The organism is Streptomyces sp. NPDC041191 (assembly GCF_055591945.1).
In genome coordinates this window covers 228041-283384 of sequence record NZ_JBVIZC010000012.1, presented here as the reverse complement: position 1 = coordinate 283384, position 55344 = coordinate 228041, and the positions used below count along the sequence as shown (strand labels likewise).

The following is a 55344-nucleotide window of genomic DNA, read 5'->3' as shown; positions in this document are numbered from 1 at the left end:
GACCGGGTCGAAGCGTTCCCGGCCCGGCTCGTACCGTCCGTGCTCCGCGCGCGGGACCCGTTTGCGGGCCTTCCTGCCGTAGGCGTTCCGCTCGGCCGGTGTCAGGGAGGGGGTGAAGGCGCCCGGTACGGTCATGGTCCGGCCTCCGGTTCCGTGGGGTCGACGGTGATCGGCGCGGCACGCGGGGCGGCGGCGACCGCGCCGGTCCGGCGGGACCGCGGTCCGCCACGGGCGGCGGGCCCGGACGGGGCCGGGTTCCCGCCGCCCGGATGCGCATCGCTTGTCGCACGTCTCTTCGTCGCGTCCGGTTCCCGCGGGCCGATCGTTCCCGGATCCCATCCCACCGTCCCGGTGGCACGGAAGGATCACCCCTCACGGGTGACCCGGGTCCGCGGTGCCGGCCCCGACCGTGGAATGGTCGGGCGACCGCACCCGGGTCCTCGCCGGCCGTGCCGTCGGGGGCCGGCGGCGACCCACCGATCCACGAGGAGGCGCCATGCCCGTGCCACGTGACGCGGCGGCATCCGCCGGCCGGGGGGACGGGCCCGACAGGGCGGGCCCCGGACCGGCGGGCGGTCCCGCGCGTTCCCTCCCCGGACCGGGCGGTTCCTGGACCTGGCTCATGGGCGCGGCCGTCACCACGCTGGTGCCGGGCGTCCTGGTCCTGGCCTGGCCGGAAGCGACCCTGCACGTCCTGGCCGTGCTCATCGGTCTGTACCTGCTGCTGACCGGGGCGTTCCGGTTCGTGGCCGCCTTCGCGCGCGGGGGGCACGACCGGCTCTCCGGGCTGCCGTCGGCCCTCCTGTACGTCCTGGCCGGGGTGCTGTGTCTGCGCGATCCACTGCAGACGGTCGCCGCGCTCTCGCTGATCGTCGGCCTGGTGTGGCTGGTGTCCGGCCTCCTCACCCTGTGCAGCGCCCTCGTCGCCGACGACCTGCCGCACCGCGGCGTCGTCCTGGGGCTGGCGGTGATCGCAGTCGTGGCGGGGATCGTGGTCCTCGCCCTGCCCGCCGAGTCGGCCCGCGCCCTGACCCGGCTGCTCGGTCTGTGGCTGGTCCTGCTCGGTCTGGGCGAGGGGGTGGTCGCCCTCGGCCGGCGGGCCGCGCTCCGCGGGACGTCCCGCCCCCGGCCGCCGGGAACACCCGGCGACGCGGCCTGACCGCCGTCCACCGCGGAGGAAGGAACACCCGGCGACGCGGCCTGACCGCCGACCGCGGCGGAGGAAGGAACACCCATGGACCCGGTCCCACCCCCGGATTCCTCCGGCCCCCGCGGAGAAGCGGGTCCGCGGTCCGTCCTCGACCCCGGGGAACGGGCGGAGTACGAGCGCCTGCGCAGGCACCGGGCGGCGCGCCACCGGCGGACACGCCTGGCCGGCTCCTCGGTCCTCCTCCTGCTGACCCTGTTGCTCGCTCCCGCGGCCGTCGTCGCGGCCTGGACGCGGGACACCGTCTCCGACACCGACCGGTACGTGGCGACCGTGGCGCCGCTGGCGTCCGAGCCGGCCGTGCAGGACGCCCTGACCGACCGGCTCACCGACCGCGTGGTGGCACAGGTGGACGTGAAGGCGGTGACGGACTCGCTCGCCGGCACCCTCCGGGACGCCGGGGCGCCGCCCCGCGTCGTGGAGGGCGCCGAGTCCCTGGAGGCACCGCTGCGCGACGCGGTGCGATCCGTCGTGGACCGCACCGTCGGCGGTGTGGTGGCCGGCGACGTCTTCCGGCAGGCGTGGGAGGGGGCCAACCGGCGGGCGCACGCCGCGGTGGTGCGCATGCTCACCGGTGACGGCCGGGGCGCCCTGAGCACGGAGGACGGCACCGTCCGGCTGGACGTGGGGGAGGTCGTCGACGAGGTGCGGGCGCGGCTGGTCGACGCGGGCTTCGGCAGGGCCGCGGAGATCCCCGACAGCGACCGGACGATCACGCTGTTCGAATCGGAGCAGCTGGGCAGGGCGCAGGACGCGATGCGGCTGCTGGACGTCGTCGGTGTCTGGGTGCCGGTCCTGACCGCCGTCCTCGCCGCGCTCGCCGTGTGGGTCGCCCCCGACCACCGGGTGATGCTGACGGCCACCGCGGCCGGGGTCGGGGTGATGATGGTGCTGCTGCTCGTGGCCTCGGCGGTGCTCCGCCGGACCTACCTGGAGTCGGTGCCGCCCGCGGTTCTGCCGCCCGACGCGGCGGCGGCCGTCTTCGACACGTTCTTCCGGTTCCTGCTCGACACCACGCGCACCCTGCTGGTCGTCGCGGTGATCACCGTCCTGGCCGCCTGTCTGTACGGCCCCGGCCGTGCCGCCCGCGCCGTCAGGGCGACGGCCGCACGCGGGGCGGGCGCCGCCGGCCGGGGGCTGCGGCGCGCCGGCCTGGACACCGGAGCGGGCGGACGCTTCCTGGCGAGGCATCGGAGAGGGGCCTTCGGCACCGTTCTCGCGGGGGGAGTCCTCGCCCTGGTGCTGTGGAACCACCCCACGCCCGCGGCGGTGGCCCTCGTGCTCGGCGTCGTCCTGGTCGTCCTGGCGGTGCAGGCCGTCCTCGCGGCGGCCACGGGCCCCGCGAGACGGCCGGCGGGCCGGGCGGCACCGTGAGCGGAACCGTCGGGCCGGATGCCGGATGCCGGATGCCGGATGCCGGATGCCGGTCACGGCCGGCGCCCCGCACTCACCCCCGCCGGGTGAGGCCGGGCGGCGGGGATCGCGGACAGGCTGGAGACGGTACGGAACAGCTGCCGGGCCCCGCCCGGATCGGAGGACCCGAACCATGAGCGCGCAGACCTATCTGGCGTACGACTATCCGTTGCTGAACATGTTCTGGACCATGCTCCTGGTCTTCCTCTGGGTCATGTGGTTCGTCCTGCTCTTCCGGATCATCGGCGACATCTTCCGCGACGACCGGCTGAGCGGCTGGGCCAAGACCGGCTGGCTGGTGTTCTGCATCCTCCTGCCCTTCCTGGGCGTGTTCGTCTACGTGATCGCCCGGGGGAAGAACATGGGCCGCCGGGAGGTGGCGCAGGCCCGTGCCCAGCAGGAGGAGTTCGACGCCTACATCAAGAGGACCGCGGGCGGCGGACAGCGCAGCAGCGTCGACGAACTGGCCCGCCTTTCCCGGATCAGGGACCGGGGCGACATCACGGACGAGGAGTTCCGCAGGGCGAAGGAGCTCGTCCTGAGCGGCCACGGCCCGGGGCAGCACGCGGACCCGGCCTCCGGCGCTTCCGCCCACTGACCGCCCCCTCCCACGAATCGAGGCGCACGATGACCACCACACACACCCGGCCGACGCACTCGTCGAAGCAGGCATGGGCGTCCGGCCTGACCGTCTTCGCCGCCGTCATGCTCTTCCTGGTCGGCCTCCTCGACCTCCTGCGGGGCATCATGGCCATCGCCGAGGACGACGTCTTCGTCAGGGCGCCCGACTACGTCTTCCACTTCGACCTCACCGGCTGGGGCTGGATCCATCTGGCCCTGGGAGTGCTCGCCATGGTCATCGGCGCCGGGCTGCTCAGGATCTCGGGGTGGGCGCGCGTGTCCGGTGTGATCGTCGCGGGACTCGTGATCCTCGCCAACTTCCTCTCCCTGCCGTACTACCCGGTGTGGTCGGTGGTGATGATCGCCATGTCGGGCTTCATCATCTGGGCCCTGTGCGTGATCAAGCCCGACGGCAACCTCTACGACCTGTCCGGGGAACGTACGCCGCACTAGGGCGGGCGAAAGGCACCTCGACGGGCTCCAGGCACTGCTCGTCAGCAACAACCCCTCCGGCCGCGCCGTCGACGCCTCCCACCCGGGGCGCCGCGGGCGGACCGCCCCGAGTCCCCGGCCGACGCCTCCTCTCCGTCCTGCCCGCGGACAGCGCGAACGCCGACGACACGGCACTCGTCGTCGTCCGCCTGTGAACGCCGCTCGGGCGCGGGCGGCAGCACGGGAGGGCGCGTGCGCCGGGGGGAGCCGCCCCCCCCGCCTCTCGCGGTCTCCGTGCGCGCCCCGGCGGGGTGGCGGCCCGCCGGGCTTCCGCAGCCCCGGCCGGTTAGGCTGCGGGCCATGAGCGGACCGGTGCTGGTGATCGAGTTGGCGCAGGCCGTTCCCCCCGCGGCGATCCGGCGGCTCCGCGACCTCCTGGTCCGCTCCTCGGTGCGGTTCGAGGAGAAGCGGGTCGGCGAGTACGACCTGAACATCCGCGCGGAGAGCCTCGGCATCCCGGAGACCGGGGGTGACGAGGGGCGTCCCGTCCTGGTCTCCGTCACGGGGCCCGGCATCGGCGACGAGGCCGCGTTCGAGGCCGGACACGACGGGGAGATCGACCAGGAGCCCCTCATCGGCTTCAGGCCGACCCACGCCGCCCATGTGGTCGCCTTCTCCAACCGTCCGGTCGACCACGTCGTCACGGCCCTGCTGGCCGCCGCCGTCATCGACGTGATCGGCGGAGTCGTCAACGCCGAACTGTGGGAGGACCGCGTGCCCGTGGTGGCGGGCCTTCCCGGCGTCATCGCCACGACGACCGATCCCTGGCCCGCCGTGTACGGCTCGGCGGAGTTCCTCCGGGCATGGGTCCGGCAGCCCGGGTTCCGGCTGCTGAAGTAGCCGGAACCCCGGCCGGCCGACTCGGGCGAGCGGTACACGCTCGAGCAGCGGCCCGAAGCTCGCGCGGCCCACCGACCGCCGTGATGACGGTTCGCTTCCCGGCGGCTTCACCCCCTGCCCGGAGAAGCCCGGCCGCCGCTCGGGAGCATCGTCGTCGCGCGGGCACGTCCGGCTCGCGGTCGGCACCGCCGGCTCGGAAAGAGCCCGGTGACGTGAAGACCACCGGGCGGTGGTACGTGAAGCGGGACGTGGAGGACCCGCGTGGAGCGGCAGCGGCGTGGGGCGGCCTCCACGGACCCGCGGCGGGGCGGCCGGTTCCGGACCCGGCATCCGGACGGGGGCGGGAGCCGCTGGGTTCGACCCGGCGATGTGAGAAAACGTGAGAGATGAGAGGGGCCAGCGGGTGAGCGAGACACCACCGAACACCCTGCAGTGAGCCTTTTCCCACTTCACGCCGACGTGTGATGAAGGACGAGGGCGGCCTGGACGATCGCGGTGATGCGGTTGGTGCTGCAGCGGGGTTTTCGCAGAAGCCGCCAGCCCTTCGGGGTGGCCATGGCCTGCTCGCCGGGGCAGCGGATTGTGGCGTGTGTACTGTCGTGCCGCCGCTGCCACCGCTTGAGGCGGCGTCCGCGGAACGGCACCCGGATGGAGCCGTCGGCGTCCTGGTATGCCTTGTCCGCCCAGCACGTGAGGTCGGCGGCGGCGAGAGCCTCGACGATCCCATGGGTACGGGCGATGGTCCGATCGTGCGGGGAGTCGGGCAGCACGGGCGAAGCCCACAGCAGGCGGCCGAACGGATCGGTGAGGACCTGGATGTTCATGCCGTGGCGCTTGTGCTTCCCCGAGCAGTGGGGGGTGTCTGCTGCGATCCGGTCGATCGGCAGCAGGGTGCCGTCGAGGATCACGAACGCCTTGACCCGTGCGACACGCATCGCCTCGACCAGGGTGGGCGCAAGCGCGGCCGGCACTTCGACGGCCTCGCGTATGGAGCGGTACGCGGTGGCGATGCCGATACCGAACCCGGCCGCGAGCCGGGCGTAGGTGTCACCGCACCGCAGATGCGCCAGGGCGGGGAGGGCCTGCCGTCCGGTGGTGGGCCGCCGCCACCGGGTCCCGACCTCCCCTCGCCGGACGGCGAGGTGTCCGGCCGGGCACCGCAAGGTGCGACTGGACAGGTCGATCGACGAAGCCCGGCGCCAAGCGATCGAGGCTTCGTGGAGGGAACGCGCGCTCACCACCGAGGACGCCCTCGAAGCGGCCCACGCGGAGATCATCGACCAGCGTGATCGCATTGCGGAACTCCTGGGTCGGATTGCCGAGTTGCCGCAGGACTGGACGGATGCCGATGTCGTGCGCATCACGACCGCCGATGTTGCCCTGCGCCGCGAAGTCGCCGCGCTGACGAACACCGACGAACGTCTCAACAAGCGTCTTACGGCCGCCCGGGACAACGCCCGCTTTGCCGATCGGCGCATCGCCGCGCTGGAAGCCGGCATCGCCGAGGAGTTCGTCGTGCCACCAGCCGGCAACTGACAACGGTCCAGCAGGCATTCGGACGCTGAATTCCGCTTCGTGAGTTTGGTGCGTGGGTCAGCGGGTGGTGTAGCCGCCGTTGAGGAAGAGGGTCTGGCCGTTGGCCCACCAGCCTTCGGTGAGCAGGTGCATCACCCAGGGCACGATGTCCTCGATCTTGGTGAGGTCACCGTTCATCGCGGACGACTTGTGGTAGGCGACGGAGTCGTCGTCCTCCGCGGGGTAGAAGAATGAGGTGTCCATCGGCCCCGGGGCGATGTTGTTGACCGAGATGTTGCGGCCGAACAGTTCCTTCGACAGGGCGCGGGTGAAGTGCTCGACCGGGGCTTTGCTGCCGGCGTAGGTGGAGTACAGGCCGGTGTATGCGGCCAGCAGCGAGGTGACGATGGTGATGATCTTCCCGCCGTCCTCGATGCGGCGGGCGGCCTCGCGCATCACGAAGAACGCGGCCTTGGAGTTGACCGCGAACATCCGGTCGTACTCCTCCTCTGTGATCTCGGTGAGCGGCTTCTTCAGCACCATGCCGGCGGTGTTGATGCTGTAGTCGAGCTTCCCGAACCGGTTCACGACGTCGTCGAAGACCCGCTCCACCTCGAAGACCTGGGTCAGGTCGCCCTGGATCGCGAACGCCTCGCCCGCGCCCGCGTTGATCTCCTTCACGACGTCCTCGGCCTTGGCCCGGGAGGAGTCGCTGTTGTAGTGCACCGCGACCAGGGCGCCCTGCGCTCCGAGGGTGGTGCTGATCAGCCCGCCGAGGTTACGGGACGCGCCGCCGACGAAGGCGACCTTGCCGTTGAGCGTCTTGTCCGGGGTGGTGCCCATGACTGCCTCCTGTGATGTGCCGGGGTGGGCTGGCACGACCCCGGCCAATGCCGAGGACCAAGTCATACTCACCAGACTCGCCGCAGAACCGCATGTGGATCTTGAACGGTCCGATCAGAGGTGGAACAACTCTTCACGACTTCCCGGCGGCCGTCAGCGTCCGCCGTTGCCGTCCCGCCGCAGCCGTGGAGTGGTCCCGACGCAGCGCGGCATCATCCGCGTCAGGGCTCTGGCCCGCGAAACCCGCCTCCGTCGCGATCTCCGCGGTCAGCCTGCTGGTACGGGTGATTCCCGTCGTGCGTAGTCCAGGCGCCGCTGTACTGGTGCGGGGATTCGCTGACCCGCTGGGGGAGGTTCGTGTGGACGCGGTCCATGACTCTGGACGACTGACCAGCGCAGATTCACCGCCTGGCCCGTGTGCACCACCCAGCACACGCACCTGAGGGACCACGGACACCGGGGTGGAAGCAGGCGGGGTAGGGACAGCGCGGTCAGCGGACGGAAGGATCCGGGCGTTTCTCCGCTTCCCATCGCCCGATGGTGAATGCGTTGTAAATCTCCTCGGGCTGTGGAGATCCTTCAAGCGGCCAGCTCCACGGTGGGGTCGGCCTGGTGGTCTCGTTCGTAGTCGATCGGGCTGTGGTACCCGCACACGCCGTGCAGCCGTCGGTTGTTGTAGAAGCCGGTGATCCAGGCCGCGATTCTCAGCCGGGCCTCGGCGCGCTCGGCCTCGCGCATCCGGCCGCCCGGCGCGCGCTTCGCCGGCCGGCCGGACGGCGCCGACGCGTCGCGCCGCCACCGCGACACCCGGCTGTCAAGCTGTCGGATGGGCATGAATGGGAAGGACTCGTGCGGCAGGATCACCTCAATTCGATCTTGCTGCAACCGTCGCCGTGAACTGGTAACCCAACAGGATTGGGGGGGCGTGCGCCCCGCGCGAATCAGGGAGTGTGCGAAGGTCACCGCTTCGGTCGGTGGCGTGTTGTGCTGCCCGGGTTCCGAGCCGGACAGCGGCACCCGGCCACCCCGGATCAGCCGACTCTCCTCGATCGGGTGACCTTCCCCGAAAAGGCGGTCTGGCAAAAATCTGGCCTGCCAAGATCACCCGTATGACCATCCGTCGCTGGGTCGCTGCCGCGGCCGCCGTTATTTCCGTCGCAGCCCTGACAGGGGCCGCCCAAGCCGCACCCACCGCCGCCCCCGTCCCCTCCGGGCCTGTTGTCATCACCAACGACGCCCACACCAACTACCTGGTCCCTGACGACACGGTCGGCAACGCCGGCACCTTCCTGCAGGTGTACTACCGACAGGACCACCCCTTCCCCCGCACCTTCCAGTTCGACCAGGTGAACGGGCGTCCGGGAATCTTCCACTGGAAGAGCGCCAGTACGGGGAACTGCGCCGACGCCAGGACAGGCGAAGCAGGGGCCTCCGTGTACCTGGCCGCGTGCACGACGAACAAGTCCCAATGGTGGATCCTCAGGTCCACCGACGAAAGCCCCGCACGGTGGGTTCTGTCGCCCTTTCTGAACGAGGACGTTGCTGTCACCGGCCTCTACGGGGACGACAACTATGCACCGCTGCGCGAGCTCCCCCACCCCAACTCGGCGACCACGTCACAGATGTGGCACTTCACCGAGCAATAACCGCACCGTTCTCCAGGAGAGAAACGCTCTCTGTACGCCGGCCGGGTCCGCCGCACCCGGCCGGTCACTTCACGGAGCGAGGCCGGTTCTGTGCGCAGTCGCAAGAAACCGGCTGCGGCAGATCTCCGCCCGCCAGTGCACCACGGGTACGTCCGACGTCGGATGGGTCAGCAAGGCTCGCGACCGGCCGGCGCCCCGCAACGGACAGCGCGGCGGTGCGGTGTCCGCCGGCGCCGGTGGGGGACGGGGACGTTCCCCCGCGCCTATTTCGTAGGCATCTTCGGATTCTGCACACCTTGTGCCGATGAGATGACGACGATGAGACAACAAGAGTCGCCCGCTCGGTAGTGACCGTCAGCAAGCGCGAACAACCACACGCGGAGGAATGCCGATGGGTCAGAAAAAAGGCGGAAAGCCGGACCCGGCTGCGCGTAAGGAGCAGCCCGAGGAAATCCTTTCTGAACAGCTGTTCGTCGCTCACACCAAGAAGCAGCTCCATCCCAAGGCGTCCCGGGCGGTGGCTGCGGGGCTGATCTGCGTTATGGGGGAGATCTTGGATGGCGCTTATCTCCTCCGGTCGAACGCGGACGCCGACGAGGCGGGTGGCAAGGAGATCCAGCCTCGCCAGGTGGATGACGCGATCCGATCGGACAACGACTTGCGCCGCTTGCTGGCCGCTTGGCTGCTCGAGAGGGCACCAGCTGCCCGGACCGAGCCGCAGCCTGTGCAACAGCCCGTGGCAAGCACTCCGGACGGTGCCCTCGAGGGCGCCATCGACCGAATCATGAGCGCGCTCAGCCCGGACGAATCCGTCACCGTCAGCGCGTCGGCCAAGAGTGTCCTCGCCGGCCTGCTCGCCCTTCTCGTCGAACAACTGATGCACGCCGCCGATGTGCTCTCCACAAGGATTAGCAGCAACGTCATCTACGCGGAAGACGTCCGTGCGGCTGTCCAGGTGATGCTGACGGGCGAACTGCGTCAGCTCGCCGACCGGGAGATCAGCAGGGCGACCGCTTGACCGCGTCCGGGCCCCACGCACGTGCCCAGCCCCGACCCCAGGTCGGCCTGAGCGTTTCTGCCCTGCAGAGCGAATGTGGCCGACCGGGTTGCCGGCGTGTGGCAGCTCGGAGCGCTGACCGGCCGCATTGAGCGTCGAAGGCGCGATCTCCGACGCACAACTGATGGGTGATCTACTTCTCGTGACGGGGTGGAAGGGGGCCTCTCGCTGAGGGCCCCCAGTAGGGGATGTGGTGGTGTCGGTGGGGCGGGGCTTGCGAGTCGCGGTGCTGGGTGGTGGCGTGGCCGGGTTGACGGCGGCGATGGAGCTGGCGGAGCGTGGCTTCGAGGCCACGGTGGTGGAGCCCGCCGGCTGGGGTGGCAAGGCCCGTAGCGCGTGGGTGGCGGGGACCGGACGAGGCGGGCGGTTGGACCTGCCCAGTGAGCACGGATTCAGGTTCTTCCCCGGGTTCTACCGGAGTCTGCCGGACACTCTGCGCCGTATCCCTGTCGACGGCAGCGCGGAAGGGGTGGCGGGGAACCTGCGGGAGGCGACGCGGATGCTGTCCGCGCGCTCGGGCCGGGTGGGTGAGCGGGTCACCGATGTGTCCGGGGCTGCGGGTGCCCGGACTCCGATGGAGTTCCTGCGTTCTGTCGGGTTGGAGGCGGGTGGCAGGGGGCTGACGAGCGAAGAGCTGCTGTACTTCGCGAACCGGATGCTCGTCTACATGACGAGCAGTGATGAGCGGCGGCTGGGCCAGTGGGAGTCGACCTCGTGGTGGGACTTCACCGCGGCCGACGGCGCCTCCGAGGAGTACATCAAGGCGTGTGTGGTGGGCGCGACCCGCACGGTGGTCGCGGCACGGGCCGAGGTCTGCAGCGCGCACACGGTCGGCGGGTTTCTGGAGGCTTTCAGTTACGGGTTTCTCGGCAGGGGCGAGGAACTGCATCCGGCGGACCGGGTGCTCAACGGTCCCACCAGCACAGCCTGGATCGACCCGTGGATCCGTCATCTGGCGTCCCTGGGGGTGCGGCTGGAACTCGGATGGGCGGTCGAGCGGCTGGCTCTGAGCGGTCGCCGTGTCACCGGGGCCCAACTGCGTGGTCCGGCCGGCCGGCTGCGGGAGCTGGAAGCTGACTGGTTTGTCTGCGCGCTGCCGGTCCATCGCGTCGGCGCGCTGCTGGACCGCGGGCTTGCGGAGGCCGACGATGAGCTCAAGAGTGTGACGGGCCTGCACACGGACTGGATGGTCGGCATGCAGTTCTACCTGACCCGGCCGGTGCCCGTCACTCACGGCCATGTCCTGTTCCTGGACTCTCCCTGGGCGCTCACTTCGATCAGCCAGGCCCAGTTCTGGGACTGCGACTTCCCGGCCACCTACGGCGACGGGACGGTGGCCGACTGCCTGTCGGTGGACATCTCCTCTTGGGACACCCCGGGCATCCTGTACGGCAGGCCGGCCCGTGAGTGCAGCCGGGCGGAGATCGCGGCCGAGGTCTGGGCGCAACTGTGCGACGGGCTCAACGGAGCTGGTCGAACCCGCCTGCACGAGGGGTTGCTGCACTCGTGGGAGTTGGATCCGGCGGTGCGGAATCTGAACGGGCCGGGGCCGGCCGTCAACGACGAGCCGCTGCTGATCAACACCACCGGTTCCTGGGCGGCGCGCCCGCGGGCGGTGACGGCGGCGGCGAACCTGTTCATGGCCGGGGACTATGTGCGCTCCCCCGTGAACCTGGCGACGATGGAGGGCGCGAACCAGGCCGCCCGCCTCGCCGTGAACGCCCTGCTGGAGGCGGCCGGTGGCACCGGGGTTCCCGCGGCCGTGCACGCCCTGCACCAGCCCGGGGAGCTGCGCAGGCTCAAGGAGGTGGACGCCGAGCTGTTCGGTCAGGGGCGCGCTCACATCATGGACGGGCTGCCGCCGTGGAAGGTCAGTGCACGCGTCTGATCACGACCGTGCAGAGCGCTTCGAGGTCTTCGAGAGCTTCGGGTAGTGCTGTGAGGCGGTGCAGCCGGTCGCGTGCGGCTGTCGCGTGCTGGGCGGCGCGGTCGCTGGTCCAGGCCCGCCCGCCCGCCTCATCGACCAGGCGGGCGAGGTTGGCCGTATCGTCCCCCGGCTGGGCGTAGAGGCGGGCGAGTTCGTCGCCGGCCGGGGCCCCGGACGTCAGCGCGGCCACCACGGGCACCGACATCTTGCGGTTCTTCAGATCGTTGAAGACGGGCTTTCCCGTCACCGCCGGGTCGCCCCAGATGCCGAGCAGGTCGTCCACGAGCTGGAAGGCCATACCGAGGTCGTGCCCGAACTCTGCCCACTGGACGGAGACGTCCGGGTCGGCGCCTCCGTAGAGGGCACCCAGCCGGCAGGCGCAGGCGAACAGCGAAGCCGTCTTGCCCGAGACCATCTCCAGACACTCAGCCAAGGTCACCTGCGTCCGGCCTTCGAAGACCAGGTCCAGGCTCTCGCCGACGGCCAGTTGGATCAGCACGTCCACCAGGGCGGCCGACGCCTCACGAGCCACCAGCCCGTCCGGCGCGTCGGCTTCCGACAGGACGTCGAACGCGGTCAGCATCATTGCGTCCGCGGACCGGGCTGCGGACGACGGGCCGAAGACCTGCCACGCGGCCGCCCTGTGGCGCCGCACCGTGTCACCGTCCAGCACATCGTCGTAGAGAAGCGACAGGTTGTGCACCATCTCTACCGCCGCTGCCGCCGGCACCGCCCGCCGGTCCACACCTCCCACCGCACGCGCACACGCCAGAGTCAAGGCAGCACGAACGTTTTTACCGCCCTGCCGTGCTCCCTCTCCCGACCAGCCGAACTGATAGGCAGCCACTTCAGCAGCGGGCCCCTGAAGCGACCCCACCCACCCCCGCAACTGCCTCTCGCAAGCATCGCCCGCGCTCCGCAGCACCTCATCGACCGTGCCCACCGTCAAGCCCCCTCTCCTGGCTCCACACAAAACCATGCGCCTCTCTGTCCCGGCCGTCGGCGGGCAGGATTCCTCCAAGGCTCCATCATGGTGGGCCAAGCCGGTACACGACTTCATCACACGTCAGCGTGAGGTTGGAAAAGGCTCAATGTCTCCAACACGCGGACCATGATGGGTAATCGCACCGTGGTGGAGAAGGACACCGAGAGCATGGCGGGCGAAGCGTACGAGAGCAGCGGGTATGTACTTGTGGATGAACTCGGCGCCGCGCTGAACGGCCGGCAGCTCCGGGTGCGGGTCTGCAAGATCATGGACGAAAGTGGCCTACGCAGGGTCCGTCTGTACGATGCTCGGGCGTCGTGCTTGACCTTCCTGGCGAACAGCGGGGCGCCGGACCACCTGCTTGCGATGTGGGCCGGGCACACGAACGTGAAGACGACCAAGCAGTGGTACGTGAAACCGGACGTGGCGGACCTGCTCCCGGCAGCGAAGGCATGGGGAGGTCTGGCGGGGGGCGTGTGACAGATCGTGACAGATGAAGGTGTGAACCGGTGAGCGAGACCAAGATCGATACGCTGCAGTACCGCGTCGACGGGCCGGAACAGGCTCCGGTCCTGGTCCTGGGGCCCTCCCTGGGCACCACGTTCCACATGTGGGACCGGCAGGTCCCCGAGCTCGCGCGGGACTGGCGGGTCGTCCGTTTCGACCTGCCCGGGCACGGCGGGGCGCCCGCCCGGCCCTTCGCCTCCGTCGCCGACCTGGGGGACAGGCTGCTCGCCACCCTCGACGCGCTCGGCGTCCAGCGCTTCGGGTACGCGGGCTGCTCCCTCGGCGGAGCCGTCGGCCTCGACCTCGCGCTGCGGGCGCCCCACCGGGTCGCCTCGCTCGCCCTGGTCGCCGCCTCGCCCCGGTTCGGCACCGCCGACGAGTTCCGGCAGCGCGGCGTCATCGTCCGCGCCAACGGCCTGGAGCCGATGGCCCGCACCGCTCCCGAGCAGTGGTTCACCCCGCTCTTCGCCGGCGCGCAGCCCGCCATCGTCGACTGGGCCGTCCAGATGGTCCGCACGACCGATCCCGCCTGCTACATCGCCGCCTGCGAGGCCCTCGCCGTCTTCGACGTCCGCGAGGCGCTCGGCCGCATCGACATCCCGGTGCTGGTCCTCGTCGGTTCCGAGGACCAGGTCACCGGTCCCGCCGAGGCCCGCACCCTGGTCGCCGGCATCGCCGACGCCCGGCTCGCCGTCGTCCCCGGCGCCTCCCACCTCGCCCCCGTCGAGCAGCCCGCGGCCGTCACCGACCTGCTCGTCGACCACTTCGCCGGGACCGCCCAGGACACCAGCGGCGCCCTGGCAGTGCCGCCGCCCCGCACGCCCCCGGTCCTCGCCGCCGAGGCCCCGGAGGCCGCCCCGGACGCCGGGCCCGCCGAGGCGGACCGCCCCGATCCGTACGAGAAGGGCCTCGGGCTGCGCCGCGAGGTCCTCGGCGACGCCCATGTGGACCAGGCCCTCGCCGACGACCCCGACGGGGCCTTCCAGGGCCTCGTCACCCGGTACGAGTGGGGCGAGGTGTGGAGCCGCGACGGCCTCGACCGCCGCACCCGCAGCGCCGTCACCCTCACCGCGCTCCTCGCCGGGGGACACCGGGAGGCCCTGGCGGACCACACCCGGGCCGCCCTGCGCAACGGCCTCGCGCCCGGCGAGATCCGCGAGATCGTGCTCCACGCGGGCGTGTACTGCGGCCTCCCGGCCGCCGAGACCGCGCTGCGCGTCGTCACCCGCGTCATCGAGGAGGAGACCACGCCCCCGTCGTAGCCTGGCCGTGTGAAGCTGACGAAGAAGACCCACGCCTGCGTCCGCCTCGAAAAGGACGGGCGGACGCTCGTCGTCGACCCCGGCGGGTTCACCGAGGAGGACGCCGCCCTCGGGGCCGACGCCCTCCTCGTCACCCACGAGCACCCCGACCACTTCGACGAGGGCCGGCTGCGGGCCGCCCTGGAGGCCGACCCGGCCGTCGAACTCTGGACGCTGCGCAGCGTCGCCGGCGCGATCTCCGCGGCCTTCCCCGGCCGGGTGCACACCGTCGGCCACGGCGACGCCTTCACGGCGGCCGGGTTCGAGGTCCAGGTCCACGGCGAGCTGCACGCGGTGATCCACCCGGACATCCCGCGCGTCACCAACGTGGGCTACCTCGTGGACGGCACCGTCTTCCACCCCGGTGACGCCCTCACCGTGCCCGACCACCCCGTCGACACGCTGCTGCTGCCCGTGATGGCTCCCTGGAACAAGATCTCCGAGGTCATCGACTACGTGCGCGAGGTGAGGCCGCGCCGGGCGTACGACGTCCACGACGCCCTGCTCACCGACCTCGCCCGGCCGATCTACGACCGCCAGATCGGCGAACTCGGCGGCACCGACCACTCCCGGCTCGCCCCGGGGGCCTCCGCCGACGTCTGAGCCGGTCCGCCCCCGGGGTCCGCCGGGCGACCGGCCGTTGTCGGTCCCCGCCAGTAGGCTTGCGCCCATGCGCATCGCCACCTGGAACGTCAACTCGATCACCGCCCGGCTGCCCCGTCTCCTGGCCTGGCTGGAGAGCAGCGGCACCGACGTGCTGTGCATCCAGGAGACCAAGTGCGGCGCCGAGCAGTTCCCCGCCGAGGAGCTGCGCGCCCTGGGCTACGAGTCGGCGGTCAACGCCACCGGCCGGTGGAACGGCGTCGCCCTGCTCTCCCGGGTCGGCCTCGCGGACGTGGTCACGGGCCTGCCCGGCGGACCGGAGTACGAGGGGGTCCAGGAGCCCCGGGCGGTCTCCGCGACCTGCGGCCCGGTCCGCGTCTGGTCGGTGTACGTGCCGAACGGCCGCGAGGTGGCCCACGACCACTACGCCTACAAGCTGCGCTGGCTGGAGGCGCTCAAGGCCGCCGTCGCGGAGGACGCGGCGGGGAAGCGCCCCTTCGCGGTCCTCGGCGACTACAACATCGCGCCGGCCGACGAGGACGTCTGGGACATCGCCCTCTTCGAGGGCGCCACGCACGTGACGGAGCCGGAGCGGGCCGCGCTCGCCGCGCTGCGCGGGACCGGCCTGAGCGACGTGGTCCCGCGCCCCCTCAAGTACGACCACCCCTTCACCTACTGGGACTACCGCCAGCTCGGCTTCCCCAAGAACAAGGGCATGCGCATCGACCTGGTCTACGGCAACGAGTCCTTCACCGAAGCCGTCACGGACAGCTACGTGGACCGTGAGGAGCGCAAGGGCAAGGGCGCCTCGGACCACGCGCCGGTCGTCGTCGACCTCGACGTGTAGGGGACCCCCGGTCCGGACCGCGCCGGACCGCGCCGGACCGCGCCGCGCCGGGTCCGCCGGGCCGCCGCCCGGCCCGTCAGGGCCCTCCGGCCCGCCCGGGAACGATCTCCGCGCGCCGGGTGGTGGACCGGCGGGAAGCGGTGCGACGCTGTTCGGATGAACATCCCGTTTCTGGACATCTGGCGCAGACGGCACGATTCCGCCCCTCCGGCCTCCCCGTTGGCCGCGGCCTTCGACCGCGACCCGGACGGGGTGGCCGAGCTGCTCGCCGAGTGCGAGCTGCTGCGCGCCCGTGCCGGGGAGGCCGGGGTGGAGCTGGACGACACCCCGCGCTCCCTCCAGGAGCTCGACCAGTTGCCGCCCCGCTGGCGGGACGACCCGGAGGAGCTGCCCTGGTTCGGGAACGACGCCGGCCTCTACCTCGGCACGGTGGTCGTACGGAACGTCCCGGGCGCCCGCTGGCAGGTGCGGCCGGGCGGCGGCCCGGTGGTACGGCTCGCCTCCGGCCGGGAGATCCAGGCCGTCGAGGCCGGCCTCGACTGGGCGACGACGGGCGCTCCCCAGCTCTCCCGGGTGTACGCGGAGGCCGCCGAGTACTGACGGGGGCGGCCGGACGCCCACCCTTACGCAGTAAATACGGCTTATTCATGTTTCATGCGTGTCGTCCCGTGAAGTCCGTTTTTCGGTGGGTAGTTTGCGCTGACCGCGACACCGCTGAGAAATGGGGCAGGGCAGCGTATGGCCGTCGTCGATCCGTTGATCGAACTGCGTGGCGTCAACAAGCACTTCGGCACGTTGCACGTCCTCCAGTCCATCGACCTCACCGTCGCCTGCGGGGAGGTGGTCGTCGTCATCGGCCCCTCCGGGTCCGGCAAGTCCACCCTCTGCCGGGCGGTGAACCGCCTGGAGAGCGTCGAGTCGGGGGAGATCCTCATCGACGGGCAGCCGCTCCCCGCCGAGGGCAAGGCGCTCGCCCGGCTGCGGGCCGAGGTCGGCATGGTCTTCCAGTCCTTCAACCTCTTCGGGCACAGGACCGTCCTCGACAACGTCTCCCTCGCCCAGATCAAGGTCCGCGGGCGCAAGAAGGAGGAGGCCGACCGGCGTTCGCGCGAACTCCTCGACCGGGTCGGACTCGCCGCGCACGCCGGCAAGTTCCCCGCCCAGCTCTCCGGCGGCCAGCAGCAGCGCGTCGCCATCGCCCGCGCCCTCGCCATGGACCCCAAGGCGCTCCTCTTCGACGAGCCGACCTCGGCGCTGGACCCCGAGATGATCAACGAGGTCCTGGAGGTCATGCGGCAGCTGGCCCGGGAGGGCATGACGATGGTGGTCGTGACCCACGAGATGGGCTTCGCGCGCTCCGCCGCCAACCGGGTCGTCTTCATGGCGGACGGCAGGATCGTCGAGGACCGCGTGCCGGAGGACTTCTTCACCGCCCCGCGCAGCGAACGCGCCAAGGACTTCCTCTCCAAGATCCTCAAGCACTGACCGGGTGGGAACCATGCAGCGTACGCACCGGACCCTGGCCGCGCTCGCCCTGCTGCTCGCCGCGACGGCGCTCGGCGGCTGCGGCCGGGAGGGCAGCCCGCCCGTCAAGGGACCGCAGCCCGACCAGCTCCCCGTCTACGAGGTGCGGGAGGACTTCTCCCTGCCCGGCTCGGCCACCTGGAACCGGGCGAAGAAGCGCGGCCGGCTCGTCGTCGGCGTCAAGGAGGACCAGCCCTACATGGGCGAGAAGGACCCGGCCTCCGGCCGCTACTCCGGCTTCGACATCGAGATCGCCAAGATGATGGCCGCCTCCCTCGGCTTCGACCCGGCCCGCGTCGAGTTCCGCACGATCGCCTCGGCCAACCGCGAGACCGCCCTGCAGAACGGCCAGATCGACTACTACGTCGGCACCTACACCATCAACGACAACCGCAAGAAGCTCGTCGGCTTCGCCGGGCCCTACTACCAGGCCGGTCAGTCCCTGCTGGTCCGCACCGACGAGAACGACATCCACGGCCCGCGGGACCTCGCCGGCAAACGGGTCTGCTCGGCCGCCGGCTCGACCCCGTACCAGCGGATCCAGAAGGACTACCCGGAGGCCGAACTCGTCGCCTACGACACCTACTCGGTCTGCGTGGACAACCTGCTGACCTACCAGGTGGACGCGGTCACCACCGACGACACGATCCTCATGGGCTACGCCGCCAAGGTCCCCGACGAACTCAAGGTGGCGGGAAAGCCGTTCTCGAAGGAGCCGTACGGCATCGGCGTCCCGCGCGACGACAACACCCTGCGCCTGGCACTGGACGACGCCATCGCCGCCCACGAGAAGAACGGCGACTGGAAGAAGGCGTACGACGCGACCCTCGGCCTCTCCGGGGTCCCCGCCCCGAAGCCGCCCGCCATCGACCGGTACCCGGCGGGCCGACCCGGAGGAGCTCCTTCGACATGGACGTCCTGACCGACAACTTCTCGCTCTACGGAAAGGGGTTCCTCGGCACCGTCGAACTCACCGTCTACGCCTCGGCGCTCGCCCTCGTCCTGGGCTTCGTCATGGCCTCCTTCCGGGCGGCGCCCGTGAGGTCGCTCCGGGCCTTCGGAACGGCCTGGGTGACCGTCCTGCGCAACACCCCGCTGACCCTGCTCTTCTTCGCGGTCATGCTGGGACTGCCCCGCTTCGGACTGGTCCTGCCCTTCGAGCTGTTCGCGGTCCTCGCCCTCGGCTGCTACACCTCGGCCTTCATCTGCGAGGTGCTGCGCTCCGGCATCAACACGGTGCCGCGCGGCCAGGGGGAGGCGGCCCGCAGCCTGGGCATGACGTTCACCCAGACGCTCGGCACGGTCGTCCTGCCGCAGGCGTTCCGCACCGTCATCCCGCCCATCGGCTCGACCCTGATCGCCCTCGCCAAGAACTCGGCGATCGCGGGCGCGTTCAGCGTCACCGAACTCCTCGGCACCTACAAGACGCTGAACGAGCTCGGCTACAACATCGTCTGGACCTTCGTCTGGATCGCCGTCGGATACCTGATCATCACCCTCACCATCAGCGCCCTCTTCCACGTCATGGAGAAGCGCTGGGGAGTCGCCCGATGACCGAGTCCACCGCCCTCTACGACATTCCCGGGCCGCGCGCCCGGAAACGCCACCTCCTCTACGGCCTCGCCGCCACCGTCCTGCTCCTCGCGCTGGCCGGCTGGATTCTCCATCTCCTCTTCGCCACCGACCAGTTCACCTCCACCAAGTGGTCGCCCTTCCTCTACGAGGGCATCCAGGAGCTGCTGCTCAGGGGCCTGGGCAACACCCTCAAGGCGTTCGCCTGCGCGGCGGTCCTCTCGCTCGCCCTCGGCGCCCTCCTGGCCGCCGGCCGTCTCTCCGAACACCGGGTGCCGCGGTGGATCTCGACCCTGTTCGTCGAGTTCTTCCGCGCCATGCCCGTCCTGGTGATGATCTTCTTCGTCTTCGTGGCGCTGAAGGTGCAGCCGCTGCCCGCGCTCGTCACCGGCCTGACCCTCTACAACGGTTCGGTGCTCGCCGAGGTGTTCCGCACCGGGATCCACTCCGTCGAGAGGGGCCAGGGGGAGGCCGCGTACGCGCTCGGCATGCGCAAGACACAGGTGATGACGTACGTCCTGGTGCCCCAGGCCGTCCGCGCGATGCTGCCCGCCATCATCAGCCAGCTGGTGGTGGCGCTCAAGGACACCTCGCTCGGGTTCCTCATCACCTACGAGGAGTTCCTGCACGCGGGCAAGCTGATCGCGTCGAACCTCGACTACGACCTGCCGTTCATCCCCGTCGTGCTCGTCATCTCGCCGATCTACATCGGGATGTGCATGCTGCTCTCCTGGTTCGCCACCTGGCTGGCCCGCAGGGAGCGTCGCGACCCGAAGGCGGGGGCCGTGGAGGTCGCCCCCGCGGGGCCGGGGACGCCGCTGCCGGGAGGGCGGTAGCGGGACGGGAGCCGCACCCGCCCGGCAGCGGCCGGTGATCACTCCTTCCGCAGCGGTACCGACACGTACGACGGGTCGGCCGCGGGGGAGGAGAAGGTCAGCCGCGCGCCGGTCGGGTTGTGCTCGATGTAGAGCGGGTCGACGGTGTCGACCACCAGGGCGAGCCGGTGCCCGGCCGGCACGTCGTACGCCGTGGAGAACAGCTCCAGGTCGACGGCGAACGGCTGCCCCGGAGCCTTGTCGTGGAAGGTGTACGGAGCGTGGGTGACCAGTTTGCCCACGCCGAGCGGGCTCACGTCGTAGAGGTACGCGACGAGGGTGCCGCTCTCCTCGGTGGAGGCGACCGTGGTGTGCACCTTCGTCGTGCCGCGCACCCGCTGGGAGGTGTCGTACCGCTCGGACTGCCACACGCCGGCGAAGGAGCGGGGGAGGAGGGGGACGGAGACGACGGGCGGGACGCGGAGGAACTGGTCCAGGGCGTTGGTGAGCAGGGTGATGCCGCCGTTGGCGCCCGAGTCGACGTTCGCCCAGACCCGCTGCGTACCGCCGAGGTCGAACTTCCGCCGGTTCGCCTGGACGGACTTCCAGTCCGCGTAGCCCTCGTAGCCGCCGGCGGAGCGGGACGCGAGCTGGACCGGCTGCTCACGGTCGATGCCGTTGTCGGCGCCCTTGAGGTAGCGGTCGAACCAGCGGCGGGTGCTGGTCCAGGTGTCGTTGGGCAGGCCGAAGAGGCCGGTGAGTTCGGCGGTGGCGTGGTCGCCGGGGCGGAACTCCAGGCGCTTGGGGCCGGTGAGCTTCTCGTAGAAGCTCGCGTACTGGTTGGGCGGGAAGATGGTGTCGCCCCAGGCGTTGCCGAGCATGATCGCGGCACCGTTGGCGTTGATCCGGTCGAGGTACGTCACCGGGGAGCGCTCGCGGCCCCAGGCGATCATGTCCTCCTCCTTGGCGAGGTTGGAGGAGAGGAAGTCGCCCAGGATCCGCTGGAGTTCGGGCCCGGGGCGGCCGGTGAGGTATCCGGCGCCGCCGAGCAGGGCGGCGGCCTGGAGGTGCTGGGTCCGGCCGCTGTAGATGGACTCGATGAGGTCGGCCCAGCCGCTGAGCGCGGCGACGGCCTTGATCCGGGGGTCGTGCGCGGCGGCGAGCAGGCTGATCCCGGCGCCGTACGAGACGCCTCCCATACCCACGTGCCCGGGGTCGGCGGGGGTGTGGGCGAGGGCCCAGTCGATCACCGCGGAGGCGTCGGCGACGTCCTTGGGGCCCGCGGTCTCGATCTCGCCGCCGGACTGCCAGAAGCCGCGCGAGTTGTAGCTCACGACGACGTAGCCGGAGTCGGCGAGCTTCTGGGCCTGGGCGACGTACTCGATCTGGGGCATGGCCCAGCTGGTGGGGAAGACGATCAGGGGGAGGCGGGCGTCGGCGGGCGTCCCGGCGGGGGTGACGACGTTCGCCTTGAGGACGGTGCCGCCCTCCCCGGGGATGTCGACGAAACGGACTCCGGTGGTGCCGGTGGTGCCGGCCTGGGCGGTGGGGGCGAGGCCGAGGGCCGTCCCGGCCAGGAGGGCGGTCGAGACGGCGAGGACCAGGGGTGCGCGCACGGGGGTACTCCTCACTGGGGACGCCGCGGGGACGGCGCTGAGGGGGGCAGTGAAAGTACCCGACGGTAACCTCGGTGGCTTACCGGAGGTAACACCCCGGTGCGTCACGTGGGGGTAACGATTGGCGGCCGGGCGCCCCGCTCACGCCGCCGCGGCCCCGGACGCGGGGGCGGGCGCCGGGGGCGTGAGCGCCGCCCGCGTCACGTCGGCCACCAGCTCCACCACGTCGGGACCGTAGGCGTCCGAGTTGACCACCTTGAGGAGCAGGACGAACGAGCCGCCGCGGTGACGGCGCGCCAGGGCCTCGTGGTGACGGGCCAGGTAGCGGGTCGCGGCCTGGTTGGTGATCGCCCGCTGCCCGCAGAAGAGGAAGACCGGCCGGTGTCCCTCCCCGGCCGCGAGCCGGGCCAGGAGCACGTACTCGGACGTCCCCTTGTCCATGAGGTGGCGCTCGGTGCCGACCGTGATCGACCCCCGGGTCTCGGACGGCTCGACCTCCACGTTCACCGACACGCCCGGCAGCAGGGTGGCCAGATGGGCCGCCGTACGCCTGTTCGAGTACGGTCCTCCCACGCAGAACTCGGTGCGGTCGCCGAAGCCCTGGTGGGTCCGGTCGTGCGACAGGATGCGCGCGTGCGCCCCGCAGTCCTTGACGAGCGTGGAGAGTTCGAGCAGCGCGAAGACGTCGTGACGGTGCACCACGTTGTCCCCGCCGGACTCCCGGTTCACCACCAGCAGGCACTCGGAACCCCCGGGAAGCCCGAAGAACGCCTGCTTGCGGCGGAGCCCGCGCCGCCACTGGTACGTGCGGCCGAGCCAGCCGAGGGAGGCGCTGACACCGGTGGCCAGCACCCCGAGCACGATGTTGCGCAGGTCTTCGTCCATGGGCGCGCATGCTAGCGGCGATCCGGCATTCAGTTCGAGGCGTTCCTGACGGAAGGGCTCCGGGGAAGTTACGCTGCGCGGACCGCAGTTGACTGGAGGTACGCATGCGTCGCTCGGCCGCTGGCAAGGTCTCGCTTCTCGCCGTTGCGGCGACGGTGCTCTCGGTGGGCGCCGCCGCACCGCCGACGGTGGCGGCGCCACCCGTCAAGGAGCCCGTCGCGACCGGTTACGGCGGCGCCGTCGCCAGCGTCGACGCCGACGCCTCGGCCGCCGGGATCGAGGTGCTCCGCAAGGGCGGCAACGCGGTGGACGCCGCCGTCGCCGTCGCGGCGGCCCTCGGTGTCACCGAGCCCTACTCGGCCGGGATCGGGGGCGGCGGCTACTTCGTCTACTACGACGCGAAGAGCCGCACCGTCCACACGATCGACGGCCGCGAGACGGCGCCCCGCTCCGCCGACGCGAACCTCTTCGTGGAGAACGGCGCCCCCATCCCCTTCGAGGAGGGCATGACCAGCGGGCGCGGCGTCGGCACCCCCGGCACCCCGGCGACCTGGGGGTCCGCCCTCGACGCCTGGGGCAGCAAGCGGCTCTCCACCCTGCTCGCACCCGCCGAGCGCCTGGCCCGCGAGGGCTTCACCGTGGACGAGACCTTCCGCTCCCAGACGGCCGCCAACGAGGCCCGCTTCCGCGACTTCCCGGCCTCCTCCGCCCTCTTCCTGCCGGGCGGACGGCTGCCCGAGGTCGGCTCGCGCTTCAGGAACCCGGACCTGGCCCGTACGTACGAGAAGCTCGGCCGCGAGGGCGTCGGCGCGCTCTACGGGGGACCGCTCGCCCGGGACATCGTCAACACCGTCCGCACGCCCCCCGTCCGCCCGGGCGCCACCCGGAACGTCCGCTCCGGGGACCTGACGGAGCGCGACCTCGCCTCGTACCGCACCGAGTTCCGCGAGCCGACGAAGGTCTCGTACCGGGGCCTCGACGTCTACGGCATGGCCCCCTCCTCCTCCGGGGGCACGAGCGTCGGCGAGGCGCTCAACATCCTGGAGAACACCGATCTCTCCCGCGCCTCGCAGACCCGTTACCTGCACCGCTTCGTCGAGGCCAGCCGCATCGCCTTCGCCGACCGGGGCCGCTGGGTGGGGGACCCGGCCTTCGAGTCGGTGCCGACGCGCGGCCTGCTCTCCCAGCGGTTCGCCGACTCCCGCGCCTGCCTCGTCCGCGACGACGCCGTCCTGACCAGCCCGCTCGCCCCCGGCGACCCGCGGAACCCGGCGCACTGCGCCCCCGGCGGCACCGCCGCCCCCACCACGTACGAGGGCGAGAACACCACCCACCTGACGGTGGCCGACAAGTGGGGCAACGTCGTCGCCTACACGCTCACCATCGAGTCCACCGGCGGCAGCGGGATCACCGTGCCCGGCCGGGGCTTCCTGCTCAACAACGAGCTGACCGACTTCTCCTTCGCCCCGGCGAACCCGGCCGTGCACGACCCGAACCTGCCCGGCCCCGGCAAGCGCCCGCGCTCCTCGATCTCCCCGACGATCGTCCTCGACCGGCACGGCCGGCCCGTCCTCGCCCTCGGCTCCCCGGGCGGCGCGACCATCATCACCACCGTCCTCCAGACCCTCACCGGGGTCCTCGACCGGAGGCTTCCGCTGGTCGACGCGATCGCCGCGCCGCGCGCCAGCCAGCGCAACCAGGCCACCACCGAACTCGAACCCGGCCTGTGGAACAGCCCCGTCCGCGCCGAACTGGAGGCGATCGGGCACCGCTTCCGGCAGAACCCGGAGATCGGCGCGGCCACCGGCGTCCAGCGCCTGCCGGACGGCCGCTGGCTGGCCGCGGCCGAGACGGTCCGGCGGGGCGGCGGCTCCGCGATGGTGGTCAGGCCGGCGGGAGGGTGACGGGGGCTACGGTGCCGTCAGCACGCGCGGGCCGTCGTCCGTGATCGCCACCGTGTGCTCGGCGTGGGCGGCGCGCGAGCCGTCGGACGTGCGCATCGTCCAGCCGTCCCGCGCCGTGTAGTAGTCGTCCGTACCACCGCCGATGAGCATCGGCTCGATCGCGAGCGTCATCCCGTGACGCAGCTTCATGCCCCGGCCCGGGCGTCCCTCGTTGGGGACGCCCGGGTCCTCGTGCATGGTGCGGCCGATGCCGTGCCCGCCGAAGCCGTCCGGGATGCCGTACCCGGCGGCCCGGCAGACCCGCCCGATCGCGTGCGCGACGTCCCCGATCCGGTTGCCGACGACGGCCGCCGCGATGCCGGCCTCCAGGGCCTCCTCCGCCGTGGCGATCAGCCGGGCGTCCTCCGGCCGGGCCGGGCCGACCGTGAAGCTGACGGCGGAGTCGCCCGCCCAGCCGCCCAGCAGCGCCCCGCAGTCCGCGGACACCAGGTCGCCCGGCGCGAGCCGGGTGTCGTCCGGGACGCCGTGCACGATCGCGTCGTTCACCGAGAGGCACACGACCGCCGGGAACGGCACCGGCGCCCACTCCGGGCGGTACCCCAGGAAGGGCGAGCCGGCGCCCGCGTCCGCCAGCACCTCGCGCGCGGCCCGGTCGAGGTCCGTCAGCCGGACGCCGGGCGCCGCCTTCTCCCGTACGGCCGCGAGGGCGCGGGCCACCACCCGTCCGGTCTCGCGCATGGCCGCCAGGGATTCGTTCGTCTTGATCTCCACCATGACCAATTACTATACCGGTATTAGAATGGCCTCATGGTGCGCACCCCCCTGACCCCCGAAGAGCGCGAGCGCGGCGAGCGTCTGGGACTGCTCCTGCGCGAGGCGCGCGGCGAGCGGTCCATGGTCGAGATCGCGGCGGCCGCCGGACTCTCCGCCGAGACCCTCCGCAAGATCGAGACCGGCCGGGCCCCGACCCCGGCCTTCTTCACCGTCGCGGCCCTCGCCGGCGTCCTCGGCCTCTCCATGGACGAGCTGGTCGCGCACTGCTCCCCGGCCCCGGTCTGAGCCGGGGCGGGCCCGGTGCCCGGCGCGGTCCGGCGCGCCCCGTAGGCTCCCGGGCATGGTTCCCGAGGAGCTGCGGCGCGGCCGCTACGTCAGCCTGACCACCTTCCGGAAGGACGGCACGGGGGTCGCGACGCCCGTCTGGTACGCGGTGGAGGGCTCCGAGCTGTACGCCTGGACCCGCACCGACTCCTGGAAGGTCAAGCGGCTGCGGAACGACCCGCGGGTCGTGGCCGCCGTCTGCGACGTGCGCGGCAACGTTCCCGGGGGCGCCGCACGCGTGACCGGCGAGGCCCGCCTCGTGACGGGGGAGGAGCTGCGCCGGGTCCGGCGGCTGCTCCTGCGCAAGTACACCTGGCAGTTCTGGCTCGTCGACGTTCCGGCCACGCTCTTCCGGCTCGGCAGGCGCCCGCACACCGGGATCGTCGTGCGCTTCCCGTGAGCCCCGGCCGGGCGCGGCGCGAGGCCCCGGACGCCGGGACCCCGCGCCGCGCCCGCATGAGGTCGCGTGTGCCCGCATGTGACCGATGTGGACCACTCGGGTATGAAACATGATCGACTCGGCCGCTTCGCGGCAGTGGTCTTGCTCCGGGGTGTGACGGGGCTTACGTTCTCTTCCTACGCACCGCGTCTACGTGCGTAGAGGCTCTCTGACGCCGTGCCGAAGGAGCAGCTCATGAACGACGTCGTACGCGCCGCGCTCGTCCAGGCGACCTGGACCGGGGACACCGAATCCATGATCGCCAAGCACGAGGAGCACGCCCGCGAGGCCGCCCGGCAGGGCGCCGGGGTCATCGGCTTCCAGGAGGTGTTCAACGCCCCCTACTTCTGCCAGGTCCAGGAGCCCGAGCACTACCGCTGGGCCGAGCCCGTCCCCGACGGCCCGACCGTCCGCCGGATGCGGGACCTCGCCCGGGAGACCGGCATGGTGATCGTGGTCCCCGTCTTCGAGGTCGAGGGCGAGGGCTTCTACTACAACACCGCCGCCGTGATCGACGCCGACGGCAGCTACCTCGGCAAGTACCGCAAGCACCACATCCCCCAGGTCGAGGGCTTCTGGGAGAAGTACTACTTCCGTCCGGGCAACGCCGGCTGGCCGGTCTTCGACACCGCCGTCGGCAAGGTCGGCGTCTACATCTGCTACGACCGCCACTTCCCGGAGGGATGGCGCCAGCTCGGACTCAACGGAGCCCAGCTGGTCTACAACCCGTCCGCCACCCACCGCGGCCTCTCCTCCCACCTCTGGCAGCTCGAACAGCCCGCCGCCGCCGTCGCCAACGAGTACTTCGTCGCCGCCATCAACCGCGTCGGCGTCGAGGAGTACGGCGACAACGACTTCTACGGCACGAGCTACTTCGTCGACCCGCGCGGCCGTTTCGTCGGCGACGTCGCCTCCGACAAGGACGAGGAACTCGTCGTCCGCGACCTCGACTTCGGCCTCATCGCCCAGGTCCGCCGGCAGTGGGCCTTCTACCGGGACCGCCGCCCCGACGCGTACGACGGGCTGGTGCGGCCGTGAGCAGCCTGTACGACCGGCACAGGGCCGTCGTCCCCGACTGGGTCGCCCTCTACTACCGCGACCCCCTGGAGATCACCCACGGCGAGGGCCGCCACGTCTGGGACGCCGAGGGACGCAGGTACCTCGACTTCTTCGGCGGCATCCTCACCACCATGACCGCCCACGCCCTGCCCGAGGTCACCAAGGCCGTCGCCGAGCAGGCCGGACGGATCGTCCACTCCTCGACGCTCTACCTCAACCGGCCCATGGTGGAGCTCGCCGAGCGGATCGCCGGGCTCTCCGGCATCCCCGACGCCCGCGTCTTCTTCACCACCTCCGGCACCGAGGCCAACGACACCGCCCTCCTCCTCGCCACCGCGTACCGCCGCTCGAACCAGATCCTGGCGATGCGCAACAGCTACCACGGCCGCTCCTTCTCCACCGTCGGCGTCACCGGCAACCGCGCCTGGTCGCCCACCGGCCTCTCCCCGCTCCAGACGCTCTACGTGCACGGCGCCGTCCGCACGCGCGGGCCCTACGCCGGGTACACCGACGAGCGGTTCACCGAGGCGTGCGTCGCCGACCTCGAAGACCTCATCGGCCACACCCGGAACGTCGCCGCGCTCATCGCGGAGCCGATCCAGGGCGTCGGCGGCTTCACCTCCCCGCCCGACGGCCTGTACGCCGCCTTCCGCCGCGTCCTCGACCGGCACGGCATCCTGTGGATCGCGGACGAGGTGCAGACCGGCTGGGGCCGCACCGGCGACCACTTCTGGGGCTGGCAGGCCCACGGCCGGGCCGGACCGCCCGACATCCTCACCTTCGCCAAGGGCATCGGCAACGGCATGTCGATCGGCGGGGTCGTCGCCCGCGCCGAGGTGATGAACTGCGTCGACGCCCACTCCCTCTCCACCTTCGGCGGTTCGCCCGTCACCATGGCCGCCGGACTCGCCAACCTCTCGTACCTCCTGGAACACGACCTCCAGGGCAACGCCCGCCGCGTCGGCGGTCTCCTCCTGGAACGCGTCCGAGCGGTCTGCGCCGGTGTTCCCGCCGTGCGGGAGGTACGCGGCCGGGGGCTCATGATCGGCGTCGAACTCACCGAACCGGACACCGACCGCGCGAACCCGGAGGCGGTCGCCGCGGTCCTGGAGGCGGCCCGCGAGAACGGCCTGCTCATCGGCAAGGGCGGCGGCCACGACACCAGCACCCTGCGCATCGCCCCGCCCCTCTCCCTCACCGTCTCCGAGGCCGAGGAGGGCGCCGCCCTCCTCGAACGGGCCCTCCGGTCCCTCTGAACCCGTGAGGCCGGGAGCTCCCCGGCGGAGGAGGCCGGAGGCCGCGCGGGCCGACGGCGCGCGGCGGGCCGGGGAGCGGCCCCGGCCTGCACGGGCGGAGGACCGGCCGGTGGCCGGCGCGAAGGGAAGGAAGGGAAGGCGGGGAGATGACTCGGACTCTGATCACCGGCGGGCTCGTGATCACGGCCGCGGAAGAGGTGCACGCGGACGTGCTGATCGAGCACGGCCGGGTGGTGGCGCTGGCGTCGCCGGGAAGCCAGGAGTGGACGGCCGACCGCGTGATCGACGCGTCGCGGAAGTACGTGATCCCGGGCGGGGTCGACGCGCACACGCACATGGAGCTGCCGTTCGGCGGCACGTCCGCGTCGGACACGTTCGAGACGGGGACGCGGGCCGCGGCGTGGGGCGGGACGACCACGATCGTCGACTTCGCGGTGCAGTCGAAGGGAGAGTCGCTGCAGGCCGGCCTGGACGCCTGGCACGAGAAGGCGGACGGGAACTGCGCGATCGACTACGCGTTCCACATGATCATGTCGGACGTGAACGAGGCGACGCTGCGGGAGATGCCGAAGCTCGTCGAGCACGGGGTTTCCTCGTTCAAATTGTTCATGGCGTATCCGGGGGTCTTCTATTCGGACGACGGGCAGATCCTGCGGGCGATGCAGGTGGCCGGCGAGACCGGTGGGCTGATCATGATGCACGCGGAGAACGGCATCGCGATCGACGTCCTGGTGGAGCAGGCGCTCGCCCGGGGCGAGACCGACCCCCGATATCACGGGGAGGTCCGCAAGGCGCTGCTGGAGGCGGAGGCCACCCACCGGGCGATCCAGCTCGCGCGGGTCGCGGGCAGTCCGCTGTACGTCGTCCATGTCTCCGCGCAGGAGGCGGTGGCGGAGATCGCCGCCGCCCGGGACATGGGCCTGCCGGTCTTCGGCGAGACCTGCCCGCAGTACCTCTTCCTGTCGACGGACAACCTGGCGGAGCCGGACTTCGAGGGCGCCAAGTACGTGTGCAGCACGCCTCTGCGGCCGAAGGAGCACCAGGCGGCGCTGTGGCGGGGCTTGCGGACGAACGACCTCCAGGTGGTCTCCACCGACCACTGCCCCTTCTGCTTCACCGGGCAGAAGGAGCTGGGCCGGGGCGACTTCTCGAAGATCCCCAACGGCCTGCCGGGCGTCGAGAACCGCATGGACCTCCTCCACCAGGCGGTGGTGGACGGCCACATCTCCCGCCGCCGCTGGATCGAGATCGCCTGCGCGACCCCGGCACGGATGTTCGGCCTCTACCCGCAGAAGGGCACGATCACGCCGGGCGCGGACGCGGACATCGTCGTCTACGACCCGCACGCCACCCAGGTGCTGTCGGCCGGGACGCACCACATGAACGTCGACTACTCGGCGTACGAGGGGAAGGCGATCACCGGGCAGGTCGAGACCGTCTTGTCCCGGGGGGAGGTCGTCATCGACCGGCGGAAGTACACGGGGCGCGCGGGGCACGGGGTCTTCGTGCCGCGCGGTCTCTGTCAGTACCTGGGCTGAGCGGCCCGGGGTCCCGTCCCACCGACTCGAACCGGGAGGCCACCGCAGTGGACTTCGGACTCGTCCTGCAGACCGACCCGCCCGCCTCGCAGGTGGTCGGCCTGATGCGCCGGGCGGAGCGCAACGGCTTCCGCTACGGCTGGACCTTCGACTCCGCCGTGCTGTGGCAGGAGCCGTTCGTCATCTACAGCCAGATCCTGGAGCACACCACCAAGCTCCGTGTGGGCCCGATGGTCACCAACCCGGGGACGCGGACGTGGGAGGTGACGGCCTCCACCTTCGCCACCCTCAACGACATGTTCGGCAACCGGACCGTCTGCGGCATCGGCCGCGGCGACTCCGCGATGCGCGTCGCCGGCCGCAGGCCCAACACCCTCGCCCGGCTCGGCGAGGCCATCGAGGTCATCCGCGACCTGGCGGAGGGCCGCGAGGCGACCGTGGACGGCAACCCGATCCGCATCCCCTGGATCAAGAACGGCAAGCTCCCCGTCTGGATGGCGGCGTACGGCCCCAAGGCCCTCGCCCTGGCCGGGCAGAAGGCCGACGGCTTCATCCTCCAGCTCGCCGACCCGTTCCTGACCGAGTGGATGGTCAAGGCCGTCCGGCAGGCGGCCACCGACGCGGGCCGCGACCCCGACGCCCTCACCATCTGCGTCGCCGCCCCTGCCTACGTCACGGCCGACGACTCCCCGGAGGCATTGGCCCACGCCCGGGACCAGTGCCGCTGGTTCGGCGGCATGGTCGGCAACCACGTCGCGGACCTGGTCGCCAAGTACGGCGAGCACTCCTCGATGGTCCCCGAGGAGCTGACGGCCTACATCAAGGACCGGCACGGCTACGACTACTCCCACCACGGCCGCGCCGACAACCCCGACACCGCCTTCGTCCCCGACGGGATCGTCGACCGCTTCTGCCTCCTCGGCCCGGCCGGAGCCCACATCGACAAGCTCCGCCGCCTCAAGGACCTCGGCGTGGACCAGTTCGCCGTCTACGCCATGCACGACCACCGCGAGGGCACCATCGACGCCTACGGCACGGAGGTCATCCCCGCGCTCAACTCCTGACCTCCTCCGCACCCCGTCCTCAGGAGGCGCGCGACGGCCGTTCCCCGGTCATCCGTCCGATCCAGCCGAGGTGCGACCGGACGCGGGTGTTCACGGCGGGGGTGTCGGTGGCGCACCCCCACCCGTAGGAGACCAGGCCGACCAGGTACGGCTTCCGCGCCACCGTACGGACCAGGGGGCCGCCGGAGTCGTACTGGCAGGTGTCCCGCCCGGGGGAGTACGTGCAGAGCTGGGCGGGCGTCACCCGGGCGACGCCCCTGGCCTCGCAGGCCGCGTTGTCCATGGTGTCGAGGGTGACGGTCCGCAGGACGGGGGAGGCGCGTCCGCCGGACGAGGTGGCGCCCCACCCCGGCGCCTCGACCCGCGTGTGGTCGAAGGTGCCGTGGGCATAGGGCGAGGGCAGGGCGACCGGGCGCACGTCCCGGTCGAACACCACCGGCTCGGCCAGCCGGACGAGGGCGATGTCGTTCCGCTGGGTCTCCGGGTCGTACCCCGGGTGCGTCAGGAACCGGTCCGGGGCCGCGAGCACCGCGTGCGGACTGTCGTCCCCGCTCGTCAGGTCGTGGTCCCCGAGGAGCACGCCCACCCGCGCGGTGCTGCCGTACGCGCCCGTCAGGCAGTGCGCGGCGGTCAGGACGTACCGGTCGCCGATCAGCGCCCCGCCGCACATCACCCGCCGCTCGGCCAGGTCCACGAGCCCCGCCATGAACGGGTACTGGTGCGGCCCGGCCTCCTGTCCTCCGACGACCGCGTGCGCCGGCGCGGGCCCGAGCACGCTCATGCCCATCACCGCGCCCGCGACCGAGGCCACGAGCTTCCGCGTCCGTCCCATGGGACCTCCGATCCGTCGGCGTCACCCTGCCGGGGCCGACGGCGTGCAGAGACGTTTCCTCCGCGTGCTTTCCGGCCTGCGTCGGCATCAACGAACCGGACGGGACCCGGTCACCCCGGCCCGGCCCCGGACTGGCGTTCGACGGGAGGGCGCGGAGGGCGCGGGTGGCGCGCGGGCGCGGAGCCGACGGAGCGGGGGCGGTGCGCGGGCGGGGGTCCGGGACGGGCGGCTACGGCACGCGCGCGGTCCACTCCTCGGTGGCGAACTTCGTCCGCACCAGCTCCTCCGCCCGGGCCAGCTCCTCCTCCGTGACCTCCCCGGCGGTCAGGCCGTAGCGGTCGCGGAAGGAGGCGATCATGTTCTCGATCACCCGCTCCCGGGGGAGGCCGGTCTGGCGCCGGAGCGGGTCCACGCGCTTCTTGGCGCTCCTCGTGCCCTTGTCGGACATCTTCTCCCGGCCGATGCGCAGGACCTCCAGCATCTTGTCGGCGTCGATGTCGTACGACATGGTCACGTGGTGCAGGACGGCCCCCGGCCCGCCGTCCGGGCCGACCACCCGCTTCTGGGCGGCGCCCGCGATCTTCCCGGCCTCGGTGGCGATGTCGTTGAGCGGCTGGTACCACGCCTTGATCCCCATGTCGCCGAGCGCGCCCAGGACCCAGTCGTCGAGGTAGGCGTAGCTGTCGGCGAAGGAGAGCCCCGACACCAGGGACTCCGGTACGGACAAGGAGTAGGTGATGGTGCTCATCGGCTCCACGAACATGGCCCCGCCCCCGGAGATGCGGCGCACCACGGTCATCCCGTGCCTCGCGGCCCCTTCGGGGTCCACCTCGTTCCGCAGCGACTGGAAACTGCCGATGATCACCGCGGGCGAGGCCCATTCCCAGACCCGCAGGGTGGGGGCGCGCCGTCCGGCGGCGACTTCGGCGGTGAGCACCTCGTCCAGTGCCATGTGCAGGGCGGGGGCCTGAGGTCCCGCGTGCACCAGCTGCCAGTCGTAGTCGCTCCACTCGGTCGCGTGGGCCAGGGCCCGCCGGACGGCGATGCCGATCCCTTCCGCGGTCAGCCCGAACATCACGGTCGACTCGGGCAGCGCCGCGATGATCCGGTCCGCCAGGCCCGTGGCGTCCGTGGCGGAAGGGGCGCCCTCCAGGGCGCCGTTGATCGCCAGGATCGCCTCGTCGGGCTCCAGGAAGAAGTCCCCGGCCACCCGCACGTCGCGGAGCGCCCCCTCCTCCACGTCCAGGTCGACGACGACGAGCTTGCCGCCGGGCGCCTTGTACTCACCGTGCACCGTTTCGTTCCCTTCCGGCAGGGGACCGGGACCCCGGGTCTCCCGGACCCGGCACTCGGACATACCTGTGCGTACTTCGCATCGCACTCTAGTACCGCACCGGGGCCCCCTCCGAGGGGCGGGCGGGCCCGGGTGGCGGGTGACCGCGTCTTCGGCGGCGGCCGGTCCCGACCCGGCGCCCCGGCGCACGACGTCAGTCGAGGGGGGTGCGCGGGGCGTCCGCGCCCTCCCGGTCCGCGAGGAGGTGCCGGGCGGTCCGCGCCACCTCCTCCGGGGAGCCGGGCGTCCGGATCGTACGGTGGCCTCCCAGCTCCCGGGGGCCGAGGACCCGCTCCCCGGCACCGGGGACCGGGGTCACCCGGGCGAGGGTGACGGCGCCCCCCGGCCCCGTCACCGCGGTGGTGTGGAAGACGCCGGCCCCCAGCCGGTAGAACGACCCGGCGGGCAGCGTCTCGTCGGACCGGCCGGAGATCCGCACCGTCCGCGACGAGGGCGTGAGACGGTCCTCGTTCCCCTCGCCCCGGACGTCGAAGAGCCGGAACCCCTCGTCCCCGGGGCACGGGGCCACCTCGACCGTCGTGTTGCGCACGGTGCCGAGGTGGACGTAGCTGACGAGGTCCCAGGCGTGCATGTGGTACGGCGAGGTGGTCAGGGTGCGCCAGTGCGGCCGGGCGGGCCAGAGGTGGAGCCGCAGCGCCGCCCCGGGCCCGCGGCGCAGCGGCGCGTAGAGGAAACCCAGCGGGTGGCGTACGGCCGGCACCGTGAAGCGGCCCTCCGCCAGGCCGAGCAGCAGGGCGTCGGCGAGCGGTCCGACGAGCGCGGCCGTCCCGTCCCGCCCGGCCGCCAGCAGCTCGTCCAGGCGTCCGGCGATGCGGGCCGCGGAGCCCTCCGCCCGCCCCGGGCCGCTCACGGCCGCGTCCCGTCGACGTGCCTCGCGTAGAGGCCGTCCAGGTAGCGCACGAAGGCCTCGACGTACCTCTCGTGGTCGGCGCGCCACCGCGCGAGGTCGGAGTCGTCGACGGGCCGCCCGATGACACCGGCCAGGTGCCGCTTGAGATCCTCGTCGTCGTCCGTGGCCGTGAAGGTCACCCGGCGGGACCAGATGTCCAGGCCGCGCGCCAGGTCCAGCTTGAAGACCCGGTACATGAAGGACTCCTTGTCGAACCGCAGGCTCTCGGGCATCTCCTTCGCCTCGGAACTGTCGCTGTGGTACCAGGAGATGTAGACGGAGTCGTCGAACATCTCGTACCGGTAGACGGAGGAGTCCTCGGTGTACAGCAGGTTGACGGGGCAGTAGCGACGGTAGTCGAAGAGCGAGACGACGCTCTGGACGAGTTCGAGCCGCAGCGCCTCCTCCAGCTGCTCCGCCGTCTGCCCGGCCGACGACGCCCAGTGGCGCCGGTCCGCCGCGCGCCGGGCGATGGCGCGGGAGTCGCCGGGGCTGAGCATGGCCACCGTCACCTGGTGCGGGTCGCGGCGCGCGCGGCGGAGCCGGGCCGCCACGTACCGCGCGCTCGGTCCGCGGAACGCGTAGAAGCCGGTGCGCTCCAGGCTGTTCGTCATGTCGATGTTGAACTGGTCGCCGAAGCCGGCCCGGGCCGGGTCGACCGGCGGGTAGACGGCGGTGGGGAGGAATTCCCTGCGCCCCTTGGCGAGTTCGTCGGTGAGGCTGACGGAGAAGCGGTCGAGCCCCTCCTTGAGGGTCTGGTCCAGGCTCCGCTCCTGCACGCGCTGGCTCAGCAGGGAGAAGATCACGGCGAAGATGACGCTCGCGACCAGATTGAGCCCGACGGCGGACAGCACCGCGCGCGTGGTCAGGCCGTCGTCGAACCAGGCCATCCCGAATCCGACGAGCAGAGCCGCCGCGCACGCCAGCCAGAAGGCGTACGTCACCAGAGACCGGCGCTCCTGACGCAGGACCGTCACCGCCGCCCCACCTCCCCCGAGAACGGTCCGGGTCCCCCTCGGACCCGGTCCTGGTTCCCTGCCCCGCCGCCGTACGCCTCGAACCCCCACGGGCCGCACGGGCGCGGACGGGGGGCGCGCTCCGCCCCCTATCCTGGGAGCACCGGCCACCGGCTGACGAAGGAGCCCGCGGGTGACGCACAGGACACCGATGCTCGACGCCGCCGTCGTGGGGGCGGGTCCCAACGGTCTGACCGCCGCCGTGGAACTGGCCCGCCGCGGCTTCTCCGTGGCCGTCTTCGAGGCCAGGTCCACCGTGGGCGGCGGCGCCAGGACCGAGGAGCTGACCCTTCCCGGCTTCCGGCACGATCCCTGTTCCGCCGTGCACCCCCTCGGCGCCGGCTCGCCCGTCTTCAGGACGATGCCCCTCGACCGGTACGGACTGGAGTGGCTCCATCCGGAGCTGCCCATGGCCCATCCGTGGGACGACGGCACCTCCGTCGTCCTCGCCCGCTCCGTCGCCGAGACCGCCGCCTCCCTCGGTCCGCGCGACGCCGGGGCGTACCGGCGGCTCGTCGCCCCCTTCCGCGGCAAGTGGGACACCCTGGCGGCGGACTTCATGCAGCTCCCGCTCACCGCGCTGCCCCGCGACCCGGTCACCCTCGCCCGCTTCGGCCTCGCCGGGCTGCCGCCCTCCACCTGGCTCGTGCGCCGCTTCCGGGACGAGAAGGCCCGCGCGCTCTTCGCCGGGCTCGTCGGCCACGTCATGGCCCCCCTCGGCGGCTTCGCGACCGGCGCCGTCGGCCTCGTCTTCGCGCTCGCCGCCCACGCCGGCGGCTGGCCGCTGCCCCGGGGCGGTTCGCAGTCCCTCTCCGACGCCCTCACCGCGTACCTCCGGGACCTCGGCGGCGCCGTCCACACCGACTACGAGGTCAAGCGCCTCGACGACCTGCCGCCGGCCCGCGCCTACGTCTTCGACACCTCGCCCACCGCCCTCGCCCGGATCGCCGGATTCGGCGGCCACTACGACCGCTACGCGTACGGCGCCGCCGCCTTCAAGATCGACTACGCCCTGGACGGCCCCGTGCCGTGGACCGCCGAGGAGCCCCGCCGCGCCGGCACCGTCCAGATCGGCCCCACCGCCGGGGAGATCGGCACCGCCCTGAACCGGGCGTCCTCCGGCACCGCCCCCGACGTGCCCTTCCTCATCACCGCGCAGCCCAGCCTCGTCGATCCCTCGCGCGCGCCCGGGGGCAAGCACGTCTTCTGGGCGTACGGCCACGTGCCCAACGGCTGGCGCGGCGACCTCACCGAGGCGATCGAACGCCAGATCGAGCGCTTCGCCCCCGGCTTCCGCGACCGCGTCCTGGCCCGCGCCACCGCCGGCCCGCCCGAGCTCGCCGCCCGCAACGCCAACTACGTCGGCGGCGACATCGCCTGCGGCGCCGCCCGCGGCCTCCAGCTCCTGCTGCGCCCCACCCTCTCCCCGCGCCCCTACGACACCCCCCACCCCGCGGTCTTCCTCTGCTCCTCCGCCACCCCGCCCGGCCCCGGCGTGCACGGCATGTCCGGCCACAACGCGGCGAAGGCGGTCTGGCGGCGGCTGCGCGCCCCCGCCCGCGAAAATTAGACTGGCCCCATGGCCAAGTACTTCGACGTGCACCCCGACAACCCGCAGCCGCGCACCATCGCGGCGGTGGCCGACAGCATCCGGAACGGGGCGCTCGTCGCGTACCCGACCGACTCCTGCTACGCGCTCGGCACCCGCATGGGCAGCCGCGACGGCATCAGCCGCATCCGGGCGATCCGCGACCTGGACGACCGGCACCACTTCACCCTGATGTGCCGGGACTTCGCCCAGCTGGGCCAGCTCGTGCACATCGACAACGACGTGTTCCGCGCCGTCAAGGCGGCCACCCCCGGCCCGTACACCTTCATCCTGCCCGCCACCAAGGAGGTGCCGCGCCAGCTCCTCCACCCCAAGAAGAAGACGGTCGGCGTCCGCATCCCCGACCACGTCGCCACCCAGGCGCTCCTGGCCGAACTCGGCGAGCCGATGCTCTCCAGCACCCTGCTCCTGCCCGACGAGGCCGAGCCGCTGACCCAGGGCTGGGAGATCAAGGAACGGCTCGACCACCAGGTCGACGCGGTCCTCGACTCCGGCGACTGCGGCACCGAGCCCACCACCGTCGTGGACTTCTCCGGCGGCGAGCCCGAGATCGTCCGCCGGGGGGCGGGGGACACCGCCCGCTTCGAGTAGCGGGCTCCGGGGCCGGACGGCCATGTCGTTTTTCCGCCAGCTCCGGCGCCGTCCGTCCCCGACCATGGAGACATGCACACCGACACCGAGCGCTGCGTGCGGGCCGTCCGGTCGAAGGACGCCCGCTTCGACGGCGTGTTCTTCACGGCCGTCCGCACCACCCGGATCTACTGCCGGCCGAGCTGCCCGGCCGCCCCGCCCAAGGCCGAGAACATGGAGTTCCACCCCAGCGCCGCCTCCTGCCAGCGCGCCGGCTTCCGGGCCTGCAAGCGGTGCCGGCCCGACACCAGCCCCGGTTCGCCCGAATGGAACGTCCGGGCCGACGCCGTCGCCCGCGCGATGCGGCTCATCCAGGACGGCGTCGTCGACCGGGAGGGCGTCCCCGGCCTCGCCCGGCGGCTCGGCTGGTCCACCCGCCAGATCGAACGCCAGCTCCTCGCCGAGCTGGGCGCCGGCCCCCTCGCCCTGGCCCGCGCCCAGCGCGCCCAGACCGCGCGGGTGCTCATCGAGACGACCCCGATGCGCCTGGGCGAGATCGCCTTCGCCGCCGGGTTCTCCTCCGTCCGCGCCTTCAACGACACCGTCCGCGAGGTCTTCGCCCTCACCCCCGGCGCACTGCGCGCCCGGGCCGCCCGTCCGGCCGCGCCCCGGTCGCCCGCCCCCGGAGCGATCTGCCTCCGGCTGCCGTTCCGCGCGCCCTTCGAACCCTCCAACGTCTTCGGCCACCTCGCGGCGACCGCCGTCCCCGGCGTCGAGGAGTGGCGGGACGACGCCTACCGCCGCACCCTCGGCCTCCCGCACGGGCACGGCACCGTCGCCCTCGCCCCCCGCGCCGACCACATCGCCTGCCGCCTCTCCCTCACCGACCCGCGCGACCTCACCCACGCGATCAGCCGCTGCCGCAGGCTCCTCGACCTCGACGCCGACCCCGTCGCCGTGGACGAGCGGCTGCGCGCCGACCCGCTGCTCGCCCCGCTCGTGGACGCCGCGCCCGGCCGCCGGGTGCCCGGCTCCGTCGACCCCGCCGAGTTCGCCGTACGCGCCGTCCTCGGCCAGCAGGTCTCCACCGCCGCCGCCCGCACCCACGCCGCCCGGCTCGTCGCCGCGCACGGCGTCCCGGTCGACGACCCCGAGGGCGGCCTCACCCACCTCTTCCCGGAACCCGGGGCGCTCGCCGCCCTCGACCCCGCCGACCTCGCCCTGCCCCGCAGCCGCCGCACCACCCTCCTGACCCTGGTCCGGGCCCTCGCGGACGGCACGCTCCCCCTCGGCCCCGCCGACGACCGCGAGGAGGTCCGCGCCCGGCTGCTCGCCCTGCCCGGCTTCGGCCCCTGGACCACCGAACTCATCGCCATGCGGGCCCTCGGCGACCCCGACGCCTTCCTCCCCGGCGACCTCGGCGTCCGCCGCGCCGCCGAACGCCTCGGCCTGCCCGCCACCCCGGCCGCGCTGACCGCCCGCGCCGCGTGCTGGCGCCCCTGGCGCGCCTACGCCGTCCAGTACCTCTGGGCGACCGACACCCACCCGGTCAACCACCTGCCCTCCTGAGGAGACCGCGCCCGTGCCCACCGTCCAGCACACCGTCGTGGACAGTCCGTACGACCCGCTGACCCTCGTCGCCGTCGACGGGGTCCTCAGCCGCGTCCACATGACCGGCCAGCGCCACCGCCCGCCCGAGGAGACCTTCGGCGAGCCCGACCCGCGCCCCTTCGGGGAGGCGATCCGCCAGCTCGACGCCTACTTCGCCGGCGAACTCACCGAGTTCGACCTGCCGTTGCATCTCGTCGGCACCCCGTTCCAGCTGCGCGTCTGGGAGCGGCTGCGCCTCATCCCGTACGGGGAGACCCGGACGTACGGCGAACTCGCCGAGGAGCTGGGGAGTCCCGGCGCCTCCCGTGCCGTCGGCCTCGCCAACGGCAGGAACCCCGTCGGCATCGTCGTCCCCTGCCACCGGGTGGTCGGGACCGGCGGCGGCCTCACCGGCTACGGCGGCGGCCTCGACCGCAAGCGGCGGCTCCTCGCCCTGGAGTCGGGCGCGGGGGAACCCGACGCCCTCTTCTGAACCCGGTGCCCCCGCCCGGCCGGGGTGTTAGGTTCCCGGCATGGCCAAGGTGAACATCGCGCTCGACGCCGAACTCGTCGTGGAAGTCATGGTCCTCGCGGGGATCAGCAACCCCCAGGACGCCGTCGAAGCGGTCGTCCGCGACTACATCGCCCGCGGGCACCGCACCGAGGCCCGGGTCGCCGGCCGGGACGAACCGCGGCACACCGGCGAGATCGTCCCTCCGGAGCCCCCGCAGGGCTGAGACCGGCCGGACGGCCCGCCCCGCCGGGGCCTCAGCCCTCCTGGTCCGGGGGCTCCGCGTCGCGTCGCGCCCTCGCCGCGCGCCGCAGACGGGGATGGCGGTCGCCGCCCTGCTCGGTCATCGCCTCGCCGACCATGGACCGCACCGCGTCCCGCAGCCCGTGCAGGGCGTGGTGGCGGACCGGACCCGCCCCCGGGTCCTCCCTCAGCTCCTTCACGAGCGCCCAGCAGAGCACCAGCATCGCCACCACGAACGGCAGCGCCACCAGGATCGTCGCCGTCTGGAGCGAGTCCAGACCGCCCACCACGAGCAGCACCGCCGCCACGGCGGCCATCAGGACGCCCCACACCACCACCAGCCAGGTCGGCGGATGGAGCGCGCCGCGGCTGGTCAGCGACCCCATCACCAGGGAGGCCGAGTCGGCGCTGGTGATGAAGTACGTCATCACCAGGACCATCGCCAGGACCGAGGTGACCGTGCCCAGCGGCAGCGCCTCCAGCATCCCGAACAGCGACGCCTCCGCCCCGTCCGCCACCGTCGCCGCCAGGTCGGCGGCGCCCGTCGACTCCAGCCGGATCGCCGTGCCGCCCATCACGCAGAACCACACCACCGTCGCCCCCGACGGCACGAGCAGCACGCCCACCAGGAACTCCCGGACCGTCCGGCCCCGCGAGATCCGGGCGATGAACGTGCCGACGAACGGCGCCCAGGACAGCCACCACGCCCAGTAGAAGATCGTCCACTTCCCCAGCCAGCCGGGGTCGGTGAACGCCCCGGTCCGGGTCGCCATCGGCAGCAGCTGGTGCAGGTAGCCACCGACGGAGGCCGGGATGGTGTCCAGGACGTAGACGGTCGGCCCGAGCAGGAAGACGAAGAGCATCAGACAGGCCGCGAGGACGACGTTCAGCGTGGAGAGCCACTTCACGCCCTTGTGGAGGCCGGAGAAGGCCGACAGGACGAAGGCCGCCGACAGCGACACGATGACGACGAGCTGGACGGTCGTCGTGTTCTCCACGCCCATGGTCAGGTCCAGTCCCTCGGCGACCTGGAGGGCGCCGAGCCCCAGACTCGTCGCCGTGCCGAACACGGTCGCGAACACCGCGAGCAGATCGATCGCCTTGCCCGGCCAGGAGGCCGCCCGCCGCGCCCCCATCAGCGGCACGAAGGCGGAACTCAGCTGGTTCCCCCGGCCCTTGCGGAAGCCCGCGTACGCCAGGGCGAGGCCCGTGATGCCGTAGATCGCCCACGGGGTGAGCGTCCAGTGGAAGAACGAGTACTCCATGGCGTTGAGGGCCGCCGTGCCCGTCCCGGCGGAGGCCCCGCTCGCCGGTGGCGGGGCCAGGAAGTGCTGGAGCGGCTCCCCGACCCCGTAGAACATCAGGCCGATGCCCATGCCGGCGCTGAACATCATCGCGATCCACGCCAGGTGCGTGAACTCGGGCTCGGAGTCGTCCGGACCCAGCCTGATCCGGCCGAACCGGCTCAGCGCCAGCACCACGCACAGCACCAGGAAGACGTCCGCCGCGACCACGAACAGCCAGGCGAAGTTGGAGAGGACCCAGTCCAGGGCCGTGGAGGAGGCGCTGTCGAAGGAGTGCTCGCCCAGGGCCGCCCAGGCCACGGCCGCGGCGACGGCCGTGACCCCGATCCCGATGACCTTGCCGTCAGGCGCGTGCCGCCCGTCCGGGGCTGCCGGGGCGCGCTCGCTCGGTTCCGTGCTCATGCGACCCCACTATGGTGCGGAATGTCCGTGTGGCGGGGGGTGGCACGCCGTCCGGCGGTCCGGATAGGGTCGGCGGCGGCGCGACTGCACGTTCGAAAGCAAGGGATGCAAGGTGACGGACGGAGCAGCAACTGAGGTCGCCCGCGTGCTCGTGGCGGCCGACAAGTTCAAGGGTTCGCTCACGGCGGTGGAGGTCGCGCGGCGGGTCTCGGCGGGTCTGCGGCGGGTCCTCCCGGACCTCGTGGTGGAGACGCTGCCGGTCGCGGACGGCGGCGACGGCACCGTCGCGGCGGCCGTCGCCGCAGGGTTCGAGCGCCGTGAACTGACCGTGACGGGACCGCTCGGCGAACCGGTCACCGCCGCGTTCGCGCTGCGCGGCACCACCGCCGTCGTCGAGATGGCGGAGGCGTCCGGCCTCCAGCTCCTCCCGCCCGGCGTGTTCGCCCCGCTCACCGCGACCACGCACGGTTCCGGCGAACTGCTCCGCGCCGCCCTGGACGCCGGTGCGACCACCGTCGTCTTCGGCGTCGGCGGCAGCGCCACCACCGACGGCGGCGCCGGGATGCTCGCCGCGCTCGGCGCCCGCTTCCTCGACGCGGCGGGCGAGCCCGTCGGCCCCGGCGGCGCGGCCCTCGCGGACCTGGCCACGGCCGACCTCACCGGCCTCGACCCCCGCTTCGCCGGGGTCGACCTGATCCTCGCGAGCGACGTCGACAACCCCCTCACCGGACCCAAGGGCGCCCCCGCCGTCTACGGCCCGCAGAAGGGCGCCACCCCGGACGACGTCCGGACCCTGGACGCGGCCCTCGCCCACTTCGCCGCCGTCCTGGAGAAGACCGTCGGCCCCCGGGCGGCCGAGGCCGCCGCGGCACCCGGCGCGGGCGGCGCGGGCGGCATCGGCTACGGCGCCCTCATCCTCGGCGCGAGCTTCCGCCCCGGCATCGAGCTGATGCTGGAGGTCCTCGGCTTCCCCCCCGCCCTGGAGCGCGCCGACCTCGTCATCACCGGCGAGGGCTCCCTCGACGAACAGACCCTGCACGGCAAGGCCCCGGCCGGCGTCGCCGCGGCGGCCCGCGCGGCCGGCAAGGACGTCGTCGCGGTCTGCGGCCGCCTCGCCCTCCCCGCCGAAGCCCTCGGCCGGGCCGGCATCCGCCGCGCCTACCCCCTCACGGACCTGGAACCGGACACGGCGAAGTGCATCGCGAACGCGGGCCCGCTCCTGGAGGACACGGCGGCCCGCATCGCGCGCGACTTCCTGTCGTAGCGCCCGCGGCGGGCACGCCGCCCGCACGGCGGTCCTTCGCCCCGGAGGCGGCGAGGACCCGCACGCCGCGGGCGCCCGTCACCGGTCCTGGTCCGCGAAGCCCGTCCGCCAGGACGGGCGGGCCGGGGCCCAGCCGAGCGCACGGGCCCGGGCGTTCACCGCGCCCCGGGCCCACGGCACCCGCCCCTCCGTCCGTTCCGGGGCCGGGACGCCCAGGGCCTCCGCCAGGACCGGCAGCCAGGCGTGACCGGGGGCGGGCTCGTCGTCCACCACGTTGTACGCGCCCGGGGGCCACTCCAGAGCCCGTACGGCCGCCTCGGCTGCGTCCCCGACGTGCACGAAGGAGCCGACCGAACCGTCGGCCGCCGTGCTCCCCAGGAACCGGGCCCCCGGGTCCCCGGCGAGCGCGGCGGCGACGGCGCCGCCCGGCGCGTACCAGGTGCCGGGCCCGTAGAGGGTCCCGTACCGCAGGACCACGGCCTCCGGCAGCTCGGCCACCGCCGACTCCAGGGCGCGCACCCCGGCGACGATCCGGGCCCGGGGCTGCTCCTCCGTCGGGTCGAGCGGCACGGACTCGTCGGCGGGCGCGTCCCCGGGCGCGTACGCCCAGGAGATCGACTGCGCCACGATCCGCCGGACCCCGGCCTCCCGCGCCGCGTCCACCAGGTTCCGGGTGCCCTCGACGCGGACCCGGTTGTTCGCGGCCCCGTCCGCCCCGCCCAGGTCGGTGAGCTGGTGCACCACCGCGTCCGGCGCCGCCCCGGCCACCGCCCGCCGCACCGCCTCCGCGTCCAGCACGTCCACCGGACGCGGACCGCGCCGGGAGATCCCCACGACCTCGTGGCCCGCCGCCTCCAGGCGCGGCACGAGCTGACGACCCACGGCGCCCGTGGCGCCCGCGACCAGTACACGCATGGACACCACCCTAGAAGCCCCCGTAAGCCCTCTCGGAAGCCCCTCCCGGAGGACCGTCATCTCCCGGAAACACACGGGTGTGAAGCTCGGGCGCATGAAGCCGTACATCGCTCCGCTCATCGAGGAGAACCGCTCCCACCCGCACCTCGCCGGCCTGCTGGGCGCCTACCACCTGGCCAACCAGGCGGAGAAGGGGACGCCCGTGGCGGCGGTCGCCGGGCTTCCGGCCGTATACCGGGGGGAGGCCGAGGACCCGGCCGCCGCGTTCGCCGCCGACACGGTCCTGCTCGCCACCCCGCCCGGCGGGGACGGTCCGGTCGGCTGCGTCGTCCTGAAGGCTCCCCGCGAGGGGCGCGCGCCCGAGGTCAAGCGCCTCTGGGTCGAGCCGGGGGAGCGCCGGAAGGGCCTCGCGCGGGCCCTCGTGGCCGAGGCCCTGCGCCGGGCCGCCGCCCTCGGAGCGCCCGCCGTGCGCCTCACGGTCCGGAACTGGCGACGGGAGCCGCTGGCCCTCTGCCGGAGCCTCGGCTTCGAGACCGTCCCCTCCTGGGACGTCCGCCCGGACCTCCTCTGCCTGGAGAAGCCGCTCGTGACGGACGACATCGTGCTCCTCACCCCCGAGGCCGTCCGCGCCCACGCCCCCGACGGCCTCGCCGCCCTCCTCGTGGACGCCGTGGACGGCGGGGCCTCCGTCGGTTTCCTCGCGCCCCTGGACGCCGCCGAAGCGGCCTCCTGGTGGCTCGGGGCCGCCGGGGAGGCCGAGGAGGGCGTACGGGACGTCTGGGCGGCCCTGGACGGGGCCGGGCGTCCGACCGGGGCCGTCACCCTCGTCCGTACGGGCGCCGCCAACGGCCGGCACCGGGGCGAGATCGCCCGGCTCCTGGTCCACCGCTCCGCCCGGGGCCGGGGCCTCGGACGGCGGCTGCTCGCCGCGGCCGAGGCGCACGCCGCCGCCACCGGCCTGACCCTGCTCGTCCTGGACACCCGGGCCGGCAGCCCGGCCGAGCGCCTCTACCGGGGCGCGGGCTGGACCGCCGCCGGGACGGTCCCGGAGTACGCCGCCGACCCGGCCGGGGCCCTCCGCCCGACCACGCTGTACTACAAGCGGCTCGGCTAGGGCACGCGAAAGGGCCCCGGGAGGCCGTATCGCCTCCCGGGGCCCTTCGTACGCGTACCGTCCGCTACGGCAGCTGCGCCGCCCGCGCCTCCCGGCTCTCGCGCCGGTTGCCGCGGAAGGTGTTCACCCGGCGGGCCGTCGCGAAGAGGGGGATCACGGCGCCCAGCACGACCTGGAGCGCGCAGCCGGTCTGGAGCAGGAACGCCCCGCCCGGCGCGTCGAACGCCCAGGCCGCCAGCATGGCCATCGCGCCGACGATCCAGCTCAGCATCGCCACCGCGAGGATGCCCCGGGGCTTCGGGTACTCGACCCGGCTGACCATCAGCCACGCCACCCCGATGATCGCGAGCAGCGTCGGGATGAAGGGCAGCTCCAGCAGCACGATCGAGACGACCGTCAGCGCGCCGAAGGGGCTCGGCATGCCCTGGAACATGCCGTCCTTCATGGTCACGCAGGAGAATCTCGCGAGCCTGAGGACCACCGCGAGCAGCACCACGATCGCGGCCACGGCCGAGACCTTCTGCTGCGCGTCGTCCGCGACCATGCCGTACACGAGCACGAAGTAGGCCGGAGCGAGACCGAAGCTGATCAGGTCCGACAGGTTGTCGAGCTCGGCGCCCATCGGGGAGCTGCGGAGCTTGCGCGCCACCAGCCCGTCGAAGAGGTCGAAGACCGCCGCGCACAGCATCAGGATCACGGCGGTGGCGGCGCTGTTGCGCGCCATGCCGGTCTCGTTGCTGCCGGTGAGGTGCGGGATGAGGATGCCCGTGGTGGTGAAGTACACGGCCATGAAACCGCACGTGGCGTTACCGAGCGTGAGGGCGTCCGCTATGGACAGCCTCAGCGACAACGGCATCTCCTCGGCCTCCTCGGCCGCCCGCGCCTCGGCGTCGGCGGCCCAGTCGGCCGACTGTGTCTCGGGATCAATCACGGTCAATGCGAGTCACCCCCGCTGTGGTGACCTGGCCGACCTCGACCGCGACCTCGACACCCTCGGGGAGGTAGATGTCGACGCGCGAGCCGAAGCGGATCAGGCCGATACGGTCGCCCTGCTCCACCTTCGTCCCCTGCGGGACGTACGGCACGATGCGACGGGCGACGGCGCCCGCGATCTGTACCATCTCGATGTCGCCGAGCTCGGTGTCGAAGTGCCAGACAACGCGCTCGTTGTTCTCGCTCTCCTTGTTGAACGCCGGGACGAACCCGCCGGGGATGTGCTCCACGGACGTCACCGTGCCGGCCAGCGGCGCGCGGTTGACGTGGACGTTCAGCGGGCTCATGAAGATGGCGACCCGGGTGCGTCCGTCCTTCCACGGCATGATGCTCTGCACCACACCGTCGGCGGGGGAGATGACCCGGCCCTGAGCGATCTCGCGCTCGGGGTCGCGGAAGAACCACAGCATGCCGGCCGCGAGCGCGGTGGTCGGCACGGCGATGGCCGCGGCGCGCCTCGACCCGCGCGCGCGCACGAGGCTGAGCGCCGCGGTGGCGACGGTCGGCAGGAGCCACGGCGATGCTCCGCGCGCGAGGCGTACGCCCTTGAGGCTGTCGCGGTGTGCAGAGGTTTGGCTGTGGGGCATGGATGACCTTCGTAGCGGATGATGCCGCACTGGCAACGGGGACGGCGGCTTTCCGGCGATGCTATCGGTTGCGGGGCGCAACTGGGCAAGCCAGGAACCGAGTCGGCGGCCGGAAGACGAACACGGGGTGTGATCTTCTTCGCGGCCGAACCGGCTCAAAAGCGACAATCAACCCTGGAATCGGTACTCCTCCAGCAGCCGGCGACCAATGATCATTTTCTGGATCTCGGCGGTACCTTCACCGATGAGCAGCATCGGAGCCTCCCGGTAGAGGCGCTCGATCTCGTACTCCTTCGAGAAGCCGTATCCGCCGTGAATGCGGAAGGCGTCCTCGACGACCTCCTTGCAGTACTCGGAGGCGAGGTACTTCGCCATCCCCGCTTCGAGGTCGTTCCGTTCACCGGAGTCCTTTTTGCGTGCTGCGTTCACCATCATGGCATGGGCGGCCTCGACCTTGGTAGCCATTTCGGCCAGTTTGAACTGGATCGCCTGGTGCTGGGCGATGGCCTTGCCGAAGGTGTGGCGCTGCTGGGCGTACGAAACGCCCAGCTCGAACGCACGCTGAGCGACGCCGCAGCCACGCGCCGCCACATTCACGCGTCCGACCTCGACGCCGTCCATCATCTGGTAGAAGCCCCGGCCCGTGACCCCGCCGAGCACACGATTGGCCGGAATACGCAGTCCGTCCATGATCAGCTCGGTCGTGTCGACGCCCTTGTACCCCATCTTGTCGATCTTCCCGGGGATGGTGAGGCCCGGACGGACCTCTCCGAAGCCGGGTTCCTTCTCCACGAGGAAGGTCGTCATCGACTTGTGGGGGGCGGTGCCCTCCGGGTGTCCTTCGTCACTCCGGACCAGAACGGCCACCAGCGACGAGGTGCCGCCGTTCGTCAGCCACATCTTCTGGCCGTTGAGGACGTACTCGTCGCCGTCCCTGACGGCCTTCGAGGTGATGGCCGACACGTCCGAGCCGAGGGCCGGCTCCGACATCGAGAACGCGCCGCGCGTCTCGCCGGCCGCCATGCGCGGGAGGAAGTACTCCTTCTGCTCCTGCGTGCCGTGCTGCTTGAGCATGTACGCCACGATGAAGTGGGTGTTGATGATGCCGGAGACCGACATCCAGCCGCGGGCGATCTCCTCCACGCACAGCGCGTAGGTGAGCAGCGACTCGCCCAGGCCCCCGTACTCCTCGGGGATCATCAGGCCGAAGACGCCGAGCTCCTTGAGCCCGTCCACGATCTGCTGGGGGTACTCGTCGCGGTGCTCCAGATCGGTCGCGACCGGGATGATCTCCTTGTCCACGAAGTCGCGGACGGTGGCCAGGATCTCCTGCTGGACATCGGTGAGGCCGTGGGTCTGGGCGAGTCGCGCCATGGTCACTTCTCCGGCTTCTTGGAGGGCTCGACGAGGTCGGGGCGGCCGGGCTGCTCGCCGCCGCGCTCCTTGATGTACGTCTCGGTGGGGACCATCACCTTGCGGCGGAAGACGCACACGAGGGTGCCGTCCTGCTTGTAGCCCTTGGTCTCCACGTACACGATCCCGCGGTCGTTCTTCGACTTCGACGGGGTCTTGTCGAGGACCGTGGTCTCGCCGTAGATCGTGTCGCCGTGGAAGGTCGGCGCCACGTGCCGCAGCGACTCGATCTCCAGGTTGGCGATGGCCTTGCCGGAGACGTCCGGCACGGACATGCCGAGCAGCAGCGAGTAGACGTAGTTGCCGACGACGACGTTCTTGCCGAAGTCCGTCGTGTTCTCGGCGTAGTGCGCGTCCATGTGCAGCGGGTGGTGGTTCATCGTGAGCAGACAGAAGAGGTGGTCGTCGTACTCCGTGACCGTCTTCCCGGGCCAGTGCTTGTAGACGGCACCGACCTCGAACTCCTCGTACGTGCGGCCGAACTGCATGGTGCTACGCCTCCGGGATCTCGAACGTGCTGGTGCGCCGCATGCCGGCGGCGCGGCCCTTGCCGGAGATGACCAGGGCCATCTTGCGGGACGCCTCGTCGATCATCTCGTCGCCGAGCATCGCGGAGCCCTTCTTCCCGCCGGCCTCGGACGTGTAGTAGTCGTACGCGTCGAGGATCAGCTCGGCGTGGTCGTAGTCCTCCTGCGAGGGCGAGAAGATCTCGTTCGCGGCGGCGACCTGGTCCGGGTGCAGCACCCACTTGCCGTCGAAGCCCAGGGCGGCGGCGCGGCGCGCGACGGCCCGGTAGCCCTCCTGGTTGCGGATCTGCAGGTAGGGGCCGTCGATCGCCTGGAGGTTGTTGGCGCGGGCGGCCATCAGGATGCTCATCAGGATGTGGTGGTAGGCGTCCGCCGGATAGCCGGGCGGCTGCTCGCCCACGACGAGGGACTTCATGTTGATGGAGGCCATGAAGTCGGCCGGGCCGAAGATGATCGTCTCGACGCGCTGGGACGCCTGCGCGATGGCGTTGACGTTGGTCAGGCCCTGCGCGTTCTCGATCTGCGCCTCGATGCCGATCTTGCCGACCTCGAAGCCCATCGTCTTCTCGATCTGGGTGAGCAGCAGGTCCAGCGCGACGATCTGCTGCGCGTCCTGGACCTTCGGCAGCATGATGCAGTCGAGGTTCTGGCCGGCGCCCTCGACGACCGTGACGACGTCCCGGTACGTCCAGTGGGTCGTCCAGTCGTTGACGCGGACCACGCGCGTCTTGCCGGTCCAGTCGCCCTCGTTCAGGAACTTCACGATGGTGTGCCGGGCCTCGGGCTTGGCCAGCGGGGCGCAGGCGTCCTCCAGGTCGAGGAAGACCTGGTCGGCGGCGAGACCCTGGGCCTTCTCCAGGAAGCGCGGGTTGGAGCCGGGGACCGCCAGGCAGGAGCGGCGGGGGCGCAGCCGGTTCACGGGAGACGCGGGGCTGGTCATGCGGGGACCTCCGTACTTTCAAGGGAGCTGAGCTTGTTGGCTCTGCGGATCTCGTCGACGATACGGCCGATGATCTCCGTGATGCCGAAGTCCTTCGGGGTGAAGACGGCGGCCACGCCCGCGCGCCTCAGTTCCGCGGCGTCGGCGTTCGGGATGATCCCGCCGACGATGACGGGAATGTCGGACGCGCCCGCCTCGCGGAGGCGGCCGAGGACGTCCGGGACCAGCTCGGCGTGCGAGCCGGAGAGGATCGACAGGCCCACGCAGTGCACGTCCTCGGCCAGGGCCGCGTCGACGATCTGTTCGGGGGTCAGCCGGATGCCCTGGTAGACCACTTCGAAACCGGCGTCGCGCGCGCGTACGGCGATCTGCTCGGCCCCGTTGGAGTGCCCGTCCAGGCCGGGCTTGCCGACGAGCAGCCGCAGCCGTCCGGCGTTCAGCTCCTCCGCGGTCCGCGCCACCTTCTCCCGTACGAGGGCCAGCGGCGTGCCCGCCTCGGCGGTCACCGCGACCGGGGCGGAGGACACGCCCGTGGGGGCGCGGAACTCGCCGAAGACGTCCCGCAGCGCCCAGGACCACTCCCCGGTGGTGACGCCCGCGCGCGCGCACTCCAGGGTGGCGGCGAAGAGGTTGCCGTCGCCGGCCGCCGTCGCCTTCAGCTTCGCCAGGGACTCCTGGGCGCGGGTCTCGTCGCGGTTGTCGCGCCACTCGTGGAGGGCGGCGACCACCCGTGCCTCGTTCGCCGGGTCCACCGTCATGATCGCGGTGTCCAGGTCGGCGGTGAGGGGGCTCTCCTCGGTCGACCGGTGGATGTTGACGCCGACGATCTTCTCCTCGCCGGCCTCGATCCGGGCGCGCCGCTCGGCGTGCGAGGAGACGAGCTGTGCCTTGAGGTAGCCGGACTCGACGGCCGCCATCGCGCCGCCCATCTCCTGGATGCGGTCGATCTCGGCCAGGCACTCCTCGACGAGGGCGTCCACCTTGGCCTCGATCACGTGCGAGCCGGCGAAGATGTCCTCGTACTCCAGCAGGTCGGACTCGTGGGCGAGGACCTGCTGGATGCGCAGCGACCACTGCTGGTCCCAGGGCCGGGGCAGACCCAGGGCCTCGTTCCAGGCGGGGAGCTGGACGGCCCGCGCGCGGGCGTCCTTGGAGAGGGTGACGGCCAGCATCTCCAGGACGATCCGCTGGACGTTGTTCTCCGGCTGGGCCTCGGTCAGGCCGAGCGAGTTGACCTGCACGCCGTAGCGGAACCGGCGCTGCTTGGGGTTCTCGATGCCGTACCGCTCGTGGGTGATCTTGTCCCAGATGCGCCCGAAGGCGCGCATCTTGCACATCTCCTCGACGAAGCGGACGCCCGCGTTCACGAAGAACGAGATGCGGGCGACCACCTCGCCGAAGCGGTCCTCGGGGACCTGGCCGGAGTCCCGGACCGCGTCGAGCACCGCGATGGCGGTGGACATCGCGTACGAGATCTCCTGGACCGGAGTGGCCCCCGCCTCCTGCAGGTGGTAGCTGCAGATGTTGATCGGGTTCCACTTCGGGAGGTGGTTCACCGTGTAGGTGATCATGTCCGTCGTGAGGCGGAGGGAGGGGCCGGGCGGGAAGACGTGCGTCCCGCGCGACAGGTACTCCTTCACGATGTCGTTCTGGGTGGTGCCCTGGAGCCCGGCGACGTCCGCCCCCTGCTCCTCCGCGACCACCTGGTAGAGCGCCAGGAGCCACATCGCCGTGGCGTTGATGGTCATCGAGGTGTTCATCCGCTCCAGGGGGATGTCCTGGAACAGCCGGCGCATGTCGCCGAGGTGCGAGACGGGGACCCCGACCCGGCCGACCTCGCCGCGGGCGAGGACGTGGTCGGGGTCGTAGCCCGTCTGCGTCGGCAGGTCGAAGGCGACCGAGAGGCCGGTCTGACCCTTGGCGAGGTTGCGCCGGTACAGCTCGTTGGACGCCTCGGCGGTCGAGTGACCGGCGTACGTCCGCATGAGCCACGGCCGGTCCTTCTGGCGCTCAGTCATCTGTGGTCCCGGGTTCAGATGTTGCGGAAGCGGTTGATGGCGTCGATGTGCTGGGCCCGCATCTCCGGGTCGCGCACGCCCAGGCCCTCCTGGGGCGCGAGGGCGAGGACGCCGACCTTGCCCTGGTGGAGGTTGCGGTGGACGTCGTAGGCGGCCTGGCCGGTCTCCTCCAGGGAGTAGACCTTCGACAGGGTGGGGTGGATCTTGCCCTTGGCGATCAGGCGGTTGGCCTCCCACGCCTCGCGGTAGTTCGCGAAGTGCGAGCCGATGATCCGCTTGAGCGACATCCACAGGTAGCGGTTGTCGTACTGGTGCATGTAGCCGGAGGTCGAGGCGCAGGTGGTGATGGTGCCGCCCTTGCGGGTGACGTACACGGAGGCGCCGAAGGTCTCGCGGCCCGGGTGCTCGAAGACGATGTCGATGTCCTCGCCGCCGGTGAGCTCGCGGATGCGCTTGCCGAAGCGCTTCCACTCCTTCGGGTCCTGGGTGTGCTCGTCCTTCCAGAACTTGTAGCCCTCGGCGTTGCGGTCGATGACCGCCTCAGCGCCCATGGACCGGCAGATGTCGGCCTTCTCGGGGGAGGAGACGACGCAGATCGGGTTGGCGCCGCCGGCCAGGGCGAACTGGGTGGCGTACGAGCCGAGGCCGCCGCTGGCGCCCCAGATGAGGACGTTGTCGCCCTGCTTCATGCCGGCGCCGTTGCGGGAGACGAGCTGGCGGTAGGCGGTGGAGTTCACCAGGCCCGGGGCGGCGGCCTCCTCCCAGCTCAGGTGGCCGGGCTTCGGCATCAGCTGGTTCGACTTGACGAGGGCGATCTCCGCCAGGCCGCCGAAGTTGGTCTCGAAGCCCCAGATGCGCTGCTCGGGGTCGAGCATCGTGTCGTTGTGGCCGTCGGAGGACTCCAGCTCGACCGAGAGGCAGTGCGCGACGACCTCGTCGCCGGGCTTCCACGAGTTGACGCCGGGGCCGGTGCGCAGGACGACGCCCGCGAGGTCGGAGCCGATGACGTGGTACGGCAGGTCGTGGCGCTTGGTCAGCTCGGAGAGGCGGCCGTAGCGCTCCAGGAACCCGAAGGTCGACACCGGCTCGAAGATCGAGGTCCACACCGAGTTGTAGTTGACCGAGGAGGCCATCACGGCGACGAGCGCCTCGCCGGGACCGAGTTCGGGGACCGGGACCTGGTCGAGGTGGAGCGACTTGCGCGGGTCCTTGTCACGGCTGGCGAGTCCGGTGAACATCTCGGCCTCGTCCTTGTGGACGGTGACGGCGCGGTACGACTCGGGGAGCTGGATGTTCGCGAAGTCGGCGGACGTGACCGCGGCGGAGCCGCTCGACGTCACGGTCTGGGACTGGATCGCGTCCAGGATTTCCTTCACGGGTTGCCTCCGGCGGTGAGCGTCCGGGGAGGACGCCTGGGGGGTTGCGACGGGAAGTGCTGCTGCTGTGGAGGTGTGCCGTCGGTTCGGCTGGGCGGTGCGGTGGCGCGGCGCCGTTCGGGCGCGGGGTTGCCTGTGACGCAGGCGTCCGGGCGCACGGGCCGTCGGCCCGTGGGGACAGCCGGCGCGCGAGGTGGTCTCCGCGTGCCGACCGCCCGGACACCCTCAACGTATGGCACGCCGTGTCACCTGACAAGGCACTGCGTGCCAGTAATTTCACTCGGATGCGAACCGCCCGTCACAGATGAGCGATGATCGATCGAATGGACGGCTCACACCGCTCCGACCTGGGCAAACGCCGCGTGGGCCGCCCCCGGGGATCGGGAGCGGCCCACGCGGCGCGCCGTGGAGCGGGAGGGGTCAGGCGCTGCCGAGCGCCTGCTGGATGGAGCGCATGACCTCGTCGAGCGGCGCGTCCGTACGGGCCACGGCGACCACCACGTCACCGCGGGCGGAAGCCCGGACGGCGGGGGCGGGGCCGTCCTGGGGGGCGGCGGAGGACGGGGCCGGCCGGCCCGCGCCCATGCCCGACCCGAAGGTCTCCCGGACGATCGCGAAGGCGTGGTCGAGCTGGGCCTCCACGTCGCCCTCGCCGCCCGCCCGCAGCCAGCGGCGCAGCACGTGGTTGTGGGCGGTGACGACCGCCGAGGCCGCCACCTCGGCGAGCAGCGGGTCGTCGTTGCCGTCGTGGTGGTCGCGCTCGTCGAAGTGGCCGAGGAGGTAGCGGGTGAACAGCCGCTCGTAGCGGGCCACCGAGGCGATCTCCCGCTCCCGCAGCGTCGGCACCTCGCGGGTGAGCCGGTAGCGCTCCACGGAGACCGCGGGGGACCCCGCGTACATCTTCATGACCTCCTTGATGCCCCGGCACACCGTGTCGAGCGGGTGCTCGTGCGGCGGCGCGGCGTTCAGCACCGCCTCCGCCCGCACCAGGGTGTCGTCGTGGTCGGGGAAGATCGCCTCTTCCTTGGAGCGGAAGTGGCGGAAGAAGGTCCGCCGCGCGACCCCGGCCGCGGCCGCGATCTCGTCCACCGTGGTGGCCTCGTACCCCTTGGTCGCGAAGAGCTCCATCGCCGCGGTGGCGAGCTCCCGGCGCATCTTGAGCCGCTGCGCGGCGGCACGGGTGCCCGCCGCGCTCTCCGGAGCGTCGGACGGAGAGGTGGCACGGGGTGACTTCGCGGCCTTGGGCATGGTCCGAACGTACTGCATCGGAGTGGACGTGTGCCCAGGTGGGGGCGGGGAACCCCCCGGGGCACCGGGGGTGCCCGGGGGGATCAGGAGCCCGCCCCAGCCGGGGGAGCGGGGTTCAGCGCCGGGCATATTCGCGGAAGCCGCGCCCCGTCTTGCGGCCCAGGCAGCCCGCCGCCACCAGGTGCTCCAGGAGCGGGGCCGGGGCGAGGCCGGGGTCGCGGAACTCGCGGTGCAGGACCCGCTCGATCGCGAGCGAGACGTCGAGGCCGACCACGTCGAGCAGTTCGAACGGGCCCATCGGGTAGCCGCCGCCCAGCTTCATCGCGGCGTCGATGTCGTCCAGGGTCGCGTAGTGCTCCTGGACCATCTTGACCGCGTTGTTCAGGTACGGGAAGAGCAGCGCGTTCACGATGAAGCCGGCCCGGTCGCCGCAGTCCACGGGGTGCTTGCGGATCCTGGTGGTCACCTCGCGGACGGTGGCGTGGACGTCGTCGCCGGTCAGGACCGTACGGACGATCTCCACCAGCTTCATCGCGGGCGCCGGGTTGAAGAAGTGCATCCCGATGACGTCCTGCGGACGCGTGGTGGCCCGGGCGCAAGCCACGACCGGCAGCGAGGAGGTCGTGGTGGCGAGCACCGCGCCCGGCCTGCAGACCTTGTCGAGCCGCCCGAACAGCTCCTGCTTGATCTCCAGGTCCTCCGCGACCGCCTCGACCGCCAGGTCGACCTCGGCGAAGGCGTCGAGCGTGCCGGCCGGGGTGATCAGGGCGAGCGTGGTGTCACGGGCCTCGGCCGTCATCCGGCCCCTGGACACCGAACGGTCCAGGGACGTGGCGATCCGGGCCTTGGCGGTGTCCGCCTTCTCCTGGGAGCGGGCGGCGAGCACGACCTCGTACCCGGCCTTGGCGAAGACCTCCGCGATGCCGGAGGCCATGGTGCCCGAGCCGGCGACGCCGACCGAGCGGACCTCGCGGCCGGCCCCGGCCTCCGCCGAGGCGAGCGGGGTGAGCGCGTCGCGCACCACCTCGCCGGAGTCCGGCGCCGCGTACGTGTAGAAGCCGCGGCCCGCCTTGCGGCCCGTCAGGCCCGCCTCGCTGAGCTGCCGGAGGATCGGGGCGGGGGCGTGCAGCCGGTCGTGCGAGGAGGCGTACATGGCCTCCAGGACCGTGCGGGCCGTGTCGATCCCGATCAGGTCGAGCAGCGCCAGCGGGCCCATCGGCAGGCCGCAGCCCAGCCGCATCGCCGCGTCGATGTCCTCGCGGGAGGCGTACTTGGACTCGTACATCGCGGCGGCCTGGTTCAGGTAGCCGAAGAGCAGCCCGTCCGCGATGAACCCGGCCCGGTCCCCGACCGCCACCGGCTCCTTGCCGAGGTCCTGGGCGAGGCGGGTGACGGCCTCGACGGCCCGTGGGTCGGTCAGCACCGAGGAGACCACCTCGACCAGCCTCATCGCCTGGACCGGGGTGAAGAAGTGCAGGCCGAGCACCCGCTCGGGGTGCGCCGAGTCGGCGGCGAGCCGGGTGACGGAGAGCGCGTTGGTGCCGGTGGCCAGGATCGCGTCGGGCCGGACGATACCGTCGAGGGCCCGGAAGACCTCCCGCTTCGCCTCGTACGACTCCGGCACGACCTCGATCACGAGATCGGCCTCGGCGGCCGCCCGGAGGTCGGGGAAGGTGCGGAAGCGGGCCAGGACGTCCTGCCGCTCCTCCTCGGTGATCCGCTCGCGGGCCACGGCGCGGGCGGTGGATGCCTCCAGGGCGGCGACGGCCCGGGCGGCGGCCGCGTCGTTGATGTCGATGCCGATGACCTCGCGGCCGGCCCGTGCGAGGACGTCGGCGATGCCCGTGCCCATGGTGCCGAGACCGACGACGGCGATGGTGGAGAGAGGGGTGTCCATCAGGGGACTCCAGGGAGGAAGAGTGACGACTGAGGGCAGTACGCGCGGGTGGTGCCGCTGAATCGCGCGAAAGGAATCGCGGAAGAACACGCGGGAGCGGGCCCGGAAAGGGCGGTGCCCGGTGAAAGGGGAGACGGGCTCTGTCCCGGAGCCGCGTC

At 72.1% G+C, this 55344-nt stretch carries 55 protein-coding genes and 1 pseudogene (1 of these 56 running past the window's edge); 33 read left to right on the top strand and 23 right to left on the bottom strand.

The genetic code is table 11. The features are described 5' to 3' along the window. On the bottom strand, window positions 1-135 hold the start of the coding sequence (locus ACZ6AQ_RS24515; RefSeq protein ID WP_468762289.1) for a DUF2252 domain-containing protein. The gene continues 1275 nt to the left of window position 1, outside the view; the window shows 135 of its 1410 coding nt (coding positions 1-135); its start codon is at window positions 133-135; its stop codon lies beyond the left edge, outside the window. A gap of 361 nt (window positions 136-496) precedes the next feature. Here ACZ6AQ_RS24515 and ACZ6AQ_RS24510 point away from each other — a divergent pair, with 361 nt between their 5' ends. The 5 genes from ACZ6AQ_RS24510 to ACZ6AQ_RS24490 all read left to right on the top strand — a co-directional run bounded on the left by ACZ6AQ_RS24510 (window position 497) and on the right by ACZ6AQ_RS24490 (window position 4573). Then, window positions 497-1159, top strand: a complete 663-nt coding sequence (locus tag ACZ6AQ_RS24510) for an HdeD family acid-resistance protein (protein WP_468762287.1) — start codon at window positions 497-499, stop codon at window positions 1157-1159. 75 nt (window positions 1160-1234) lie between these two features. After that, window positions 1235-2581 (top strand): hypothetical protein, encoded by a 1347-nt coding sequence (locus ACZ6AQ_RS24505; protein WP_468762286.1) that lies wholly within the window; start codon window positions 1235-1237, stop codon window positions 2579-2581. A 172-nt stretch (window positions 2582-2753) separates the two neighbouring features. Next, a complete protein-coding gene (locus tag ACZ6AQ_RS24500) occupies window positions 2754-3218 on the top strand; it encodes an SHOCT domain-containing protein (RefSeq protein WP_468762284.1) in 465 nt (154 codons plus the stop codon). Window positions 3219-3247: 29 nt separating this feature from the next. After that, on the top strand, window positions 3248-3694 hold the full coding sequence (locus ACZ6AQ_RS24495) for a DUF7144 family membrane protein (RefSeq protein WP_468762282.1): 447 nt from the start codon (window positions 3248-3250) through the stop codon (window positions 3692-3694). A gap of 339 nt (window positions 3695-4033) precedes the next feature. Beyond that, window positions 4034-4573: a DUF6368 family protein gene (locus ACZ6AQ_RS24490; protein ID WP_468762281.1), complete on the top strand. Its 540-nt coding sequence runs from the start codon at window positions 4034-4036 to the stop codon at window positions 4571-4573. A gap of 449 nt (window positions 4574-5022) precedes the next feature. Here the strand turns inward: ACZ6AQ_RS24490 and ACZ6AQ_RS24485 are convergent, their stop codons facing one another. After that, window positions 5023-5781 (bottom strand): transposase family protein, encoded by a 759-nt coding sequence (locus tag ACZ6AQ_RS24485; protein WP_468762337.1) that lies wholly within the window; start codon window positions 5779-5781, stop codon window positions 5023-5025. On the opposite strand from ACZ6AQ_RS24485, the gene ACZ6AQ_RS24480 reads away from it, so the two are divergent. Continuing rightward, complete coding sequence (locus tag ACZ6AQ_RS24480; protein ID WP_468762341.1) at window positions 5738-6109, top strand: hypothetical protein; 372 nt, start codon at window positions 5738-5740, stop codon at window positions 6107-6109. The two genes, ACZ6AQ_RS24485 and ACZ6AQ_RS24480, sit on opposite strands and share 44 nt — an antisense overlap. Window positions 6110-6166: 57 nt before the next feature. Here the strand turns inward: ACZ6AQ_RS24480 and ACZ6AQ_RS24475 are convergent, their stop codons facing one another. Both ACZ6AQ_RS24475 and ACZ6AQ_RS24470 read right to left on the bottom strand, forming a co-directional pair. Beyond that, window positions 6167-6931 (bottom strand): SDR family oxidoreductase, encoded by a 765-nt coding sequence (locus ACZ6AQ_RS24475; protein ID WP_468762279.1) that lies wholly within the window; start codon window positions 6929-6931, stop codon window positions 6167-6169. Window positions 6932-7510: 579 nt separating this feature from the next. Beyond that, window positions 7511-7765: a hypothetical protein gene (locus ACZ6AQ_RS24470; RefSeq protein WP_468762277.1), complete on the bottom strand. Its 255-nt coding sequence runs from the start codon at window positions 7763-7765 to the stop codon at window positions 7511-7513. Between the two features lie 275 nt (window positions 7766-8040). Between ACZ6AQ_RS24470 and ACZ6AQ_RS24465 the strand changes: the two genes are divergently transcribed. From ACZ6AQ_RS24465 to ACZ6AQ_RS24455, 3 genes are all read left to right on the top strand, one after another. Further along, window positions 8041-8577 carry an RICIN domain-containing protein gene (locus tag ACZ6AQ_RS24465; protein ID WP_468762275.1) on the top strand — a complete coding sequence of 179 codons (537 nt, stop codon included), beginning with the start codon at window positions 8041-8043 and terminating at the stop codon, window positions 8575-8577. Window positions 8578-8968: 391 nt separating this feature from the next. Continuing rightward, complete coding sequence (locus tag ACZ6AQ_RS24460) at window positions 8969-9595, top strand: hypothetical protein (RefSeq protein WP_468762273.1); 627 nt, start codon at window positions 8969-8971, stop codon at window positions 9593-9595. A gap of 280 nt (window positions 9596-9875) precedes the next feature. Next, on the top strand, window positions 9876-11522 hold the full coding sequence (locus tag ACZ6AQ_RS24455) for a hydroxysqualene dehydroxylase (protein ID WP_468762271.1): 1647 nt from the start codon (window positions 9876-9878) through the stop codon (window positions 11520-11522). Here the strand turns inward: ACZ6AQ_RS24455 and ACZ6AQ_RS24450 are convergent. Next, entirely contained in the window at window positions 11506-12504 is a 999-nt protein-coding gene (locus ACZ6AQ_RS24450; protein ID WP_468762335.1) for a polyprenyl synthetase family protein, read from the bottom strand. The two genes, ACZ6AQ_RS24455 and ACZ6AQ_RS24450, sit on opposite strands and share 17 nt — an antisense overlap. 186 nt (window positions 12505-12690) lie before the next feature. On the opposite strand from ACZ6AQ_RS24450, the gene ACZ6AQ_RS24445 reads away from it, so the two are divergent. The 9 genes from ACZ6AQ_RS24445 to ACZ6AQ_RS24405 all read left to right on the top strand — a co-directional run bounded on the left by ACZ6AQ_RS24445 (window position 12691) and on the right by ACZ6AQ_RS24405 (window position 19736). Then, window positions 12691-13026 (top strand): tyrosine-type recombinase/integrase, encoded by a 336-nt coding sequence (locus ACZ6AQ_RS24445; protein WP_468762269.1) that lies wholly within the window; start codon window positions 12691-12693, stop codon window positions 13024-13026. Window positions 13027-13055: 29 nt separating this feature from the next. Continuing rightward, entirely contained in the window at window positions 13056-14315 is a 1260-nt protein-coding gene (pcaDC, locus tag ACZ6AQ_RS24440) for a bifunctional 3-oxoadipate enol-lactonase/4-carboxymuconolactone decarboxylase PcaDC (RefSeq protein WP_468762268.1), read from the top strand. A gap of 9 nt (window positions 14316-14324) precedes the next feature. Beyond that, window positions 14325-14957 (top strand): MBL fold metallo-hydrolase, encoded by a 633-nt coding sequence (locus tag ACZ6AQ_RS24435; RefSeq protein WP_468762266.1) that lies wholly within the window; start codon window positions 14325-14327, stop codon window positions 14955-14957. A 67-nt stretch (window positions 14958-15024) separates the two neighbouring features. After that, window positions 15025-15804 (top strand): exodeoxyribonuclease III, encoded by a 780-nt coding sequence (locus tag ACZ6AQ_RS24430; protein ID WP_468762264.1) that lies wholly within the window; start codon window positions 15025-15027, stop codon window positions 15802-15804. Window positions 15805-15960: 156 nt separating this feature from the next. Further along, window positions 15961-16404, top strand: coding sequence for a DUF6278 family protein (locus ACZ6AQ_RS24425; protein ID WP_468762262.1), 444 nt, complete (start codon window positions 15961-15963; stop codon window positions 16402-16404). A gap of 138 nt (window positions 16405-16542) precedes the next feature. Beyond that, window positions 16543-17289 (top strand): amino acid ABC transporter ATP-binding protein, encoded by a 747-nt coding sequence (locus ACZ6AQ_RS24420; protein WP_468762260.1) that lies wholly within the window; start codon window positions 16543-16545, stop codon window positions 17287-17289. 13 nt (window positions 17290-17302) lie between these two features. After that, on the top strand, window positions 17303-18250 hold the full coding sequence (locus ACZ6AQ_RS24415; RefSeq protein ID WP_468762258.1) for a glutamate ABC transporter substrate-binding protein: 948 nt from the start codon (window positions 17303-17305) through the stop codon (window positions 18248-18250). Then, window positions 18238-18882 (top strand): amino acid ABC transporter permease, encoded by a 645-nt coding sequence (locus tag ACZ6AQ_RS24410; protein WP_388695991.1) that lies wholly within the window; start codon window positions 18238-18240, stop codon window positions 18880-18882. Before ACZ6AQ_RS24415 ends, ACZ6AQ_RS24410 begins: the two co-directional genes overlap by 13 nt. Further along, the gene (locus tag ACZ6AQ_RS24405) at window positions 18879-19736 is read left to right on the top strand and encodes an amino acid ABC transporter permease (protein ID WP_468762257.1); all 858 of its coding nucleotides are present in this window, start codon (window positions 18879-18881) and stop codon (window positions 19734-19736) included. Before ACZ6AQ_RS24410 ends, ACZ6AQ_RS24405 begins: the two co-directional genes overlap by 4 nt. Window positions 19737-19774: 38 nt before the next feature. Here the strand turns inward: ACZ6AQ_RS24405 and ACZ6AQ_RS24400 are convergent, their stop codons facing one another. Together ACZ6AQ_RS24400 and ACZ6AQ_RS24395 are read right to left on the bottom strand one after the other, a co-directional pair. Next, window positions 19775-21331, bottom strand: coding sequence for a CocE/NonD family hydrolase (locus ACZ6AQ_RS24400; protein WP_468762255.1), 1557 nt, complete (start codon window positions 21329-21331; stop codon window positions 19775-19777). Between the two features lie 141 nt (window positions 21332-21472). Beyond that, on the bottom strand, window positions 21473-22216 hold the full coding sequence (locus ACZ6AQ_RS24395) for a hypothetical protein (protein ID WP_468762253.1): 744 nt from the start codon (window positions 22214-22216) through the stop codon (window positions 21473-21475). A gap of 104 nt (window positions 22217-22320) precedes the next feature. Here ACZ6AQ_RS24395 and ggt point away from each other — a divergent pair, with 104 nt between their 5' ends. After that, window positions 22321-24120, top strand: coding sequence for a gamma-glutamyltransferase (gene ggt, locus ACZ6AQ_RS24390; protein ID WP_468762251.1), 1800 nt, complete (start codon window positions 22321-22323; stop codon window positions 24118-24120). 6 nt (window positions 24121-24126) lie between these two features. Here the strand turns inward: ggt and map are convergent, their stop codons facing one another. Then, the gene (map, locus tag ACZ6AQ_RS24385; RefSeq protein ID WP_388695978.1) at window positions 24127-24894 is read right to left on the bottom strand and encodes a type I methionyl aminopeptidase; all 768 of its coding nucleotides are present in this window, start codon (window positions 24892-24894) and stop codon (window positions 24127-24129) included. A 33-nt stretch (window positions 24895-24927) separates the two neighbouring features. Between map and ACZ6AQ_RS24380 the strand changes: the two genes are divergently transcribed. The 6 genes from ACZ6AQ_RS24380 (at window position 24928) to ACZ6AQ_RS24355 (ending at window position 30574) form a co-directional block, all read left to right on the top strand. Then, window positions 24928-25179: a helix-turn-helix domain-containing protein gene (locus tag ACZ6AQ_RS24380; RefSeq protein WP_468762249.1), complete on the top strand. Its 252-nt coding sequence runs from the start codon at window positions 24928-24930 to the stop codon at window positions 25177-25179. Between the two features lie 55 nt (window positions 25180-25234). After that, window positions 25235-25618, top strand: coding sequence for a PPOX class F420-dependent oxidoreductase (locus ACZ6AQ_RS24375; protein WP_468762247.1), 384 nt, complete (start codon window positions 25235-25237; stop codon window positions 25616-25618). 234 nt (window positions 25619-25852) lie between these two features. Continuing rightward, window positions 25853-26695 carry a nitrilase-related carbon-nitrogen hydrolase gene (locus ACZ6AQ_RS24370; RefSeq protein ID WP_468762245.1) on the top strand — a complete coding sequence of 281 codons (843 nt, stop codon included), beginning with the start codon at window positions 25853-25855 and terminating at the stop codon, window positions 26693-26695. After that, window positions 26692-27972, top strand: a complete 1281-nt coding sequence (locus tag ACZ6AQ_RS24365; RefSeq protein ID WP_468762243.1) for an aspartate aminotransferase family protein — start codon at window positions 26692-26694, stop codon at window positions 27970-27972. Before ACZ6AQ_RS24370 ends, ACZ6AQ_RS24365 begins: the two co-directional genes overlap by 4 nt. 146 nt (window positions 27973-28118) lie before the next feature. Further along, entirely contained in the window at window positions 28119-29510 is a 1392-nt protein-coding gene (hydA, locus tag ACZ6AQ_RS24360; protein WP_468762242.1) for a dihydropyrimidinase, read from the top strand. Window positions 29511-29557: 47 nt separating this feature from the next. Continuing rightward, window positions 29558-30574 (top strand): TIGR03842 family LLM class F420-dependent oxidoreductase, encoded by a 1017-nt coding sequence (locus tag ACZ6AQ_RS24355; protein WP_468762240.1) that lies wholly within the window; start codon window positions 29558-29560, stop codon window positions 30572-30574. A gap of 19 nt (window positions 30575-30593) precedes the next feature. On the opposite strand, the gene ACZ6AQ_RS24350 is transcribed toward ACZ6AQ_RS24355, so the two are convergent. From ACZ6AQ_RS24350 to ACZ6AQ_RS24335, 4 genes are all read right to left on the bottom strand, one after another. Next, complete coding sequence (locus ACZ6AQ_RS24350; RefSeq protein ID WP_468762238.1) at window positions 30594-31406, bottom strand: serine protease; 813 nt, start codon at window positions 31404-31406, stop codon at window positions 30594-30596. 229 nt (window positions 31407-31635) lie between these two features. After that, window positions 31636-32700, bottom strand: coding sequence for a lipoate--protein ligase family protein (locus ACZ6AQ_RS24345; protein ID WP_468762236.1), 1065 nt, complete (start codon window positions 32698-32700; stop codon window positions 31636-31638). 193 nt (window positions 32701-32893) lie between these two features. Continuing rightward, window positions 32894-33610, bottom strand: coding sequence for a hypothetical protein (locus ACZ6AQ_RS24340; protein WP_468762234.1), 717 nt, complete (start codon window positions 33608-33610; stop codon window positions 32894-32896). Beyond that, on the bottom strand, window positions 33607-34626 hold the full coding sequence (locus ACZ6AQ_RS24335) for a hypothetical protein (protein WP_468762232.1): 1020 nt from the start codon (window positions 34624-34626) through the stop codon (window positions 33607-33609). The genes ACZ6AQ_RS24340 and ACZ6AQ_RS24335 overlap by 4 nt, the downstream gene beginning before the upstream one ends. A gap of 190 nt (window positions 34627-34816) precedes the next feature. Between ACZ6AQ_RS24335 and ACZ6AQ_RS24330 the strand changes: the two genes are divergently transcribed. From ACZ6AQ_RS24330 to ACZ6AQ_RS24310, 5 genes are all read left to right on the top strand, one after another. Continuing rightward, complete coding sequence (locus tag ACZ6AQ_RS24330; RefSeq protein ID WP_468762333.1) at window positions 34817-36235, top strand: phytoene desaturase family protein; 1419 nt, start codon at window positions 34817-34819, stop codon at window positions 36233-36235. A gap of 9 nt (window positions 36236-36244) precedes the next feature. Beyond that, window positions 36245-36865: an L-threonylcarbamoyladenylate synthase gene (locus ACZ6AQ_RS24325; protein ID WP_388695947.1), complete on the top strand. Its 621-nt coding sequence runs from the start codon at window positions 36245-36247 to the stop codon at window positions 36863-36865. A gap of 72 nt (window positions 36866-36937) precedes the next feature. Beyond that, on the top strand, window positions 36938-38413 hold the full coding sequence (locus tag ACZ6AQ_RS24320; protein ID WP_468762230.1) for an AlkA N-terminal domain-containing protein: 1476 nt from the start codon (window positions 36938-36940) through the stop codon (window positions 38411-38413). Between the two features lie 13 nt (window positions 38414-38426). Then, window positions 38427-38927, top strand: a complete 501-nt coding sequence (locus ACZ6AQ_RS24315; RefSeq protein ID WP_468762228.1) for a methylated-DNA--[protein]-cysteine S-methyltransferase — start codon at window positions 38427-38429, stop codon at window positions 38925-38927. Between the two features lie 40 nt (window positions 38928-38967). After that, the gene (locus ACZ6AQ_RS24310) at window positions 38968-39171 is read left to right on the top strand and encodes a type II toxin-antitoxin system VapB family antitoxin (protein WP_468762226.1); all 204 of its coding nucleotides are present in this window, start codon (window positions 38968-38970) and stop codon (window positions 39169-39171) included. Between the two features lie 31 nt (window positions 39172-39202). Here ACZ6AQ_RS24310 and ACZ6AQ_RS24305 read toward each other — a convergent pair whose 3' ends face one another. Then, window positions 39203-40894, bottom strand: a complete 1692-nt coding sequence (locus tag ACZ6AQ_RS24305) for a BCCT family transporter (RefSeq protein ID WP_468762224.1) — start codon at window positions 40892-40894, stop codon at window positions 39203-39205. 112 nt (window positions 40895-41006) lie between these two features. Here ACZ6AQ_RS24305 and ACZ6AQ_RS24300 point away from each other — a divergent pair, with 112 nt between their 5' ends. Further along, entirely contained in the window at window positions 41007-42158 is a 1152-nt protein-coding gene (locus tag ACZ6AQ_RS24300) for a glycerate kinase (protein ID WP_468762222.1), read from the top strand. A 78-nt stretch (window positions 42159-42236) separates the two neighbouring features. Here ACZ6AQ_RS24300 and ACZ6AQ_RS24295 read toward each other — a convergent pair whose 3' ends face one another. Further along, window positions 42237-43073, bottom strand: a complete 837-nt coding sequence (locus ACZ6AQ_RS24295) for an NAD-dependent epimerase/dehydratase family protein (RefSeq protein ID WP_468762220.1) — start codon at window positions 43071-43073, stop codon at window positions 42237-42239. Here ACZ6AQ_RS24295 and ACZ6AQ_RS24290 point away from each other — a divergent pair. Then, window positions 43072-43593 (top strand): annotated as a pseudogene (locus ACZ6AQ_RS24290) (GNAT family N-acetyltransferase); the annotation flags it as partial. The gene ACZ6AQ_RS24295 and the pseudogene ACZ6AQ_RS24290 overlap by 2 nt on opposite strands. A 66-nt stretch (window positions 43594-43659) precedes the next feature. Further along, complete coding sequence (locus ACZ6AQ_RS24285; protein ID WP_468762331.1) at window positions 43660-44187, top strand: GNAT family N-acetyltransferase; 528 nt, start codon at window positions 43660-43662, stop codon at window positions 44185-44187. Window positions 44188-44251: 64 nt separating this feature from the next. On the opposite strand, the gene pssA is transcribed toward ACZ6AQ_RS24285, so the two are convergent. The 9 genes from pssA to ACZ6AQ_RS24240 form a co-directional block, all read right to left on the bottom strand. Next, window positions 44252-45118, bottom strand: coding sequence for a CDP-diacylglycerol--serine O-phosphatidyltransferase (gene pssA, locus ACZ6AQ_RS24280; RefSeq protein WP_388695932.1), 867 nt, complete (start codon window positions 45116-45118; stop codon window positions 44252-44254). Next, window positions 45111-45767, bottom strand: coding sequence for a phosphatidylserine decarboxylase (locus tag ACZ6AQ_RS24275; protein ID WP_388695929.1), 657 nt, complete (start codon window positions 45765-45767; stop codon window positions 45111-45113). The genes pssA and ACZ6AQ_RS24275 overlap by 8 nt, the downstream gene beginning before the upstream one ends. 168 nt (window positions 45768-45935) lie before the next feature. Then, the gene (locus tag ACZ6AQ_RS24270; RefSeq protein WP_468762329.1) at window positions 45936-47141 is read right to left on the bottom strand and encodes an acyl-CoA dehydrogenase family protein; all 1206 of its coding nucleotides are present in this window, start codon (window positions 47139-47141) and stop codon (window positions 45936-45938) included. A gap of 2 nt (window positions 47142-47143) precedes the next feature. Continuing rightward, complete coding sequence (locus ACZ6AQ_RS24265; RefSeq protein ID WP_388695924.1) at window positions 47144-47668, bottom strand: MaoC family dehydratase; 525 nt, start codon at window positions 47666-47668, stop codon at window positions 47144-47146. Between the two features lie 4 nt (window positions 47669-47672). Continuing rightward, window positions 47673-48647 carry an HpcH/HpaI aldolase/citrate lyase family protein gene (locus ACZ6AQ_RS24260; RefSeq protein WP_468762218.1) on the bottom strand — a complete coding sequence of 325 codons (975 nt, stop codon included), beginning with the start codon at window positions 48645-48647 and terminating at the stop codon, window positions 47673-47675. Further along, window positions 48644-50665 (bottom strand): protein meaA, encoded by a 2022-nt coding sequence (locus ACZ6AQ_RS24255; protein ID WP_468762216.1) that lies wholly within the window; start codon window positions 50663-50665, stop codon window positions 48644-48646. Before ACZ6AQ_RS24255 ends, ACZ6AQ_RS24260 begins: the two co-directional genes overlap by 4 nt. 14 nt (window positions 50666-50679) lie before the next feature. Beyond that, window positions 50680-52041, bottom strand: a complete 1362-nt coding sequence (ccrA, locus tag ACZ6AQ_RS24250) for a crotonyl-CoA carboxylase/reductase (RefSeq protein WP_388695916.1) — start codon at window positions 52039-52041, stop codon at window positions 50680-50682. A 420-nt stretch (window positions 52042-52461) separates the two neighbouring features. After that, window positions 52462-53289, bottom strand: a complete 828-nt coding sequence (locus tag ACZ6AQ_RS24245) for a TetR family transcriptional regulator (protein ID WP_468762214.1) — start codon at window positions 53287-53289, stop codon at window positions 52462-52464. Window positions 53290-53404: 115 nt separating this feature from the next. After that, window positions 53405-55186, bottom strand: coding sequence for a 3-hydroxyacyl-CoA dehydrogenase family protein (locus ACZ6AQ_RS24240; RefSeq protein WP_468762212.1), 1782 nt, complete (start codon window positions 55184-55186; stop codon window positions 53405-53407). Window positions 55187-55344 lie beyond the last annotated feature (158 nt).

Coding starts and splice junctions, on each gene's coding strand:
- ACZ6AQ_RS24505 (WP_468762286.1), top strand. CDS start 1,235: ATGGACCCGGTCCCACCCCCGGATTCCTCCGGCCCCCGCGGAGAAGCG.
- ACZ6AQ_RS24245 (WP_468762214.1), bottom strand. CDS start 53,289: ATGCCCAAGGCCGCGAAGTCACCCCGTGCCACCTCTCCGTCCGACGCT.
- ACZ6AQ_RS24380 (WP_468762249.1), top strand. CDS start 24,928: ATGGTGCGCACCCCCCTGACCCCCGAAGAGCGCGAGCGCGGCGAGCGT.
- ACZ6AQ_RS24240 (WP_468762212.1), bottom strand. CDS start 55,186: ATGGACACCCCTCTCTCCACCATCGCCGTCGTCGGTCTCGGCACCATG.
- ACZ6AQ_RS24260 (WP_468762218.1), bottom strand. CDS start 48,647: ATGACCAGCCCCGCGTCTCCCGTGAACCGGCTGCGCCCCCGCCGCTCC.
- ACZ6AQ_RS24375 (WP_468762247.1), top strand. CDS start 25,235: ATGGTTCCCGAGGAGCTGCGGCGCGGCCGCTACGTCAGCCTGACCACC.
- ACZ6AQ_RS24490 (WP_468762281.1), top strand. CDS start 4,034: ATGAGCGGACCGGTGCTGGTGATCGAGTTGGCGCAGGCCGTTCCCCCC.
- ACZ6AQ_RS24325 (WP_388695947.1), top strand. CDS start 36,245: ATGGCCAAGTACTTCGACGTGCACCCCGACAACCCGCAGCCGCGCACC.
- ACZ6AQ_RS24470 (WP_468762277.1), bottom strand. CDS start 7,765: ATGCCCATCCGACAGCTTGACAGCCGGGTGTCGCGGTGGCGGCGCGAC.
- ACZ6AQ_RS24430 (WP_468762264.1), top strand. CDS start 15,025: ATGCGCATCGCCACCTGGAACGTCAACTCGATCACCGCCCGGCTGCCC.
- map (WP_388695978.1), bottom strand. CDS start 24,894: ATGGTGGAGATCAAGACGAACGAATCCCTGGCGGCCATGCGCGAGACC.
- ACZ6AQ_RS24295 (WP_468762220.1), bottom strand. CDS start 43,073: ATGCGTGTACTGGTCGCGGGCGCCACGGGCGCCGTGGGTCGTCAGCTC.
- ACZ6AQ_RS24310 (WP_468762226.1), top strand. CDS start 38,968: ATGGCCAAGGTGAACATCGCGCTCGACGCCGAACTCGTCGTGGAAGTC.
- ACZ6AQ_RS24410 (WP_388695991.1), top strand. CDS start 18,238: ATGGACGTCCTGACCGACAACTTCTCGCTCTACGGAAAGGGGTTCCTC.
- ACZ6AQ_RS24465 (WP_468762275.1), top strand. CDS start 8,041: ATGACCATCCGTCGCTGGGTCGCTGCCGCGGCCGCCGTTATTTCCGTC.
- ACZ6AQ_RS24370 (WP_468762245.1), top strand. CDS start 25,853: ATGAACGACGTCGTACGCGCCGCGCTCGTCCAGGCGACCTGGACCGGG.
- ACZ6AQ_RS24275 (WP_388695929.1), bottom strand. CDS start 45,767: ATGCCCCACAGCCAAACCTCTGCACACCGCGACAGCCTCAAGGGCGTA.
- ACZ6AQ_RS24350 (WP_468762238.1), bottom strand. CDS start 31,406: ATGGGACGGACGCGGAAGCTCGTGGCCTCGGTCGCGGGCGCGGTGATG.
- ACZ6AQ_RS24495 (WP_468762282.1), top strand. CDS start 3,248: ATGACCACCACACACACCCGGCCGACGCACTCGTCGAAGCAGGCATGG.
- ACZ6AQ_RS24425 (WP_468762262.1), top strand. CDS start 15,961: ATGAACATCCCGTTTCTGGACATCTGGCGCAGACGGCACGATTCCGCC.
- ACZ6AQ_RS24420 (WP_468762260.1), top strand. CDS start 16,543: ATGGCCGTCGTCGATCCGTTGATCGAACTGCGTGGCGTCAACAAGCAC.
- ACZ6AQ_RS24510 (WP_468762287.1), top strand. CDS start 497: ATGCCCGTGCCACGTGACGCGGCGGCATCCGCCGGCCGGGGGGACGGG.
- ACZ6AQ_RS24395 (WP_468762253.1), bottom strand. CDS start 22,216: ATGGACGAAGACCTGCGCAACATCGTGCTCGGGGTGCTGGCCACCGGT.
- hydA (WP_468762242.1), top strand. CDS start 28,119: ATGACTCGGACTCTGATCACCGGCGGGCTCGTGATCACGGCCGCGGAA.
- ACZ6AQ_RS24255 (WP_468762216.1), bottom strand. CDS start 50,665: ATGACTGAGCGCCAGAAGGACCGGCCGTGGCTCATGCGGACGTACGCC.
- ACZ6AQ_RS24330 (WP_468762333.1), top strand. CDS start 34,817: ATGCTCGACGCCGCCGTCGTGGGGGCGGGTCCCAACGGTCTGACCGCC.
- ACZ6AQ_RS24305 (WP_468762224.1), bottom strand. CDS start 40,894: ATGAGCACGGAACCGAGCGAGCGCGCCCCGGCAGCCCCGGACGGGCGG.
- ACZ6AQ_RS24475 (WP_468762279.1), bottom strand. CDS start 6,931: ATGGGCACCACCCCGGACAAGACGCTCAACGGCAAGGTCGCCTTCGTC.
- ACZ6AQ_RS24460 (WP_468762273.1), top strand. CDS start 8,969: ATGGGTCAGAAAAAAGGCGGAAAGCCGGACCCGGCTGCGCGTAAGGAG.
- ACZ6AQ_RS24405 (WP_468762257.1), top strand. CDS start 18,879: ATGACCGAGTCCACCGCCCTCTACGACATTCCCGGGCCGCGCGCCCGG.
- ACZ6AQ_RS24415 (WP_468762258.1), top strand. CDS start 17,303: ATGCAGCGTACGCACCGGACCCTGGCCGCGCTCGCCCTGCTGCTCGCC.
- ggt (WP_468762251.1), top strand. CDS start 22,321: ATGCGTCGCTCGGCCGCTGGCAAGGTCTCGCTTCTCGCCGTTGCGGCG.
- ACZ6AQ_RS24320 (WP_468762230.1), top strand. CDS start 36,938: ATGCACACCGACACCGAGCGCTGCGTGCGGGCCGTCCGGTCGAAGGAC.
- ACZ6AQ_RS24265 (WP_388695924.1), bottom strand. CDS start 47,668: ATGCAGTTCGGCCGCACGTACGAGGAGTTCGAGGTCGGTGCCGTCTAC.
- ACZ6AQ_RS24270 (WP_468762329.1), bottom strand. CDS start 47,141: ATGGCGCGACTCGCCCAGACCCACGGCCTCACCGATGTCCAGCAGGAG.
- ACZ6AQ_RS24500 (WP_468762284.1), top strand. CDS start 2,754: ATGAGCGCGCAGACCTATCTGGCGTACGACTATCCGTTGCTGAACATG.